This window comes from Thalassotalea psychrophila (genome assembly GCF_031583595.1).
Taxonomy (GTDB): Bacteria; Pseudomonadota; Gammaproteobacteria; order Enterobacterales; family Alteromonadaceae; genus Thalassotalea_A; species Thalassotalea_A psychrophila.
Window position 1 is genome coordinate 634385 of record NZ_CP134145.1, and the last position, 57671, is coordinate 692055.

Below are 57671 nucleotides of genomic sequence, written 5' to 3' on the forward strand. Positions count from 1 at the left end.
ATCTATTCGGAGGGTTTAGTTACTGTTGAAGAAAGGGCAGAATTTAATGGTGCTATTTCTGGGCCAGGTGAAATCGTCATTAAAAAAGGCAGTACATACAATTATGACCTTGATGATCTAGAAGACTTTGACCCTCATGGTTTTTGTGAAGGTGAACCAAGCGATGGAGATATCCTCCACCATTTTGAAATTATTCATGATGGTTTGGGGTCAAATTGTGCAGCAGAATTAGTCACAGTTAAAGCCTGTGCAGATCTTGCTTGTGAGCAGACGTATCAACAGCAGGTAAATGTTGATTTACAAGTTAATGGTATTAATAAATCGTCGTTGTCATTCTCTGGCGGCACTATTCTAACTAAGTTCAGTTTTGGTGATGTTGGTGTAGCATCGTTGGCAGTAAATAATTCTTCGGTAATTCCAGAGCAAGATACTGTTTGTAGCAACGGTTCATGTGATATTAGTTTTACTGATTCAGACTGTTTAAGTTGTGAGCAAGGTTGGGAAGATGGAGCGACAAGTTTTGGCTCAGATAATAAGGCAATTGAGTTTAAGAAAAATACCCAAATCATCAATAATCCAGACAATATTCTAGCGTCTACTACCGTATGGACCAACCCTGGTTCTGACCAATTAAGTTGTGAAGACTCACATTGTACAGCTTCAGGTAGCCCGGTATTTTATCCTGAATTGGGTGATTTTTTACTGAGCGAAGGTGAACAAAATCATAACATAAATGCCAACACCACATTAGGCGATGATGGTATAAATCATTTCAATGATATTACGGTCAGAGATGGCATAAACCTCACCTTTAGCAATACTTACTCAGAATACCGTATTAAAAAACTTAAATTAGAAGAAAGTGTAACGTTAGAATTGTCACCAGGGGATTATTGGATAGAATCTTTAGATACCAAAGATGGAGATTATTTAACCATTAATACGGTTGGCGAAGGGGCTGTTAGATTATTTTTAACCGGCCACATTGATTTTAGAAAGTTTAATAAAATAAATATCCAAGGTAAGCCCGAAGATTTTTGGTTGGTTTCATATAATAAATTACATATTAAAGAAGATGCAGAAATAAACGCAGTAATCTTTGCCGAAGAAGACTTTCATATTAAAGCTCGGGCTCGCTTAACCGGTTCTATCAGTGCCCAAAAGGTGCTGATAGAAGAAGAGTCAACGGTAATTTATGGCTGTGATTATGTACCTCCGGTTGAACTCCCTCTCGATATATGTACCGATTATATGGTGGACGGTATCACCACACATGCCGCTGATGGTGAAATTACGTTCTCTAACTTTTCCAGAGTAATCGAAAATCCAGACTCAGTTTTGGCAAGTTTTATTGTTAATAACCCTGATGTTATTGGCACCAACACCTGTGACACAGAACCTTGTACGGCTAGTGGTATTCCGACCGGTCTGTTTGATTTAGGCAGCTTCGAAAGCACAACAAGTACCGAAACCATTCAAATTAACGGTACTGGTCAAATTGGTGATGCGGGTATCAACGAATTTGCTAGTGTACTGATCAAAAGTGACGCTAACGCTACCTTTACCAGTAATTTTAATAGTTACAAAATTAACGAGTTGATTGTTGAGGATGGTGCCACTGTTACTCTTAGTTCCGGGGATTATTGGGTTGAAACGTTAACGTTGGGTAATGACATTACATTTGAAGTAAATGGTACCGTTAAACTCTTTATTAATAATGACGTACTATTTCCTTATGGGCTGGCAATGAATAATTTAGGCATTGCTGAAGAGTTGCTTATCTACGCCTATAGTTATATCAATATTGAAGAGCCACCAATATTTAGTCCTGAAAAAAATGTTGAAATAGATGCGCTCATATTTGCTCATGGCGATGTTCTACTTGGCCGATTTAGTGAAATTACCGGGGCAGTATCCGGACAAAATGTTATTGCTGCTATCGGTTCACTTGTTACCTATCAATGTGAAATAGGCATTGATCCACCGATTGACCCACCAGATCTACAATGTGCTGCACCATTTGTTGATGGCGCCACCAGTTTTAGTGATAAAAATGAAGATAATAAACCCAACATCAAGTTTGGTAACAACGCCGTTATTATTAATAACCCGGATACTATATTAGAAAGTACTACGGTTAACTCTAGTGATAATGATCAATCCTGTGAAGACCCAAATTTTGATCCTAACCTTACTGCACAATGTACTGCTAGTGGCAATGCTATTACTGCCTTAGATTTGGAAGAATTTTTAATTTCAGACTCATCTGAAGATATAGATAAAGACGACTATAGCAATAAGTATTTGCTGATTGGGCCTGAGCAAACTGAATTTGATAAAGTTGATGTAGATTCTGGTGACACATTAGAATTTGCAATATCCGACAAAGAATATCGCATTGCCGAATTAGATGTTGAAGAAGATGCAACGGTGATTTTTGCTCCCGGTGATTACTGGATTAAAGATCTCGAAACCAAAAATGCCGATGGTTTAGTTTTTACTACCAGTGAGCCGGGAGTGGTGAGACTGTTTGTTGATGGTCATGTTGATATCCGCAACAATAGTAAAATCAATATGAGTGGCGAAGCCCCTGGCGACTTTTTAATTATTGCTTACGATAAATTCCACATTAAGCAGAATGTTGAGGTCACTGGGCTAGTGTATGCAGTAAAAGAGTTTCATATTGAAAATGGCAGCACGTTATATGGAGCTGTATCTTCTGCGAAAGTAGATTTAAAAGATAACTCAACAATAGAGTTCGCCTGTGTTAGTGAAGAGCCTGTCGAGCAATTTTTTGAAATTATTCACGATGGTACAGGGTTAACCTGTGAACATGAAACAATTACTATAAGAGCTTGTACTGACGTTAATTGTACCGCTACAGATACCTCAGTAAATACTCAGGTGAGCCTAGTGGTAAACAATGAACTGCCGATAGTGGTTGATATAAATAATGGCATAAATACTAATGTGTCTTTTACTCATGTCGATGCAAGTACGGTTGCTGAACTATCTTTGTTAGAGAATTACACCTGTACGAACCTTGCAAACTCTTCACTTACATTTCCACTTTCCTGCCAACTAGAGTTTGCTGACGCCGGTTTTATCCTTGAGGCAACCGACAATCAATCTTGCAACAGTCAACAATTTACCTTAAAAGCGGTGAAAACCGATGAACAAACCCATCAGTGCATTGGTGCTTTGCAAGGGGAGAAATTGATTAATTTTAAGTTTTCTCACATTCTGCCTGACTCTGGAGATGTTGTACCTAGCATTAACGGGGTGGATTTGCGCAGTAACCAGGACAGTGCAATTGCACTTGATTTTAATGCCAATAGTGAGGCTGAAATTGACAGCTTGCTATATAACGATGCGGGTAGGATCTCATTATCGGTAAACTTTACCGAAACTGTTGGCGACTTCGAAGAGTTATACCTTGAAGGCGGAAAAAATATTTTACTCTATCCGGCTCAGCTCTCTGCCAGATTAAATAAATTAGACGCGGACAACACACCGATCGATGGTAACACCATAGAAAAAGCCGGCGTTATATTTGAAGTTGAGTTAAGTGCGCAATGTGCTGATGGGACGACTATCACCGAGAACTATCAGCCTGAAGACAATGATAGGATTGAGTTTAATGCTATCAAAACGGCACCAATCAGCGATACTTTAGGTGCAGATGGTTTATTGAACATAGATGGTGCCAGTATTGTGGTAGCAACTATTGCTTCTAATTGGCAAGGTGCGAATATTGCACCAACAAGTTTTGTTGATGGCGGTTACCAAAATAGTAATAGCAGTTACTCTGAAGTTGGGCTGTTTAGTTTGCAAGTTCGTGATCATAACTATGGTGGCTATACCATTGAAAGTACTGTTAATAATGTTGGTCGCTTTACTCCACACCATTTTCAGCAAACCGTAGAAAATAATGGTGAACTGGCGATGATGTGCGGTGATTCCAGTTATACAGGTGAGTTGAACTCTACCGTTTCAACCGTTGGTGCAATAAGTTATGGTCAGCATCCTGTTCTTAAAATAACCCCGTATAATGCTTTTGGTAGTGTCACTCAGAATTACATCAACGAATTTATGATGTTGGACCAACCCGGTGCTGATATTGATCGAGAATTCCCATTAACTGATTTAAATCAGCTTGGTGCAGAAGACTTATTGCTTACTACCCTGCCACATAAAATGGACGGTGAAATTGAGGCCAGCACAACTGATTCAGGTATTGTATTTTATCATTTCAGCCAAGCGGATGGTTTTTATTACGTACGAGATGAAAATTCTTTAATTGTGCCATTTGATGCGGAATTAGAATTTAACATCATTAGTGTTAATGATAGCGATGGTATTAGTAGCCAATATTTAGATGAAGACAATCAACTCATTAATGATGTTGAGAGCTTTGTCACCTCAGGGGTAGAAATAAAATTTGGTCGTTGGCGAGTAGAAGATACCTTCGGCTCTGAAATGGCTAATTTAGATCAACCCATGCACATTGAATATTATGACGGCAGTCAATTTGTTACAAATGAACAAGATATATGCACAACATTCAGTGACGATTTGATGACTCTTGTTAATATTGGTGATTTAGAACCAGCATTAACCGAAGTTATTCACTCTGATCCCACAAACAATACTTTCGAACAAGGTTATACAAATTTGCTTGAATTAAAAGCACCTGAAAGCATTGGACAAGTGGGGGTTACCTATGATGTTCCTTCTTGGTTTAAATATGATTGGTCAGGCATTATGTCTCTTGATCAAAACCCAAGTGCGGTTGCAACTTTTGGGGTGTTTGATAATACTGGCGATAGAGTTATCGGTGAAAAAGAAATAGATAAATAGTCGAATGAGCTGATCAACAGTTTGAATGATCAATGAAGCGGTGGTTGGCGAGAATAATTTATCTTACCCTTACTCAAATGTGTAATTGATGTTATAAAAACATATTAACAATAACAATGATCGTTTTTATCAAGATCACACAAGGCTAGCATTTGTTTTTTTATTCGATTAAGCAAACCAATATTTTTCAGTTCTTGCTAATTTTAATTTTTATGGCATTCGCTTTTCAGGCGGGAACAGCTGTCGCCGATGATTCCCCTTTTGATGATCAAATTGTCCTCAATGAAATTTACGAACATCAACACAACGGCTTTGTTGAGATCAAAGTTAAACAATCAGCTTTATTTGCAACACCGTTAAACTTGTATGTTGAGATATGTTCAGGGCCAACCAATAAAACTAGCTTTGGTTGTAGTGCCCAAATGGCGATTCTCAATGACGAAATCTACCCAACCATAGATGTCATAGGAAGCAATGCCTCGTTCTTAAATACTAAAGATGGTTTTGTTATCACTTTATACGACAGTAATCATCTCGTAGTAGATAGAATAATTGCTAATGGTTATAGTTATGTTGGCATGCCCGTTTATAGTGCAACAAGTCAAATCAGCACAAAAAATGGCAGTAAAGTTATTCGTCGGCTACCCGATGGCAGCAAAGATATTGGTAGTGGAATAGATGTCGATGTCGATGTCATTTCATCGAATTCTTCCGGAGAACGTACGAGAGGTTCTAGTAATGATGGTGAAGTGGCAACATATTACAAACTATTATTTAATCCGCAAAACATTACTTGTGAATCTTTAAATGTTGAAGTACGAGCTTGTGTAGGTGTTAACGATTGCAGTAGTCTTCCCCCAATAGACGTCAATGCCGTTTTGCAGGTACAAACCAGTTCAGGTAATACCTTTGACGTTACAATAGATGGTAGTGGAATTGGTAATGCACAAGTATTTCACAACTCGGTAGAGACGGTATCTTTAAGCCTGGTTAATGAAGCGTATGAATGCGATCCTGCTGATTGCAATGTTGAGTTTGTGCAATCAATATTAAAGTTAACTCCGGTAAATGAACCTAACAATTTAAATACTGCTTGTGGTCTGGTCCGTAATTTTACTTTACAGGCATTGCAAGCCGATGAATCGAATCAATGTATCAGCCAGTTTGTTGATAGTACTAAAGCATTAACGATTACCTCTTCGCTACCTAATTTACTTTTTAATGGTGCAGACATCGACCAATCACCTATAGATGTTGATTTTAATGGCAGTGGTGATGCCATTGTCACTATTGCCTATAATGATGCCGGTCAACATGATACTAATTTTTCTATTACTGAAACTTTACCTGGAGCCGGGGAATTAGTCATTTCTGGTAGTGCCCAGTTAGGCTTTTATCCTGATTATTTTGATATTACTGGTCTTCATTCAGATAATAGTGTCATAACGGATACCTCACCAGAGGTGGCAGGCAACGATTTTAACTTTAATATAGAAGCAATGTGTACTAATGACACCACCGCGACAAATTATCAAGCATCTACGGATACCGTTACTATGACATTAACGCAAGGTGTGGATGACCTTGTTTTAGGAAAATTCAGTTTGCCATCAGCAACTAACCCAACAGTAATTACAGATAGTAATCCCCAGGAAGTTTATACACCATTTATTGATGGCAAATACAGTAATACGCAAGCTCAGTATCTAGAAGTAGGGCAAATTAGTATCAAGGTTGAAGACAATTACCTTGGTCAAGATATTAGTACTAGTAAAATACTAAGTCGTTTTATTCCCGATCACTTCGAACTCGCGGTTGAACAAACTGGCTCGCTAGAGTCGGCAAGCTGTGACGCATTTACCTATACTGGCAAGCTGTTCAATAGTGCTGGTGATATTACTTACGATGAGTTACCACAAATAAAAATAAGCCCATTTAGCAAGGTAAGTGGGGGGAGCAAAAGTATTACCCAAAATTACCTATTAAAGAATCAAACCAGTAATTATTCCATTAGTACATCGGCATCGAATCAGCATACATTGGGCAGAAATGGTATGTTTTTGCAATTGGACAACCAAATTAATATCAGTACTAATTTCAGCCTAGATAATGCTAACCCAGGCGTGAACTATTATCGGTTTAATCCTGCCGATCATTTTAATTTTGTTCGTACACAAGATAGCATGATCAATACTTTTGCCGTTCACATCGAACTATTAGTAAGTAGTTTTACTGATGACGACTTAGTGGATTTTTCTCAATGTGGTGCCAGTGAAGTAAGTTGTACATGTACTTCAGGAACTTGCCAATTAACATTTGATTTAAGCGGGTTGGATAACAGTTTCGCTCGTTGGAAAATACTAGATACCTTTGGGCCTGAAACGGAAAATCTTGGTCAAATAATGAAAGTTCAGCATTATACTGAAAGCGCGTCTGGCGTTGCTGACTGGTTAATTAATGATAGTGATAGTTGCACCGAATTTTTGGATAGTAGTTTAACCGTGGTTGATATTAATGACTTAGACGTTAATTTAACCTCGGTATTAAATAGTGATGCAAGTGTGGTGACTTTCATTAATGGTGCAGTTCGAACATTATTATTATCAGCGCCAGGAGAGACCGGTAAAGTTGGCTTGAATTATGACGTGCCGAATTGGTTTAAGTATGACTGGCTGCAAAATGGTGCGCTAGATCAAAACCCATCGGCAATTGCTACCTTTGGTCGTTTTAATAAAGTATCTAAACGAGTGATTAGTCAACGGGAAATCGAAAGGAAAAATTAATTCAATTTGCGTTGTATATAGGCTAATCAACCAACTAAAGCTCAGAAAAGTAGAAAAAATGTAAGCTAAAAGCAGAATTTTCATCGCTTTATTTACAAAAGAAAGCTTTAAAATAAAAAAGTGCATTTTTTGTCTTGTTTTTAACAATTATCTAGTACATTTTTTTGTCTACTGGGTTATGATATCTTCACTAATAGATAACTGAAGTTTTTACTAGGGCACAGTGGTTAATTCAACTAATAAAGCTGAAGAAATAGTGACTAAATAACGCTGATTTCACACTCTGTAAAAATAAAAAAAGCAACACCAAGCAATAGGATCTTTCTCTCAATGTTCAAATTTTTACGTGGTATGTTCTCTAACGATTTATCAATCGACTTAGGAACAGCTAACACCCTCATTTATGTAAAAGATCAAGGTATCGTACTTGATGAACCTTCAGTTGTAGCAATTCGTCAGGATCGAGCTGGTGGCAATAAAAGCGTAGCTGCAGTAGGTACGGCGGCCAAACAAATGCTTGGCCGTACCCCCGGTAATATTGAAGCCATTCGTCCGATGAAAGATGGTGTTATTGCTAATTTCTACGTAACAGAAAAAATGTTACAACATTTTATCAAACAAATTCATTCTAATAATTTTTTACGTCCAAGCCCACGCGTATTAGTTTGTGTTCCTTGTGGTTCAACGCAAGTTGAGCGTAGAGCAATTAAAGAATCAGCAGAAGGTGCTGGTGCTCGTGATGTTCACCTTATTGATGAGCCTATGGCGGCGGCTATTGGTGCAGACTTACCTGTATCTGCGGCAACAGGTTCAATGGTTGTTGATATAGGTGGTGGTACAACTGAAGTTGGTATTATCTCGTTAAATGGCTTGGTTTACTCTTCATCAGTACGTATCGGTGGTGACAAGTTTGATGATGCAATAATCAACTACGTACGTCGTAACTTTGGTAGTTTAATTGGTGAGGCAACGGCTGAACGTATTAAACAAGAAATCGGCAGTGCATATCCAGGTGAGTCATTAGTTGAAATTGAAGTTCGTGGTCGTAATCTTGCTGAAGGTGTACCTAGAAGCTTTACTTTAAATAGCAATGAAATTTTAGAAGCATTACAAGAACCGCTCTCAGGCATTGTTAGTGCGATTATGGTTGCACTTGAACAAGCGCCGCCAGAGTTAGCATCTGATATTTCAGAGCGCGGTATGGTATTAACTGGTGGTGGTGCATTACTAAAAGATTTAGATCGTTTGTTAGCAGAAGAAACTGGTATCCCGGTAATCGTTGCTGATGATCCACTTACTTGTGTTGCTCGTGGGGGCGGTAAAGCTCTAGAGATGATTGACATGCACGGCGGCGATTTATTTGCTTACGAATAAGAATGTCTGAGCAGTTTTTAAATAACTTAAACAACAGGCAGCATAAGCTGCCTTTGCGGTTTTTATGACTCCTATTTTTTTGGAAGGATATTCCAGTCATCGGCGCATTTTGTTCGCACTCGCATTGTCTTGCGTGTTCATCTATTTCGATCATAAATTAGCAAGTTTTGAAGTTGCTAGAGGTCACTTACAATCTCTTGTTAGCCCATTGCAATATTTAGCCAATACACCGAAAAAAGTAATGGATTATGCTTCTGAAAATATAGTTTCACGCAAGCAATTAATGGTTGATAATGAGCGCTTGAAAATGAAAGAATTGCTGTTGAATGAAAAGTTATTACAACTTGATATTCTACAGCAAGAAAATGACCGGTTACGCAAATTACTTGATTCCCCACTACGAAGCGACTATAAAAAAATAGTTGCTGAGATCCTAGCCGTTGATAGTGACCCTTACTCACAACAAGTAGTCATTAATCGCGGACTATCAGATGGTATATACGAAGGCCAGCCGGTGATTGATGAAACTGGCGTTGTTGGTCAAATTCTTCATGTTGGTGTGAGTAACTCGCGAGTGTTATTAATGACCGATATTACTCATGCAATCCCGTTGAGAGTGCACCGTAATGGTATAAGGGTGATTGCTAAAGGCACTGGTAGTGTGAGCCAAATGGAAGTAAATCATATTCCAAGCTCAACCGATATTAGGGTTGGCGACTTATTAGTGACTTCTGGATTAGGTGGCAAATTTCCTGAAGGTTACCCTGTGGCTGAGGTTTCTTATGTGTCGGAAAATCCAAATAAAGAATTTGCGCGAATAAAAATATCACCATTAGTTGAAATGAATCGGTTACGTTATTTATTGTTAATTTGGCCTAATCAACAAGACAGTAATCTGCAGTCATCACCTCTTGAAAATAAGGGGACAAGTAATGAAGGCTAGAAGCAATAACTTTGTGATATTTGTCACCATTATTATTTCTTTAATGTTGACCATTATGCCAATGCCTATTGGCGCAGATGCATTTAGACCTAACTGGGCTTTATTAGTAATTGCATACTGGAGCCTGGCCTTACCAAATCGGGTGAATGTGATATTTGCCTGGCTAGTTGGTTTTATTATTGATGTATTACTTGGCTCTGTACTCGGTATTAATGCCTTTGCAACGGCATTAGTTGTTTATGTGATCGTTAATAATTTTCAAAAAATTCGTAACTTTTCTCTTTGGCAACAGTCGCTTATTATCGGTTTGTTAACCGCCTTATATCACTTAATTATTTTTTGGATTCAAAGGTTTATTTTAGATGTCGATTTTTCTATTAGCTATTTAAAACCTGTTATTACTACTGCGGTTATTTGGCCAGTGGTGTTTTTATTATTAAGAAAGGTTCGCCGTCAATTGCAGGTCCGTTAAAATGTTATATTTAGCTTCTCAATCACCACGTAGACAAGAGTTACTTCACCAAATTGCTGAACAATTTGAGCTAGTTTCGACTAACATAAATGAAATAGTTAACCCCAGTGAAACTGCGAAGCAGTTTGTGCAGCGAATGGCTATTGAGAAAGCGCAAGCCGGTTTGAAAAATGTTGTAACAATTAATTCAAATGATTGGGTGCTTGGCTCAGATACAATTGTAGTTATCAACAATAACATATTAGGTAAGCCTAAAAGCTTTGAAGACTGTCATAAAATGTTGTTGGCTTTATCAAATAAAAAGCATCAAGTAATGACCGCAGTTGCGGTTATAAATAACGACACTGTATTCTCAGAACTGGTTATTACCGATGTTATCTTTAGAGCAATTAGTGATGATGAAATTCAGCGTTACTGGCAGTCTGGTGAACCACAAGATAAAGCTGGAAGTTATGGTATTCAAGGGCTTGCTGGGAAATTCGTAAAACGAATCGAAGGCAGCTATTCTTCAGTAGTCGGTTTGCCTTTATATGAAACCGAGCAGCTTTTGTTAACTGCAAAGGCTCATTCGAAAAAATTAACTAGCGAAGGTGCTAAATGAGCGGTGAATTATTAATTAACGTTACTCCCAGTGAAACTCGTGTTGCGTTAATCGAAAATGGTACGCTACAAGAAGTTCATGTCGAACGAAATTTAAAACGTGGCATAGTTGGTAATATTTACTTAGGTAAGGTCATTCGAGTTTTACCTGGCATGCAAGCCGCCTTTGTTGATATTGGCTTGGAAAAAGCTGCGTTTTTACACGCTTCAGATATTCGCACAAAATTAATCACTAGCAATGATACTAATGAACATGAGGTTCCTGATATTCGAACCTTAGTTCATGAAGGTCAACATATTATGGTGCAAGTTGTTAAAGAGCCATTAGGGACTAAAGGGGCTCGTTTAACGACTGACTTAACTATTGCTTCGCGGTATTTAGTTATGATGCCCAACTCTAATCATGCAGGTGTTTCACAACGTATTGAAGATGAAAAAGAACGTACTCGCTTAAAGCAAATAGTGACACCATATTGCGACGAGCAAAGCGGTTTTATTGTTAGAACTGTTGCCGAGGGGGCTGGAGAAGAAGAGTTAGCCCATGACGCTGAATTTTTACGACGAGTGTGGAAAAAGGTTGTCGAGCGTAAACAACGTAAACAAACAGATCAGGCCTTATACCAAGATATATACTTAGCATGCCGCATTATTCGTGACTTTGTCGGTAGTGGGCTTGAGCGAATTAGAGTGGATTCGCGTTTATCCTTTGATGAACTTATTGAGTTTACTGAAGAATTTGTACCTGAAATTAAGCCTATAATTGAATACTACCCAGGCGAACGACCAATCTTTGATTTATTTGATGTGGAAAATGAAATTCAAAGAGCGTTAAAGCGCAAGGTTGAGCTTAAGTCGGGTGGAACTTTAATTATTGATCAAACAGAGGCAATGACCACCGTTGATATAAATACCGGCGCTTTTGTTGGTCACCGTAATTTAGAAGAAACAATATTTAATACTAATATTGAAGCCACCCAAGCAATTGCTCGTCAGTTAAGACTTAGGAACCTTGGTGGTATTATTATCGTTGATTTTATCGACATGTCTAACAGCGAACATAAAAAAAGAGTATTACATTCTTTAGATGTTGCTATGGCTAAAGATAAGGTGAAATACAGTATTAGTAATTTTTCAGCGTTAGGTTTAGTTGAAATGACTCGTAAACGTACTCGAGAATCACTTGAGCATATTCTTTGTGGAGAATGTCCTGTATGTGATGGTCGTGGTAATTTAAAAACGGTTGAAACCGTGTGTTTTGAAATCTTGCGTGAGATAGTCCGAGTGAATCGTGCCTATGATGCGGATAAGTTTATTGTTTATGCTTCACCTAAAGTAAGCGAGTCTTTGAATGATGATGAGTTGCATCACCTAGCGGAGTTAGAAGTATTTATTGGCAAACATATTAAAGTTCAAACAGAAACTATGTATAACCAAGAGCAGTTTGACGTGGTGATGATGTAGTGAAAAAAACGTTATGGGCATATTTAAATACTTGGCTAAATCGCCTCTATAAAACACTGGCTGTATTATTAGTGTTAATGGCGGTGTTACTTACCTCTGCCCGAATATTTTTGCCACATGCGCACACCTTTAAAAATAATCTTGAGGACTATATTAATAGTGCCTATCAAGGTGAAATTGAGATTGGAGAGCTTTCTGCTGGTTGGCATAAATTCGGCCCTACATTAGTGGTAAAACAGGTAATTCTATCAGATTCAGAAGCGCTGAAAGTTGAAATTGAAGAAATAGACATTGGTTTAGATTTTTGGGGGACATTAAAAGCTCAACAAATAAAAGCTAATAACTTTACTCTCGTTGGTGCCAATATAAAAATCGATCAAACAGTTATTATTGATGCTGGAACAAAACAAGGAACTTCTGAAGAGGCAGATATTGATGCATTTTCTGACCTGATACTTAATCAATTTAAACGTTTTTCAGTTCGCGATAGCAAAATTTTAATTAAGACTTTACGCCGAGAGCGCACCATTTTATTGAATAAACTGGCTTGGCACAACGATGGCAATAAACACAAAGGTATTGGCAAGTTAGAAATTGAAGGGTTTTCAAGTAACAGCGCCAAGTTACTTATTGATTTACAGGGTGACAAAAGAGAAAACCTTAAAGGGCAAATTTACATTGAAGGAAATAATATTAACCTTGCCCCTTGGTTTGATAAACACTTAAAAGATAAAGCAGATCAATTTAGTACTGAAATTAATTTTCATTCTTGGATAAACGTGGCTGGTGGGTACTTTACTGATCTTCACATTAATTTGGGCGAAAATACTTTTTCCTGGGATAGCTTTGAGCAACAGCATGTGCTTAAAATTCCTCAGGGTAATGTAAGTATCTACAGAGATGGTCAATCTTCTAATTTCAGTATGCAAACCAGTAACATTGAAGTTTTATTTAACGAAACTCCATGGACTGAATTTCAATTACAAGCGACAAGTACCCCAACGGAATCTTTGACTAACATATCTACAGTTTCGTTAGATAATTTATGGCAATTATTTCCTGTTATTAAAGATAATTTCCCAGATTTTGAAAAATATTCAAGCCTGCAACTAAGTGGTGATTTAGCGAATATTCAAATCCGCACTTCTGCTGAAAAACTACAATTAGTTTTGAACCTTGCTGATGTTGGTTGGAATGCTGCTAATGGTATTCCCGGTATCGAACAGATATCAGGGCAACTGTTATTTGATAATGATCAAGTTCAACTTGATATTACCTCACAAAATGATGACATTGATTTTGATGGAGGGTTCTCTAGACCGATCCCATTTAATGAATTAAAGGCAACGATAAAGGCCAATTGGAATGAGCGCTTTTGGAAATTGGCCGTCAGTGACATTTTCTTGTCCTCTGATGAACTTACGGTAAACGGCAATGTTCAATATTTACAGGAAGTTGATCAAAGTGGTGTGCTTAGCCTTTATGCGTATGCTGAGCAAGGCGATGCCAGTAAAGCTCAGTATTACTTACCGTTACCGATAATGAGTGAAAGCTTAGTCGATTATTTAACTGCGGCAATCTTTCATGGCGATGTTAAACAAGCGGGCGTGTTATTTAATGGTCCTGTCGCCACATTCCCATTTACAGATAATAGTGGGATTTTCATTGTTGATGCAGATATCGAGCAGGCTAAGTATCAATTTGAACAATCATGGCCAGCTATTGAAAAAGCTCATTTAAACCTAAACTTTACCAATGACTCGATGTTGATCACTGCCTATGATGGTGATTTGATGGGGATACAAACTAAAGACTTAATGGTTGGCATTGAGTCCTTAAGTGGTGAATCAATCTTAACTGTCCGTAGCCAAGTAGATACTGAAGTTAACAATGTAACAGAATTGATGGTGGCAAGCCCATTGGAACACAGTGTTGGTGAAACCTTGAGGCTTATAAATCCGCAAGGTGCAGTGACAGGAACCTTCTCGTTAGATTTGCCTTTAGCCGATACAGACAAGGTTGTTGCCAAAGGTACAATTGATTTTGCTAATAATGAGGTGTTATTACAAGCTCCTGAAATGAACTTTACTCAAGTGAATGGCCAGTTAAGTTTTAATAATGAGTTGATTAACACGAAAGATATCACCCTTAACTGGCGTGGTTTACCTATAAGTTTAGCTGTCGATGGGCGGATTGAAGATGACTTTTATCAAGTTGATATTGATTTACTGGCTAACTGGCAAAAGCAAAGTTACGATCCACAGATACCTGAAAACTTACAATCCTATGTTAATGGCGAATTAGAGTGGCAAGGTAAATTATCACTATTTATTCCTGAAAATGGTGAACTTAGTTACGACTTACATTTAGATTCTAATTTACAAAATGCTAAATTGTCTTTACCTGAGCCTTATTTTAAACCGGCTCAAAAGGAGGCTCAATTAACAGCTTCGGCAAAAGGCAATGCTAATCAATCGACCATTGAAGCGACGTTAGATGATAATTTACGTTTTTATGGTGAATTGGATCATCAAAAAGTAGCCTTCATGCGAACACAGTTGGTGTTAGGTAAAGAGAAAATATTATTACCGACAGACGGTTTTCACATTACTACAGACCTAGATACTATTGCTTATGGGCCATGGCACGAATTTATTTTTGATATTATAAACTCTATACCTGACAGTTCGAGTTCAGACAATAGTTCGCTGAACAATGAAGAAAAGCTGGCTTTTTTACAAGCACCAGAACGAATTAGAGGTAATGTTAAAAATATTGACTTTTTCGGCCAGAGTTTAACCGATGTAGATTTTAATTTATTACATAAAGAGCAGTGGTGGTTACTACAATTAAATGCTGAACAAGCACGCAGTAGAATGAAGTTCTACCATGATTTTAAGCGTGAAGGTTTAGAAATTGATGCGGACTTTATTCATTTAACCGATGCGGCCGATGCAAGCGAAGAAAATGATGAAAAGTCGAATGAGTCATCACTAACACCCGCGGATATTCCTAAAATTAAATTTAATTGTGATAGTTGTAAATATCAACAATTTGATTTTGGTAAAGTTTTGTTTGATGTGGAAAATACTAGTCCTTCATTAGTGACTTTAAGGGCCTTTTCAGCAAAACGTAAAAATGCAGAAGTTACTTTTACTGGTTCTTGGCAAAAAGATGCTAAGCAAGACAAAACTTCTATTTCAGGTATGTTGAATTTTGAAGATGTTGAAAAAGAAATCAAAAGATTTGATATGGAATCCGGTATTAAAGACAGTGGTTTAAAAAGTAGCGTCGACATTGATTGGCAAGGCGGGCCACATCAATTTAATTTAGCCAGCCTGAATGGTAAATATAAATTCACATTTGATGATGGCTATTTAGCCGATGTTAGTGACAAAGGTGCTAGGCTATTATCAATATTTAGTTTCCAGTCATTGGTTCGAAAGCTTACCTTAGATTTTAGAGATATATTTTCAAAAGGTATGTTTTACGACGATATTAAGGGCACTATCCATTTAGAAAATGGCGTCGCTTATACCGACAATACTAAAATGAACGGCGCAGCTGGTAACCTTAAAGTTAAGGGCAACACCAATTTAGTGAATAATCAGCTAGATTATAAAATGTCGTTTGCGCCGAAAGTAACCTCAAGCTTGCCAATTATTGTCGGCTGGTTGGTTAATCCGTTAATGGGCGCGGCGATTATGGTAGCTGATGAAGCTATTCAAAAAGCGGAAGTGATTTCGGTGATCAATTTTGAGCTGACAGGTACGGTAGATGAGCCAATCTTCAAAGAAGTTGACCGAAAAAGTCGTGATGTAAGTGTTGGAAAAAGTAAACCGGATCAACCTCAACCCGATAAAGCTAAGCCTGAACAAGCAAGTTTAGAGCCTAAAATCCCTGAAAATGAATCTCAGCCTAATGATCTTGAAAAAAAATCAGAGCTTGATAAAAAAGCTGTGTCTGAGAAAAAATTAGGTGATGGAAATGGCTAGGCTTACAGCAATACAGTTACAGTCTGTCCCCGATATCATTGAAAATTTAGCTTGTATAGAAACTATTCTTTCAACATTGCCTGAATCTGCTGAGCACTTAGTTGTATTACCAGAAGCGTGTTTATATTTTGGTGGAAAAGATGCGCAGCAAATTGAGTTTGCCGAGCCATTAGGCAATGGTTTTATGCAGAAAAAATTAGCGCTGTTAGCAGTGCAATATAATGTTTATTTGCTTGCTGGAACCATTCCTATTTCATCTAAGCAGGATGATAAATTTACAGCCAGTAGCTTGTTATTTTCACCTGAAGGCAAGCTACTTAATGATTACCAAAAAATTCATTTATTTGATGTCGATGTTGCTGATAACGAGAAAAGTTATCGTGAATCAACGCTAACTCAAGCAGGTGAGAAGTTATCTATTACTACTTTACCTAGTTTTAATGTTGGTATGACAGTATGTTATGACTTACGTTTTCCGGAATTATTTCGAGCTCTTACCAAGCAAGGTGCCGATGTTATTTGTGTACCAAGTGCATTTACAAAGGTGACAGGTAAAGCTCATTGGCAGGCATTATTACAAGCAAGAGCAATTGAAAACCAAGTTTACATTATTGCTGCAGACCAAGAAGGCGAACATTTAAATGGCCGTCAAACCTATGGTCATTCAATGATCATTAACCCTTGGGGGGAAATAATGACCATGAAGGCAGAAGGTGTCGGTTATGTAAGTAGTAATTTCGACCGAGAACTCATCAGTAAAATAAGAGCAGATATTCCAGTTGCTCGTCATAATAAATTTTCAGTTAAACTGAACCTAACATAGAAACAACACGGACTTTAAAATGAATCTTGTTGAACAAGAACTACTACATTCTAGCCAACTTGGCCAAGAAGAATTAAGCAAAACATTAAATCACATTTGTGCTCGAGATGTAGATTATGCCGATTTATACTTTCAATCATCCAGCCATGAATCATGGATGCTTGAAGATGGTATTGTTAAGGAAGGCTCATATAATATTGAACGTGGTGTTGGCGTAAGGGCTATTAGTGGTGAAAAAACTGGTTTTGCTTATTCTGATGACATCAATAGCAATGCGTTATTAAAAGCGGCTTCAGCTGCTCGTGGAATTGTGCAAGCAAATAAAAACCAAACAGTTAAAGTATTTACAACACAACCGACAACTTCGCTTTATAGTGAAGTTGATCCATTATCGACATTAACACAAGAGCAAAAAATAAACCTTTTACATGAGGTTGAAGCAATTGCACGAGCACAAGACAGTCGTGTTCAGCAAGTGATAGTGAGTTTGTCAGGTGTTTACGAAAAAGTGCTAGTTGCGGCAAGTGATGGTACTTATGCGACAGATATTCGTCCATTGGTACGATTAAACTGTTCAGTTCTTGTTGAAGCTAATGGTAATCGAGAACGAGGCAATTCCGGTGGTGGGGCTCGTACTGGTTACAGTTATTTCTTTGAAGTGGAAGGTACTAAACCTCGCTACCATGCTTATGCTGAAGAAGCTGTTAGACAAGCTTTGGTTAACTTGGTTGCCATAGATGCACCTGCAGGAATGTTGCCAGTAGTTTTAGGTGCTGGTTGGCCAGGTGTCTTACTACATGAAGCTGTAGGTCATGGCTTAGAAGGCGACTTTAATCGTAAAGGCTCTTCTGCATTTTCTGGTAAAGTGGGTCAAAAAGTTGCATCTGAACATTGTACAATTGTTGATGATGGTACTATTGCAGATCGCCGAGGTTCGGTTGCTATTGATGATGAAGGTACACCAGGACAATATAATGTACTAATTGAAAATGGTATTTTGAAAGGCTACATGCAAGATAAGCATAATGCTCACCTCATGGGAGTTAAGCCTACTGGTAATGGCCGCAGAGAGTCATACGCACATTTGCCATTACCCCGTATGACGAATACCTACATGCTTGCTGGTGAGCATTCACCAGAAGACATTATTAAATCAGTTAAAAAAGGCATTTATGCTCCCAACTTTGCCGGTGGCCAAGTTGATATCACCTCTGGAAAATTTGTATTTACCACTGCCGAAGCTTATTTAATTGAAAATGGTGAAATAACCTCACCAGTTAAAGGCGCAACGTTAATTGGAAGTGGTCCAGAAGCAATGCAGCAGGTAAGCATGGTTGGTAATGATTTAGCGCTAGACAGTGGTGTTGGTGTATGTGGCAAGGATGGCCAAAGTATTCCTGTAGGTGTTGGTCAACCAACCTTGAAAGTCGATGAAATGACGATTGGTGGTACGCAGTAGGTTTTAAATTAGAGGGTCAGAGTCAGGTTATTTTAGAATAACCTGACTCTGACCCTCTGTTTTTTCTAGAGGGCAATATTCTCTTTCAAATATTTAAATAATTCTTTAAAGCTTTTACCTGGCTTTTCTAGTTTTACTTCTTTTGCCGATTGTCGTACTAATTGACGCATTCGTTGACGTTCGAAACCTTCATGTTCATCTAATAATTCATCTATTCTACTATCACCTTGGGCAATTAATTGATCGCGAATTACTTCAAGTTTTGAATTGTTGATGTGTTCTATAGCGTGTTTATTATTCAACTTATCAAGTTCACCTTGAATTGCTTCATAATCACTTTCGAATAACTGTTTAGCTATAAATTGTACGTTGCGATGATAGGCGTCGTGCTTACCTTTGATTTTATCCGCGATGATCAAGGCTGCTTGAATTTCTTCATTAAGCGTTAACTTAGCTCGTTGCATACGATTGAGTTTACAAATTTGCTCACCAAGCTTTTGCATGTCTTTCATGTCATTCTTGATTTCAGTCTTGCTGACAATGAGGATGCTCTCATCAATAAATTTTTTACCGCGCTTTTTCATAAAATCGTCATAGTTAAAATAAATAATGTCTTAATTATACAACATAACGTTAAGTTAATTAATATCTGTATGTTATGCTTATTAAAATAAATTATTTATCACTAATGGCCAATTATACTAGGCAATTAGTTCTTACTGTTGATACCCTAAATGCAAAATATCGAATCTATAAATACCTCAATTTCTCAAGTTAAAAACAAAGTTGCTCAAGTTCTCGAACTAGCTAAAACTTTAGGTGCAGATAATGCAGAAGTATCAATCAGTAAGCAAGAAGGTCTAAGTGTTTCTACTCGTTTAGGGGAAGTAGATACTGTTGAATTTACCAACGATGGTGCGCTAGGAATTACTGTTTATAAAGAAGGTCGTAAAGGCTCTGCTTCTACTGCTGATTTGTCTGAATCAGCATTGCAACAATCAGTTCAAGCGGCAATCAATATTGCTAAGTACACTTCTGTGGATCCTTGTTCAGGGCTTGCTGATAAAGAGTTACTTGAATTTAACCCTCAAAATTTAGACCTATATCACCCACAAAGTTTAACCACTGAACAAGCAATTGAGATTGCCACTGAAGCTGAAATTACAGCTATGAATAGTGATAAAAAAATTACAAATTCAGATGGAGCTAACTTTGCTAGCTTCGAAGGTTTTAAGGTTTATGGTAATAGCCATGGCCAAATAGTGGGTTATCCAAGTACGCGCCACAGCTTGAGTTGTATGATGATAGCTACAGATGGCGATGATATGCAGCGTGATTACAGTTACACTGTCAGTCGTGAATTTGATAAATTGCAATCTGCCAAGGCTGTTGGCTTAGAGTCTGCACAAGCAGCCGTAGCAAGACTTAATAGCCATAAGCTTAATACCCAAAAAACACCAGTGATGTTTAGGGCCGATGTAGCCAATAGTATATTTGGTCATTTTATTGCTGCAATTAGTGGTGGTAATTTATATCGAAATTCTTCATTTTTATTAGATGCTATTGGCGAACAAGTATTTTCATCGCACTTAAATATCTCAGAGCGTCCACATATTTTGCGTGGTTTAGCCAGTAGCAGCTTTGATGCTGAAGGTATAGCTACCCAAGACAGAGAGTTTATCGTCGACGGTGTTTTACAATCATATTTACTAACAAGCTATTCAGCACGTAAGTTAGGACTTACTTCAACAGGTAATGCTGGTGGCATTCATAACTGGATGGTATCTGCCAATAATGGCGACTTTGAAGCTATGTTAAAAACATTAGGCACCGGTTTATTAGTAACTGAGCTAATGGGGCAAGGGGTCAATGTGGTTAATGGCGATTATTCACGTGGCGCTGCTGGATTTTGGGTTGAAAATGGGCAAATACAATACCCAGTGTCTGAAATTACCATTGCTGGTAACTTAAAGGATATTTTTAAAGCCGTAGTTGCAACCGGAAGCGATTATGATTTACGGGGCAGCATAAAAACTGGCTCTGTAATTATTGAAGAGATGCAGGTTTCAGGGCAGTAATAAGGGGATTAGGAAATAGGGCCTAGGAATTAGGTAAGCGGCTCTGTTTCAGTTGTACAGGTAATCGTTAAGATGACCATTTTGCCCTTGACTCCTTAACCCTTATCAGCCCTAGTACCTTTTTTTACTTACCTAAGAATAAGGTTGCTGTTCCCAAGAAGGCAAATATTCCAACAACATCGGTTATCGTAGTTAGGATAACACTACCGGCTAAAGCAGGGTCGATATTCATTTTCTTCAACACTAAAGGGGTAGCAACACCCGCGAGGCCTGCGACAGTTAAATTCATCAGCATTGCAAAAGCAATAATCCCACCTAACACGATATCTTGCTTCCAAATAGCAACAATAGACGCAATAAATAATGCCCAAATCAGGCCATTTAAAAAACCTACGGCTATTTCTTTATTTAAAATAATACGAGCGTTGTTATCACCAATGTGACCTAATGCCATACCGCGAATAACCAGAGTTAAGGTTTGATTTCCGGCAACACCGCCCATACTTGGCACTAACGTATTTAAAACTGCTAATATCGCCATCTCGGCTAATATGCCTTCAAACATGCTAGATACAGCAACAGCCATTAAGGCGGTAATTAAGTTTACACCGAGCCAAATAGAGCGCTGCTGCGTACTTTTAATTACCGGTGCGAAAGTATCTGCTTCATCATCTAAACCCGCCATGCTCATCATTGAGTGTTCTGCGTCTTCACGAATGATGTCAATCACATCATCTATGGTAATACGACCAAGTAATTGACCATTATCATCAATTACCGGTGCAGAAAGCCAATCATGGCGTTCAAATAACTTAGCAACTTCACTTTCTTCTGTTTCAACTGTGATGGCTATTGTATCGTAATCGGTAATTTCAGCGATCGCTTGTTCAGGCCGTGCGGTAACTAAATTAGCTAATGAAACAGAACCAATAAACTGATCCTTACGGTTTACTACATAGAATGAATCAGTTGCTTCAGGTAATTCACCTTTTAAGCGCAAGTAGCGCAAAATCACATCAATGGTGATATCTGGACGAAGAGTAATGGTATCGGTATTCATGATACCGCCAGCGGTATCTTCTTCATAAGAAAGTGCTTGCTCAACTCGGGTTCGATCTTGCGAGTCCATTGAGTTTAATACTTCTTTATAGACAGAGTCGGGCAGGGTTCTTAAAACCTCAGCCAAATCATCAATGTCCATACCTTCAGCAACGGCAGCAACTTTTTCAGGCTGCATGTTTCTTAAGATACCTTTACGAACCTCTTCTGAAAGCTCTTCCAGGATTTCACCCTGAAGATCAGGATCAATTAGTTGCCAAAGAACATTACGGCTGCGAGAAGTAGATGATTCGAGGAGTAAAGCAATGTCAAAAGCAGGCATATGCTGGAACATTTTTCGCACATAAACGAACATACCACTTTCTAAAGCGGTATTTATTTCTAATAAACGTTTTTGGCTAATTTCTTGCTCTGATATTTCTGGCATGAATCACCCTGTGCAAGGTTGTTGTTATTAATTCTAAATCAGTGCAAGTTTAACGTAAGCTAATGGTTTTATCAGCTTTTTTATTAAAATTAACTACCTGAAGTTATTCGGCTTCGTCAAATTTATCTAAAAACAATTGAATTACTGCGGCCATTGCTTGCTCGGCTTGAATACCTTCTGCTTTGACGTGGACTTCTTTGCCTTGACTACCCGTTAGTAACATAAGCCCCATAATCGAGTCAGCTTCAGCTGATTTTTGCTCGAGTGTTAAGGTAATTTTAGCCTGATAGTTTTTGCTTAATTTTGCTAATTTAGTAGCGGCTCTTGCATGCAACCCTAATTTATTTTCGATTAGTACACTTTGTTCAACAATTAACGACATTTTTAAATTTAACTCAACAATTACTTGGTCATTTCACGGTGACGAATCTGTATATCTTTGTGTTCTTTTTTAAATTGTTTTGCTAGTGTCTCAGCAATATAAACACTTCGGTGTTGACCGCCAGTACAACCAACAGCTATGGTTAAATACGTACGATTGTTACGCTCTAGATGAGGCAACCAAGTCATCATAAAAGAATTGATTTGCCAAATAAATTTAGTAACTATCGGTTGGCTTGCTAAAAAGTCTTGTACCGGCTGGTCTAATCCGTTGTATGCTTTTAAACCTTCTTCCCAAAAAGGATTAGGTAAAAATCTTGCATCGAAAACATAATCTGCATCAGATGGCACACCATATTTAAAACCAAACGACTCAAATACAATTACCAAATTACCTGTAGTGGAACCTAGTACTCTTTCTCGCACTAAATCGGCAAGTTGATGCGGAGTTAGTTTGGAAGTATTAATGTATAAATTTGCCCTACTTGCTACCGGGTCGAGTAATTTTTTTTCTAGCGCAATTGCTTGATCAAGAGCCATATTTTTACGGATCAAGGGATGCAAGCGTCTTGTTTCGCTATAACGACGAATGAGTTCACTATCATCGGCATCTAAATACAAGATACTTAATTCTACAGAATTAGGTAAATAATCTATGATCTCTTTAACGTCTTCAGGATTTTCTGGCAGGTTACGTACATCGAGGGATACCGCCACATTCTCATAGTCATTAATAACAGTATGAGTTAGTGCTGGTAATAGATTTACCGGAATATTATCAACACAATAATAACCAAGATCTTCTAGCACTCTTAATGCAACGGTTTTACCTGAGCCAGAACGACCACTTACAATGATTAGTTTCATTTTCTACCTAATTGTTTACAACCAATTGATGAAGTTCAGTGGAACTGTGACAACGTCTTACTTTTTTACTATTCTCTTTATTACTAAAAAATTTGGCAACACTGGCCAAAGTCTCTAAATGTTGCTGACAATGATCTTCAGGAACGAACAATGCGAAAAAAATGTCAACCGGCTTATCATCAATAGCGTCAAAAATAACTGGCTTATCTGTTGTTAATAAAACAGCCACGGGGCTTTCACTATTATTGATTTTACCGTGTGGAATAGCGATACCATTACCAATTCCAGTGCTGCTCAACTTTTCTCTTTTACTTAAACTGTCCAACAATTCTTTTGCATTTGCGCTGCTAATTTTATTCGCTGCAATTGCACTGATTTGTTGAAGTATGTTTTTTTTACTTTTACCCTGTACTGCACATATGGTGCAGTCAGGGCTTAATAGTTGCTTTAAATTCATAGTTAATGGTGAGCTAACTTAGCCTTATGTTTGAGAACTTGTCTATCTAGTTTGTCGACTAATCCGTCAATTGCCGCATACATATCTTCATGGTTGGCAGAAGCAAATATTTCACCTGCATTTACATGTAAGGTAGCTTCAGCAATTTGTTGCAATTTTTCTACTTTCAAAACCACATACACATTATTTATGTGATCAAAGTGTCGTTCGAGTTTTTGTAATTTTTCATCAACATATGAACGCATAGAATCGGTAACTTCAACATGATGACCGGATAGATTAATTTGCATAAGCTTTGTCCTTATTTTGTTGGTTTTAAAGTAAACTTTTTCTTTGATTCGATGGTGGTATACCTAACGATTCTCTATATTTAGCAATGGTTCGACGTGCTACATTAATACCTTGTTCGCTAAGCAATTCCGCCATTTTACTATCGCTTAATGGTTTTGCTGCTATCTCTGCGTCGACTAGTTTTTTAATCAGAGCACGTATTGCTGTTGATGAACATTCACCACCATTCTCAGTGCTAACATGGCTAGAAAAGAAGTATTTTAGTTCAAATATACCTCTTGGGGTGTGCATATATTTTTGTGTTGTAACTCTTGATATCGTTGATTCATGCATTTCAACAGCTTCTGCAATGTCATTTAATACCATAGGTCGCATTGCTTCTGCTCCATGCTCAAAAAAGCCTTGCTGCTGTTGAACGATACAATTAGAAACTTTAAGTAAAGTGTCGTTTCTACTCTCAAGTGATTTGATGAACCATTTTGCTTCTTGTAAATGTGAACGAATAAATTGGCTATCTTCTGATGATTTAGTTGTTTTAACCATCGACGCGTATTGATTATTAATACCAATTTTAGGCGCAGTATCCGGGTTCAATTCCACCACCCAACGACCATTTTTCTTGAAAACACTAACATCAGGAATAACGTATTGTTCCTCTTGTTGTACTATCGCATCGCCAGGTCTTGGATTTAACGAGTGGATTAACTGCATTACTTCTTTTAGCTGGGGCTCTTTTAACTTAGTTTTGCGCATGATTTGTCTAAAATCACGATTACCTAACAAATCGATATGCTCGCTAATCACCAATTTGGTTTCTGTTATAAAGGGAGTGTCAGGGCTAAACTGGGCAAGTTGAATTAGTAAACAGTCGGCTATTGATTTAGCCCCAGAGCCTATAGGATCAAACATATGAATGCGTTTTAACACCGCTTCAACTTCGTCTAGTTCGACTTCATCATCTCCTAAGCTAGATAAAATATCTTCGCAGGTCACCGTAAGATAGCCACTATCATCAATAGCATCAATAATAGCTATGGCAATAGTCCTATCGGTGTCGGAAAACGGAGTTAACTCCATTTGCCAAGTTAAATGATCTTGGATAGATTCAGAAGTTTCACCTTGATATACATAATCATCATTACTGACGCCGCCAAGCCCAGTGTTTGATGTACCGGCACTGAAGCTTTCTTCCCAAGTTGAATCTACGGACAACTCTTGTGGAATTTCATTTTGAGTTAAGGCTTCAGAAGTACTTATTTCGTCATGAGTCGGTTGTGCGTCCTCACTACCATCAATAGCTTCAGCAGCTGTTTGCTTACTATCTAAATGTGAATCTGAATTAGCGTTGATCTCTTCTTGATTAGCGGATTCATCAACCTCTAATAAAGGGTTGCTATCTAAAGCTTCTTGAATTTCTTGTTGCAGATCTAACGTAGAGAGTTGCAACAGTTTTATTGCCTGTTGTAACTGTGGTGTCATCGTTAAATGTTGCCCCATACGGAGCTGAAGACTAGGTCTCATTTTTTGAAAAAATTCCAAATTTACATAAGTGTAATCTTATGCAAGTTAACTACTAAATACACGAGAAACGAATAATTGCTTTAAACTAGCTTAAGCTGATTAACTTAACTATAGCTTGAATTTCTCACCTAGGTAGACATCTCGAACATGTTGATTACTTAAAACTTGTTCAGCATTACCTTCAGCGATCAATTCACCATGACTTACAATGTATGCATGCTCACATACATCAAGAGTTTCTCGTACGTTGTGGTCGGTGATTAATACCCCAATACCACGATCTTTTAACTGTAAAATAATTTTTTTAATATCGCCCACTGAAATTGGATCTACTCCAGCAAACGGTTCATCTAATAAGATAAATTTTGGGTCAGCAGCCAGTGCTCTGGCGATTTCAACACGGCGCCTTTCACCACCAGATAAACTCTGACCAGTGTTTTCAATAATGTGACCAATATTAAAATCTTCAACCAGACTTTCAAGTTTTTCCAGTTTGGCTACATCGTCGAGATCTTTGCGGGTTTGTAAAATGGCCATGATGTTATCAAAGACACTAAGTTTTCTAAAAATTGACGCTTCTTGCGGGAGATAACCTATGCCTTGACGAGCTCTTTCATGCATAGGTAATAAGGTTAAATCTTGATCATTTAACACGACAGAGCCTTCGTCACTTGGTACTAAACCAACGATCATATAAAACGAAGTGGTTTTACCTGCACCATTAGGGCCTAATAGACCTACTATTTGTCCTGAGTTAACCGTTAAGCTGACACTCTTTACTACTTTTCGGCCGCTATAGGATTTAGCAAGGTTTTGTGCTTTTAGGGTTGCCGTCATATTATTGTTCTTTATCTTGCTCTACTGAATTGTTAATTTTAGATTCAACATCTTGTGTTTCTTCTTTAACTTCTGGTTTCACTTCAGGCTTTAAAATTGTTGTTACAGTACTGGCACTTTCTGCGCTTAGTTGTTCTGTTGCTATGTTGTAAGTGATTATGTCACCTTTTACCATACTGCCTTCTTGGCTAACTGATGCATTGCCTTTTATGGTAATTGTTTGCGTGGCTGGTGAATATGAAACTTCATCTGCTTGTAATTCAATTTTTTGGCCATCATCAAGAATTTGGCTAAACCGTGCAGGTTTTCCTGTAGCCAAGTAGTTCTTAAGATCCGTACCTTCTTGATTTGTTACCTTCACCACGTCTGCTTCTATACTCAGCGTGCCCTGGGTGATTTTCACATCTTCCATGTAACTGGCAATCTTATTTTTTAAATCGCTAGATTGCTTTTTTGCAACAATCACAATCTCTTGTTTAAAATCAGCTTCTTCGGCAAGACTTGTTGCTAATGGAAATACTAATGCTATGCCAAGCAGTAATTTATGAGGCATGTTTTTTATAAATTGTTTGTACATGTTCATTCAAAGTCATTTTAGTGGAATTGATATCAACGTTTAACCCAGAGCCATACATAGTGAAATCCTTGCCTTTTAACAAGATAGTCTGCTCTGAAGTGATGATGTTATTAGTTAAATCTACATTAAGAGATTTGCCGTGTATTTCTGAAATAAAATTTGTTTTGTCTTCAGAAATCAATCGTACTCTATCATTGAGCAATAAGATATTATCTTCGCCTAAACGTCCTTGATTTGCGGATAAATGCCAAACAGCACTGCCATTTTTAGGGTACAACGTATATTTAGGCGCTTGGAAAAGTGTTTCAGTATTATTTAAATAGTGAGACATTTTCTCAGCAGAAATGGTATGAGTTAAATTGCCCATCTCGTCATATTGGCTTGAGCTTAATGCTGTTGCGATAAAGTCGGGCTCATCTTTCGGCTTTACTACTTGCACAATAGTTTCATTCGATTGTTGCCATTGCATATATCCATAAACAGATAATGAAATGATAAATATAATCGTTGAAATACTATGCAATCGATTCATATACTGCTGCCTTTAGCATTTTGTAATGTGTTTTGACTTTGCATGATCAGATCACAAAGTTCTCTGACTGCACCAAAACCGCCCTTAATAAAGGTAACATAATTTGCGCCTTGTTTAACTAACGGGTGAGCATCATTAACTGCAACTCCTAACCCGACAGCTTCGATACAAGGCAAGTCTGGAACGTCGTCACCTATATAGGCAATTTGTTCGTTAGTAAGTTCCAAGTTTTTTGCGATCTTCATTAATGCCGGTAATTTATCTTCTTCACCTTGAATAATAAATTTTACTCCTAGGGCGGTCATACGTTTTTCAACGATATTAGATTGTCTACCGGTAATTACTGCAACGTCGACTCCATTTTGACCTAAGGCTTTAATGCCAAAACCATCTTTAGTGTTAAATGCTTTTAGCTCTTCGCCATCGTTACCTAAATAAATACGTCCATCAGAAAATACACCATCCACATCACAAACTAACAACTTGATTTGTGCTGCTTGGCTAAGAATATTGCTATCTACTTGCCCATAAAGGGTGTTAGTTAAAGAGTTTGGCTGGTTCATTGAGTTAAATTACTCCCGCTTTTAAAATATCGTGCATATTCATCGCCCCAATTGGTTGGTGGTTTTGATCGACAATAATTAAGCCATTGATGCTTTTATCTTCCATAGATTTAAGAGCTTCTGCAGCTAACATTTCACTATTTGCAACAATCGGATTCTTGGTCATCACACTAGCTATATTATCTTGATGAATGTTTACCTCCTCATCAAGGATACGTCGTAAATCACCATCGGTAAATAATCCTGTTAAAATTCCGCTTGAATTTACTACGGCAGTCATACCTAAGCCTTTGCTTGAGATCTCTACCAAAGCGTCTTTTATAAGGGCTGTTTCATCAATGACAGGTAAGCGTTCGCCACTATGCATAATGTCAGACAAACGTAATAACAAGCGTTTACCTAAACTACCGCCGGGATGTGATAAGGCGAAGTCATCGGCAGTAAAGCCTTTAGCATTTAATAACGCTACTGCTAGTGCATCGCCCATTACCAATGTTGCAGTTGTACTAGATGTTGGCGCCAAACCCAATGGGCATGCTTCTTGCGGGACATCGATACAAATATGCACGTCAGCGAGTTTTGCTAATGTAGACTGGGTGTTACCTGACATAGCGATTAACTTTGCACCAATGCGTTTTATTACTGGTAGTATTGCTAATACTTCACCAGTTTCACCTGAATTGGAAATTGTCAGTACTACATCTTGGCTTGTGACCATACCTAGGTCGCCATGGCTCGCTTCACCAGGGTGGACAAAAAATGCAGGAGTTCCTGTACTTGCTAGTGTGGCAGCAATCTTTCCGCCTATGTGGCCTGATTTTCCCATACCGATGACAATGACTCTACCACTGCAATCGAACATATATTGACACGCTTTGGCAAAATGCTCATCAATATAAGTATGCAAGTTAGCAACTGCTTTTGTTTCTATATCGATAACTTGCGCGGCAAGTTCTTTAAATTTACTAGCGTGGGGCATTCATAATCTCACTTAAATAAACTGATTAAAGATTAGGTATTGATAAACAATAAAGCCAATAAACAATACCAATCCTTTTAAACGGGTAATTCTAAATTGCCCACTTAAACTAAAACATAACAAGAATACTAAAAAGGTTATTCCTAACATGTAAGGAATATCACGAGAAGCTACTTCACTATCAACAGCTCCAGGCGCAATTAGAGCGGGTAACGCTAAAACAGCTAAAATATTGAAAATATTTGAACCGATGATATTACCTAAGGCTAAATCATCCTCTTTCTTGATTAAACTCATAATGCTTGCTGCAAGTTCGGGCAAGCTGGTGCCAATTGCAATAATGGTTAAACCAATCACTAAATCGCTAATGCCGACAGATTTAGCAATGACAGTTGCCGACTCAACTAAAAAGTGGGCACTTAGTGGTAATAATATAATACCGAAGGTGAGCCAGAAAAACGCATTAGATGAACTTACATTTTCGGGGATGTCCAATTCTGCTTCGAGGACTAGGGGGTCATCCATTTTATTATTTTTACTTTGACGTAATGTGACAATCAATAGAGTGACGATAAATAACACAAAACCAGTCATTAGTACCACACCTTCAGTAAAAGTGAAGTTAAGGTCAAATAACATATAACTGGCAATAATGGTTATGACTAACAGGATTGGTATTTCACGTTTTAAGGTAAGTGAGGAAACAATCAAAGGCTTGAACATAGCCGTTAACCCTAGCACTAAGGCCACATTGGTTATGTTAGATCCAATAGCATTACCAATGGCGGTGTCAGGCGAACCCTGCATGGCAGCCGTTGCCGCTACCAACATTTCTGGTGCTGATGAGCCCATGGCTACAATAGTTAAACCGATGATCATCGGTGCGATACCATAGTTTCTTGCTATTGCTGCAGCACCAAAGACAAATTTATCGGCACTTATAACCAATGCAGCTAAGGAAATTAGAAGGATGAGGATTTCAACGTACATTTACTGCTCCAATTTTTAGGGGCTGTTGATCTCTCATCCCCTCTATTTAAATTGTCGCCCCTTATGAAGTAAATGAAAAGGCTTAAACTCAGGTTTATTGGAAAAAATTAGATTTTTATCGACATTTCTTTGATTTCAGCAGCTTTAAACTGTAAAAATTAACGTATTTGCCAAAAGTTCAATTTTTATGGTCAGTTTGTATAAGCTTTTTGTAACTTTAAGTAATCCATTAACCCAAGTAATTTACTGTATTTAAGAAACTTTTCATTTTAAAGAAAGCTGAATGATGATTTCTAATTACATTAAATAACCTTTCAATTCGAGCTGTATACAAAATAATCAGTACAATGTGCGCGATTTTACAAGCAAGTATCAATCATGACGGTACTCCCCACGGATAATACGAGAATATAATGCGTAAATTTATTATTGCACTACTGGCAACGGCAGCAATGGCTGCAACAACAGCGCAGGCTGAATATCAATATGGCTTTGCGAATGCTTATTTTGATGGCCTTTCATGGACTAACGGAACCGAAGGTTGGAACGGCGGTGATATTAGCGAAACACGAGAAGATCATATTGCTTTTGGCATAGAAGCTGGAGCAGGGTTTTCATGGGGCGAAATGTACGGTTTTTATGAAATGGAAAAACTGAATATGGATTCTGATTTACGCTCTAATGCGTTTAAAATCAGTGCTCACTATAAAATTTATGGCAATATTACTGCTTATGGTCAAGTTTATGACTATAACGACTCTGGTTTTGGTGATATTAGTGAACAAAACACAGTTATTGGTGTTGGCTATATTGGTTGGGCGACACCTGATTTTTGGTTTAAACCTTTTGTCGGTGTGCATGAAGTTAAATCAGGTCAATCTGAAGAAAGTTTTGATGATATTAATGGTATGAATGGTGTTATGGTTGGTTGGAACATGGGGATGAACTTTACCATTGCCGGTGAAAAATTCATGTTAACTAACTGGAATGAAATTGAAATTGACCGAAATGAAGATTATGCCGATTACCAATATGGTGAAACCGGCTTAAATGGTGGTATTGGTTTATGGTACGACATCACTGAGCGTGTTTACACCGGTGTTCAGTATCGCTATTTTCAAAATAAATTAGGTGTTGACGGTTACGGTGATGCAATTATTTTCCGTATCGGTGTGCACTTATAATTAAATCAATTCATCGCAATAACGTTCGAATTTATTCGGACGTTATTTCTAAAGAACGAGCGTTACTCTCGCTGAGATTACGCCTATATTAATATTATCTTTAAGAGTTTCGCACTTGATAATAAATAAGTAACCAAACAAAAAAAATTTACCTACATTTGGAACTTTTAGTTAAAACACTCGGTCGTAGTTTTACACTTTCTTTATAACAGTCCTTTTTCATCGCCTATAATCTATGCAATTACTGTGAAATTTATTTAATTATCCTAATAAATAGAACGTTTTAATGAAAAAAAATAAGTTATTAACAATTGCTTACTAATATATAATGCAGTTATGAATAAGCTCAGGTAAAATCTGAATAATAATGATACTAATTCTCAATACACACTATGTCTGAAAATCTGGTAGAAATAAAAAATTTAAGCTTTCACAGGGAAGAACGCTGTATCTATGATGATATAAGTTTATCTATTCCAAAAGGCAAAGTGATCGCAATCATGGGGCCAAGTGGTATCGGTAAAACGACACTACTTAGGCTCATAGGCGGACAACTTAAGCCAAGCAAGGGACAAATTCTTTTTGCTGGGCAAGATATCCCAAAACTTTCTCGATCAAAACTGTACGAAGCTCGCAAAAAAATGAGCATGTTGTTTCAATCAGGCGCTTTATTCACTGATATGTCCGTTTATGAAAACATTGCATTTCCTATTCGTGAACATAGCAAGCTGCCTGAAAACATCATTGAAAAAATGGTGATGATGAAACTAGAAGCCGTAGGCTTACGTGGGGCTATGCACTTACAACCGAGCGAATTGTCTGGTGGTATGGCAAGAAGGGCTGCATTAGCACGCGCTATTGCCCTAGATCCTGAATTAATTTTATACGATGAGCCATTTGCTGGCCAAGATCCTATTTCTATGGGAGTCGTTGTACGCTTAATTAAAGATTTGAATGACGCCTTGGGTTTAACATCTGTGATCGTTTCTCATGACGTGCCTGAAGTAATGAGTATTGCCGATTATATTTATATAGTTGCCGAACAAAAAATTATCGGGGAAGGTACGCCAGAGCAAATTCTTGAGCAAGAATCAGAGTTAGTACAGCAGTTTATTAAAGGTGAAGCCGATGGTCCGGTACCATTTCATTTTCCGTCAAAATCTTATAAAAGCCAGTTATTAGGAGAGCAATCTTAGTGTTGGATAAAATTCAAGCATTAGGTCATACCGCCATAAATATTATTGTTGGCTTAGGTAAAGCTATGCTGATGCTACTTTCGGCGATTATACAGGTGCCAAATCCTAAAAAAGGCTGGCCATTGTTAGCGCATCAGCTGTATTCAGTGGGTGTTTTGTCATTATTGATTATTATTGTCTCAGGTACTTTTATTGGTATGGTAATAGCTTTGCAAGGCTACACTATACTTGTTGGATATGGTGCAGAGGCTAGTTTAGGTCCTATGGTGGCACTATCCATTATACGCGAGCTTGGCCCAGTTGTTACTGCTTTACTTTTTGCCGGGCGAGCAGGCTCAGCTTTAACTGCTGAAATTGGTTTAATGAAAGCGACCGAGCAGTTAAGCAGTTTAGAGATGATGGCTGTTGATCCGTTACGTCGTGTGATCGCACCGAGGTTTTGGGCCGGTATTATCAGCATGCCACTGTTAGCCGCAATATTTTCATCTGTAGCGATTATAGGTGGTCACTTGGTTGGGGTCGACTGGCTAGGCGTAGACTCGGGAACTTATTGGTCGGTTATGCAAGCCGAAGTAGATTGGAGTGATGATGTACTTAATGGCATTATTAAATCAATTGTATTTGCTTTTGTGGTGACTTGGATTGCCGTTTATAAGGGCTATGATTGTATTCCTACCTCTGAAGGTATTAGCCGTGCTACTACTTCAACGGTTGTGCAATCGTCTTTGATTGTTTTAGGTTTAGATTTTATTTTAACAGCGTTAATGTTTGCTAATTAAACATCATTAACGAGCTATTTATTTTTAGAGTTGGTGGATTTGACATGGTGTCGAAAAAAATTGAATTATTGGTTGGTTTCTTTGTTGCGTTAGGTATTGCTGCGTTACTTATGCTGGCGTTAAAAGTTGCAGATGCAGGTATAAAAGGTAACGGTGAAACTTATCAGCTATACGCCAAGTTTGATAATATTGGTGGTTTAAAGGTACGCTCACCAATTAAGGTTGGCGGAGTTGTTGTTGGTCGAGTGGAAAGTATTAAATTGGACCCTGAAGATTATGTACCAATTGTAACTATGGATATATATACTCAGTACGACAATTTTTCCGAAGCTACTTCTATTTCTATTCTTACCGCTGGTTTGTTAGGTGAGCAATATGTAGGGCTATCACCTGGCTTTATTGATGAAGAGCTGGGCATTGGTATTTTACAACCAGGCGATTTTATTGAAGATACAAAACCTGCTATTGTACTAGAAGAATTAATTGGTCAATTCTTATTTAGTCAAGGTAGTGAAGATTAATCTCAGGAAAAAATAATGAAGCAATTATTAGTTAAGTTTTCAGTAATATTATTAGCATCAATGAGTTTATTTACCAGTGTAAATGCCGCCGAAGTAAGTAAAAAAGATCCGTACGTGATGATAGAAGAGGTATCTAAAATCACCTTTGATCGCTTTGCTCGAGAAGAGAAGGCCATAAAAGCAAACCCTGAACTACTAAAAGATATTGTTCGCGAAGAACTCATGCCTTATATATTTTTTCAATATGCGGGGCTAAAGGTCTTAGGGAATTACGCTAGACCGAAAAAAGGAGCTTCTAAGCAGGAAATTGCAAGCCATAAAGAAGATGTTCGTGCTTTTTTATTAGCGTTTCGAGAGTATTTAATTACCTCTTATGCACAAGTATTTACGCTATATGAACAACAGCGTGTTGAGTTTGAACCAGCTAAAAAAATAGACAAGCAAAAAATTGTGATGGTTGGTGTTGATATTATTGATGATAATCGTCCCGCAATTAATATCAAATTTAAAGTTAGAAAAAACTCAAAAACTAATGAGTGGCAAGCGTTCGATTTAGTTGCTGAAGGTATTAGTTTGCTGGATGCAAAGCAAAAAGAATTACGTAGTATTTTAGCCCAAAATGGTGTTGTAGAAGTTACCGAAATGCTTAAAGTTAAAAGTGCACGTAAGATTGTTTTCAAAAAAGATGAAGATGTTGATGCCAAGCTTAAAGAACAAGAGACTGGTGATTAATTGTGCCTACTCAATTTAATATAAACATTATTTCAACTGAACAATCTGCGTTAACAGGACATTTAACTCGGCAAAGCATTGCCGGAAAACAAGAGCGTGTTTTTGCAAAATTGACCAAAAATAAATTACAAGAGATTGATTTATCACAGGTAAGTAAGTTTGACACAGCAGGTTTAGCGTGGCTGCTCGCATTAATTGAATATGCAAATAAACAACAAACTGAAATTACTTATTCCCAAGTACCTATGGAATTAGTTAAACTCGCAAAACTAAGTGGGGTTCAAACCCTATTACCCATTTCAGCTTAATAGCAACAACTTAAAAATAATGGAGAAATTAAGTGGACGTTTCAGATATTGAAAACATTCTTAAAGAACAACTTACGTTGGATGATTTACACGTAACCTTTGATGGCTCTCAATGCAAAGTAATCGCGGTAGCTGATATGTTTGAAGACATGAGTCGAGTTAAAAAGCAACAAACTGTATATACACCTTTGGCTGATGCTATTAATTCAGGACAAATTCATGCAGTAACCATTAAAACGTTCACTAATGCCCAATGGCAACGTGAAAAAATGTTTAATATCCCATCATAAAATAATTAGAACGAGCAAACCTTTGGAAGCATTTCGTATAAATAGCGGTAATAAGTTACACGGTGACGTTACCATCAGCGGCGCAAAAAATGCCGCCCTGCCTATCCTTTTCGCGACAATTTTAGCTGAAACACCTTTGCAAATAAGTAATGTGCCAAAGCTCAATGATATTGAAACAACAATAAAGCTTTTAGCAGAATTAGGTGCAAAAGCTTCATGGTCTGCAGATAACACCATAGATTTTGATGCAAGTAATATTACTAATTGTTTAGCTCCGTATGATTTAGTTAAAACCATGCGAGCGTCAATTTTAGTTTTGGGGCCATTATTAGCTCGCTTTGGTCATGCTGAAGTCTCATTGCCAGGCGGTTGTGCTATCGGTGCGCGTCCAGTCGATCTACACATCCAAGGCTTGAAGTTAATGGGCGCGGATATCACCGTTGAGAATGGCTATATCGTAGCTAAGAATGATGGTCGTCTTAAAGGTGCGACTATCTTTATGGATGCGGTAAGTGTTACCGGTACAGAAAACTTGATGATGGCCGCAGCTTTGGCTGAAGGAACTACCGTCATTGAAAATGCTGCACGTGAGCCTGAAATTGTTGACTTAGCAAATTTCATTAATGCAATGGGCGGCAAAATAACAGGCGAAGGAACAGATACGCTTACTATTGAAGGTGTTGAAAGCCTAACTGGCGCTGACTACGCAGTAATGCCTGATAGAATTGAAACAGGGACTTTCTTAGTTGCTGCAGCAGTTACCGGGGGAAAGATACGTTGTCTAAATACGGATCCTAGCTCACTAGATGCTGTTCTTAGTAAATTACAAGAAGCAGGTGCTATCATAACCACGGGTGATGATTGGATTGGCTTAGAAATGAATGACAAGCCTAAAGCGGTCAATATTCGAACGGCACCGCACCCAGCATTTCCAACGGATATGCAAGCTCAGTTTGTAACTTTAAATACAATAGCTGATGGTACTGCAACAACCGTTGAGACAATATTTGAAAATCGTTTTATGCATGTGCCTGAGCTTCAACGTATGGGAGCAAATATTAAATTAGAAGGTAATACTGCAATTTCTGTTGGTGTTGAACGATTGACAGCTGCACAAGTTATGGCAACAGACTTACGTGCCTCTGCCAGTCTGGTAATTGCTGGTTTAGTCGCAAGTGGTGAAACAATTGTCGATCGTATCTATCATATCGATAGAGGGTATCAACATATTGAAGATAAGCTGCAAAAACTCGGTGCAGACATTAAACGATTTACTATTGAAAAGTAACACTCTAACTCTTCAGTATCTGCACAAAAAAAAGATTGCGTCAGCAATCTTTTTTTTGTATTTTGCCTAGTTCCTAGTTCCTAGTTCCTAGTTCCTAGTTCCTAGTTCCTAGTTCCTAGTTCTTAGCTCTATTCTTTATACTCTAATATTTTAACCGGCACTGTCATTAAATTACTTTGACGATATATAGAAAAATTAAGGATAACTCCAGGGTCTGTTTCAGCAACAATATCTAAGGCATGGTTAATACTAACGATATCTTTATCGTTAATCTTAAATACGACATCATCTTTTTGTAAGCCGGCCAAATCCGCAGGACTATTTGCTGTTAGACCTCCTATCACAAAGCCTTTTAATTGCGGATTATATTGCTGAGAACTTACTCCAAGCCAACCTCGAACAACACGACCATTACTGATTAATTCCTGCATAACTTTTGCGGCGAGTTTGTAAGGTACAGCAAAAAATATACCTTGGATGTTGGTTTGCGGATTCAGTCGTGTAAATTGTGCAGAAGTAATACCAACTAAATCGCCATTTGAATTAACAAGGGCACCACCCGAATTACCATCATTTATGGCTGCATCCATTTGTAAAAACTCTCTATAGCTTGTACTACTTAGTCCTGTACGACCTGTAGCGCTAATTATCCCCTGAGTTACTGTTTGACCTAGATTTAATGGGTTACCAATTGCTAGTACCACATCGCCAACTAAAGGCACTAAATTCTCATCAACAGAAATGACTGGCAAATTGGTTGCTTGAACTTTTAAAACTGCTAAATCGGTAAGTTCATCACTGCCGATAAGCTCTGCACTTAATTCGGTACTATCTTGCAAAACGACGGTAATAATATTGGCATTTCTAACAACGTGGTAGTTGGTTAAAATATAACCGCGTGAGCCCATTATTACGCCAGAACCTAATTTTACTCGTTGGATAGAACGGTTTTGATAACGTTTATCGTCTTCGATTGTTTCTGAATAAATATTAACTACAGCTGGTGCAGCTTTAGCTACAGCGCTAGAAAATGATATAGGTTTAGGCTTATCATTTACAGGAGAAAAGATATTGAAGGAGAGATTATTACCATCACGCAAATCAGGTACTAATATTAGTAAAACTACAGCGGTTAAAAGCCCGTAACTGGTCGCGCGTAAAATATAAGTAAGAGCAGGAATAAGTTTCAAAATGTGCGACAAAATAGAGTGATTGATGCATTAGATACTAGCACTTATTTTAAAATGAACAAAGCGAACTTTAGTTATTTATAGTTGTTGTACAGGTACAAATTTTAAGCCATCCATGGCAATTTGCCTTCCCTCATCCATGAAGTAAAAAAATAGTATTAGCGCATCATTAAATAAAGCTCGGTATTACCACGCATTACATTTAATGCAACAACTCCTTTTATATCTTCGAGAGCATCTCTTAAAGCGGCTAAATTATCAACTCGCACACGATTTACTCCGGCAATAATATCACCTTGAGTTAATCCGACTGCAGCAGCAGGGGAGTTCTCCGCAACATCACTAACAACTACGCCTGTTCCTTTTGTATTGGAACTTAGTTTTGCACCTTTAAGCATTGGGTGTAGGTTTGCTGCGGCGATGTTCGCGTCAGGTGCAGCCTTTAATGTTACTTCTACTTCTTTTTTATCACCATCACGAATTAACGCTATCTGAACCGTTTTTCCGGCACCTATTGAACCTATTTTTCCACGCAATTCATTAAATGAACGAACCGTTCGGCCGTTAACTTCAACAATGATATCACCAGCTTTAATACCCGCTTCTTCAGCGGCCGATTCTGGCGCAACTTGGCTGACAAAACCACCTTGGTTAATATCTAAATCCATAGCTTTAGCAAGCTCTGCGTTTATCGAATTACCAGTAATGCCTAATACGCCACGCCTTACTTCACCGTGCTCGATAATTTGCTCTACCAGGTTATGCATCATGCTTGAAGGGATAGCAAAACCAATACCAACATTTCCGCCGCTAGGGCCAAGAATGGCTGTATTAATACCAATGAGTTCACCGCGAAGATTCACTAATGCACCACCAGAGTTACCACTGTTAATAGCGGCATCTGTTTGAATAAAGTCTTCGAGTTGTTCTATATTTAAACCACTGCGGCCTAAGGCACTTACAATGCCGGATGTTACAGTTTGACCTAAGCCAAAAGGGCTACCAATAGCGACGGCAAAATCACCTACTCTTAAATCATCAGAATTAGAAATTTTAATTTCTTTTAAATCTTCAGCTGAAATTTGCAATAAAGCAATATCACTTTGCGCATCGCTGCCAATTTTTTTTGCTTCAAATTGACGACCATCTTTAAGGTTAACCAATATTTCATCAGCGTCATCGATTACGTGATTGTTAGTTACGATATAACCTTTTTTAGCGTCAATGATCACTCCAGAGCCTAGTCCTCTAAAAGGACGTTCTTGTGCTTGTTGGCCGCGGCGTTGACCGAAAAAGAATTTGAACGGATCTTGGCCTTGTTTAACTTCATGGGTACCAGCCACAGTAATACTAACTACTGCTGGCGTTACATGTTCAAGCATTGGTGCCAAAGAAGGCATTTCTTGTCCATCAACTTGCAATGGTAGGGCGGCGTTTGAATAAGTAGGCAAAAGGGCTAGTGCACCAACTAACAGTGCGACAGGGGTTAAAGAAAAGTTTATTTTCATTTGTTGAGACTCCAAAAATTATTTCCTAAATATTGATATAAGATCAAATATTTAAATTTCAATTTTTAAATTTAGATCAGTTTAAAAAAACTGATCTAAAGATATTAGCAAGGTTGCTATTAAAGACTCAACAGTAAAACTAAAGTTCCCAAACAGGAATTAATTAGCTTGGGCTATTTGTAACAATTTGTTTGTTATCATTAAATAGTCCGCTTGGATCACTTGAGTAATCTAAAGGAGCTTCAGTTAATTGCTCTGTTTTTCTAGAGCGTGAAGATTTCACTTTTTGCGGATTTGAACGGATTTGTGCTTCAGTCTCTTTCGAGAAAAATGGCATGGCATTAGTTTCACTATTTGCTTTGTTAAGTAATAACGTACTTTTTTCCATTTGCGTCATAGCTGTTTTACACGTTTCGTTCATCTGCGCAAGCAATTGTGCTGAGCTATCAAGATGAACAGCAACTTCTTGCTTATATTCTTCAAGTGAAGTTTTGCTTTCATTCACTTGTTGCTCTAATTTGTTGTAGTCTTGCTCAGTAGCCGATAATTTTTTACTAATAAAGAAGCCACCAATAGCACCGATAACAGCACCGATGAAAAGATAAAGAAATTCCATAATGTTTCCTTTTGAATATATTTGAAAAGGGAATGTTGAGATAAAGATGCCAAAGCCAATCTTATTCTCTTATAATAGCTGTAAATTTAACGTTTCACATCACTTAGTCGGTATTTTTTTGTAATTTTTCAATGAAATACAGCATAAATAGTAATATATAGCATGATCAAGTTAACACCTTACCAAAAATACCAACAAGATCTTGAGCAAGACGGTTTTGCTTTTGATGCAGCTCAAGAAAATGCCGTAAAACATTTACAGCGTCTGTATGATGATTTGCAAACTAAACCGTTACCAGTAAGTGGCTTTAAAAAAGTTTTAAAAGGTTGGGTTAAAACCTACGGTAAAAATAAACAGCAAGCCGTGAGAGGCATATATTTCTGGGGCGGTGTCGGCAGAGGCAAAACCTACCTGGTTGATACATTTTATGATTGCTTACCATTTGATAATAAAATGCGAGTGCATTTTCACCGTTTTATGCATAGAGTTCATGAAGAGCTGAAAGATTTAACTGGTCAGTCTGACCCATTAAAGATCATTGCGAAAAAATTTGCGGCTGAAACCTGCATCATTTGTTTCGACGAGTTCTTCGTTTCTGATATTACTGATGCAATGTTACTTGGCACTTTATTTGAAGAGCTGTTTAGCCATAATGTTACTTTAGTTGCTACTTCAAATATTATTCCTAATGACTTATATCGCAATGGTTTACAACGAGCGCGTTTTCTACCCGCAATTAATCTAATTAATGAAAACTGCGAAGTGGTGAATGTAGATAGCGGAATTGATTACCGACTAAGAACATTAGAGCAAGCCGAAATTTATCATTTCCCTCTTGATAAACAAGCCGAAGAAAATTTGCACCTGTATTTTAAACAACTTTCTGTAGAGGAAGGGCATACGGGTAAAGACGTTGAAATAAACAACCGTTTATTAACGACCATTGAAGAATCAGATGGTGTCGTTCATTTTGAATTTAATCAGTTATGCGAAACTGCCCGTAGTCAAGGCGACTATATGGAAATAAGCCGAATTTATCATACCGTTTTATTGGCAAACGTTACTCAAATGGGTCGTGACAGCGATGATAGTGCTCGTCGCTTTATTGCTATGGTTGATGAATTCTACGAACGCAATGTAAAACTGATCATATCAGCAGAGGTGACTATGGACAAACTTTATACTGATGGTGGTTTAAATTTTGAATTTAAACGTTGTTTATCAAGATTACAGGAAATGCAATCACATGATTATTTAGCGTCTGAGCATTTGCCATAGACTTTAGAAACGATAAACGAAGAGGCACAATACGCGACTGGAGGCCCCGTTCAACAGCATAACGGGATGACGGCGTATTTTTCTAATATATGTACTCACCGAAATAGAAACAGTACAACGTCACCGATAGAGAACGTTCATCCATGAACCTATCGGCATTAGTATATCCATATACGTCATTCCATCACGAGCACTAGCGAGATGTGGGACCTCCATATTTGACAGCGAGCGCAATTCTATACTCCTGAATTTCGTCTCCTACCTCTCGTTTCTAACCACTAATTATAAAAAGAATTGTATTTATTTGTTTTTCGCACAAATAAATACAATTCTTTTGCAAATATAGGTGATCTTTTATTCATTTATCTATATAATTCGCGGCTCCCAACGTTACAACGCTTGAAAAAGCATCAGGCTCGATACTCGAAGGGGTAATTGCGTAGTCTATTTAAACCGATAATCAGATAACTGATTATTAATTTATGTAACTTTATTTAAAATGGGTTTCTTTAATGAAAACTTTTACAGCTAAACCAGAAAGCGTTCAACGCGAATGGTTCGTAGTGGACGCCGAAGGTAAAACTTTAGGCCGTATCGCTACACAAATTGCTACTATTTTACGTGGCAAGCACAAACCAGAATACACTCCAAGTGTTGATGTAGGCGACTATGTTGTTGTTATCAATGCAGACAAAGTTAAAGTAACTGGTAATAAAGCGAAAGGTAAAATTTACTACTCGCACACTGGATTCGTTGGTGGCCTTAAGCAACTAAGCTTTGAACAGCTTGTTGAAAAAGCTCCTGTACGTCCTATCGAGTTTGCAGTTAAAGGCATGTTACCAAAAGGCCCTCTAGGCCGTGACATGTTCCGTAAATTAAAAGTGTATGCAGGTGCTGAGCACATGCATGCTGCACAACAACCTAAAGTTTTGGAGTTATAGACAATGGCTGATAATCAATATTACGGTACTGGTCGTCGCAAGAGCTCTGTAGCTCGTGTGTTTATGAAAGCTGGTAACGGTGCAATCACAATTAACAATCGTGACATCGAAGTTTACTTCGGTCGTCCTACTGCTCGTATGGTTGTTCGTCAACCTCTTGAGTTAGTAGAAATGGTTGAAAAATTTGACCTTAACATCACTGTAGTTGGTGGTGGTATTTCTGGTCAAGCTGGTGCAATCCGTCACGGTATCACTCGCGCATTAATGCAGTTCGACGAAACTTTACGTTCTAATCTACGTAAAGCTGGTTATGTAACTCGTGATGCTCGTAAAGTTGAACGTAAGAAAGTTGGTTTACACAAAGCACGTAAACGTCCACAATTCTCAAAACGTTAATTTTACCGTTTGTATATGCAAAAAGCCGACATTTATGTCGGCTTTTTTATTTTTGCTTAAACAATATTGTTTAAACAAAAATTAATATGCCTTTGGGAACTTTAAGCCTGAACTATTTTATACTCTCTTTCTACTATCACCTTATTTTCTCCGTTTACTCTGCATTTACATTATTATAAATAATTGGCCTTAATTCTCATTAATTAGTGAGGTTGCTATAAGGTTTTACCTTGTAATAAAAGCGCCGTTTCATTATCATAGACAAAAATTTTTTATACATTTTGTCGTATATAGTTACCTTTGAGTAAAAATTGATGAGATGTGAGCAAAACAGCTGGTTAATTTACTGATTCGGCTGATAAAAATAAAATTTAAAACTATGTCTAATAATTGGAGAAATGAAATGAGCAATGCGCCCGTGAATAACGGCCGTCGACGTTTCCTGACAGCTGCTACTTCGGTAGTTGGTGCTGTAGGCGTTGTTGGTGCAGCTGTGCCATTCATCGCTTCCTGGAATCCAAGTGCCAAAGCTAAAGCTGCCGGCGCTCCAGTTGAAGTTAATATAAGCAAAATTGCTATTGGTCAGATGATTCGTGCTGAATACCGTGGTAAACCTGTGTACGTCGTGCGTCGTAGTCAAGACATTATCGATAACTTAGGTGGCCATGAAGATCAGTTACGTGATCCAGCTTCTGCTGAAGAACAACAACCTGAATATGCTAAAAATCAATATCGCTCAATTAATCCAGAGTATTTGGTTGCTGAAGGCGTTTGTACTCACTTAGGTTGTGCTCCGACTTATCAAAAAGGTAATTTCTCAGAACAAGTTGAAGGCGTAGATTACGGTTTCTTCTGCCCATGTCACGGTTCTAAATTTGATATGGCTGGTCGAGTATTTGCCGGCGTTCCTGCACCACTTAACTTAGTGGTACCTGAGCATTCATTCCCATCAGCAGGTACCTTAATGATTGGTATCGGCAAAGGAGACGCGTAATGTTTGCAAATTTTATGGCTTGGATTGACGCACGTTTACCAGTAACAGATGCCTGGAATAAACATTTAGCTCAATACCCTGCACCGAAAAACTTTAACTTTTGGTACTTCTTTGGTTCATTAGCAATGTTAGTACTGGTTAACCAAATCGTAACAGGTATTTGGTTAACGATGAACTATGAACCATCAGGTGATGGTGCATTTGCATCAGTAGAGTACATCATGCGTGATGTAGATTACGGTTGGTTATTACGTTATATGCATTCAACGGGTGCTTCAGCATTCTTTATTGTTGTTTACTTGCATATGTACCGTGGTCTTATGTATGGCTCTTACCAAAAACCTCGTGAATTACTGTGGATTTTCGGTATGTTAATCTACTTAGTCTTGATGGCCGAAGCCTTCATGGGGTATTTATTGCCTTGGGGTAACATGAGTTACTGGGGCGCACAGGTAATTATTTCACTGTTTGGTGCAATACCTGTTATTGGAGATGAATTAACAACTTGGATCCGTGGTGACTATGTTATCTCTGGCGCTACGTTAAATCGTTTCTTTGCATTACATGTTGTAGCTTTACCATTGGTATTAGTTGTTCTTGTTTTCTTGCATATCTTAGCGTTACATGAAGTTGGCTCTAATAACCCTGATGGCACTAACATTAAGAAGAAGAAAGGTTCTGTTCCAGAAGAAGAGAAAAGCAAATTTGAATTCCACGAAGCGTACTCTGGTAAGTATGACATCGTAGATGCTATCCCATTCCACCCTTATTACTCAGTAAAAGATATTATGGGTGTTGTTGGTTTCTTATTTTTATTCTGTTGGGTTATGTTCTTTATGCCAGAAGGTGGTGGTTACTTCCTTGAGGCGCCAAACTTTACTCCAGCTAACGGCTTAAAAACACCTGAGCATATTGTGCCGGTATGGTATTTTGGTCCGTTCTACACCATTTTAAGAGTTATTCCTGACAAACTTATTGGTATGTTAGGTATGTTTGCGGCAATTGGTATGTTATTCGCTTTACCGTGGTTTGATCGTGGTATTGTTAAATCTTTCCGATTCCGTAGCAAAATTCACTTTGCCAATTTAGTACAATTCACTATCTGTTTCATTGTGTTAGGTGTGTTAGGTACTATGCCTGCATCTGAACTTGCAAACTTAATTGGTCGAATTGCAACACTTGGCTATTTTGGTTTCTTCATTGCGCTTTGGTTCTACTCAAAAGACGAGAATACTAAACCAGTACCAGAAAGGGTGACTAAATAATGAAAAAAATAATAATTGCTCTGTTTACTTTAATTCCGACATTAGCATTTGCTGCAGGTGGTGGAGCACCACTTGAACACGCAAATAATGATATTACGGATAAAGCATCATTACGTAATGGTGCAGAAACGTTTATGAACAACTGTTTAGGTTGTCACGAGTTACAATATCAACGTTACAATCGTACGTTTGCCGACTTAGAGATCGATGAACAAGAAGGCATTGACACGTTAATGTTTACTGGTGAAAAAGTTGGTGATCATATTACTAACACTATGCCTAAAAAAGAAGCTGCTGCTTGGTTTGGTACTGCGCCGCCTGACTTAACGCTTGTTACTCGTTTTAGAAGTAGCGATTGGTTATATACCTACCTTCGTTCTTTTTATAGCGATAGTGAACGTCCATTTGGCGTAAACAACACAACATTTAAAGATGTTGGTATGCCACATGTGTTTCAACAGTTACAAGGTGTACAAGAGTTAACCGCTGATGCTAAAGCTATGTTACAATTGCCTTTAGCGGAACAACGTCCTTTAGCTAATTCTGATTTAGTTCTTACTCAACCGGGTACTTTAACCCCGGCTGAATATGACGTTGTTGTTCGTGATTTAGTTAACTTTTTAGAATATACCGGTGAGCCAAGCAAAGTTGAGCGTCATCGTTTAGGTTATTGGGTACTTGGTTTCCTAGTAATTTTATTCATCTTTAGTTACTTATTGAAGAAAGAATATTGGCGCGACGTGCACTAATTGTTGTACATCAATATTAGTTCGTTAAAATAATTTTATTGGGGCTATACTATTAACGTATTTTTACGTTAAAAGTAATCAGCCCCTTTGTCGTACTTATAGCTTATATCTGTTACATCTAGGGTGTTAACGGAAAAATAGATAATAAGTACAACGTGTTATACAGTAGTAATAGCAATTAGCTTAATTGCTATTAAACTTTTTAAACATTCTTTGGAGGATATATGGCTGTAGCCGCTAATAAACGCTCTGTCATGACCCTGTTTTCACATGCCGATGATATGTACAGTCACCAGACTCGTATCGTACTTGCTGAAAAAGGTGTAGGTGTAGATATTCATTTAGTTGAAATGGACAATTTGCCAGAAGATTTAATTGACTTAAATCCATATGGAACAGTACCAACGTTAATCGATCGTGAACTAGCTTTGTATGAAGCTAAGATCATTATGGAGTACTTAGATGAGCGTTTCCCACATCCACCACTAATGCCTGTTTACCCAGTTGCCCGTGGTCGTAGCCGTTTAATGATGCACCGCATTGAAAGCGACTGGTATAGCCTTGCAAAAACTATCCTTAATGGTAGTGCCGATGAAGCTGATAAAGCTCGTAATGATTTACGTGAAAGTTTATTAAGTATTGCTCCAGTATTAAACGAAGCACCTTACTTTATGAGCGAAGAATTTAGTTTAGTAGATTGTTACTTAGCACCATTGTTATGGCGTTTACCTGCATTTGGTATTGAATTGTCAGGACAAGGCAGCAAAGAGCTGAAAAATTACATGTTGCGTGTGTTTGATCGTGAATCATTCCAAGCGTCATTAACTGAGACAGAACGTGAATTACGTTTTGGTCGTCCAGCTTAAGCTCGCATGACAGTTGAAATGACTTCGAATAAGCCCTATTTAATTAGGGCTTTTTACGATTGGATCCTTGATAACGATCTCACTCCATACATTGCAGTTGATGCCAATTATCCAAATGTAATGGTGCCTGAGCAATATATTGATGATGGCCAAATTGTACTTAATGTTGCCCCTGCTTCTGTAGGTGCCATTTCCATGACAGGTGACGTGATTGAGTTTAGTGCTCGTTTTGGCGGTAAAGTACAAAATTTATATGTACCTTTTGAGGCTGTAGGCGCCATATACGCAAGAGAAAATGGTGTTGGTTCGTCTTTTCATGTTGAATACCCTGAAGAGGGGGAGGAAGCCATTGAACAAGTTGAACCCGCTAAGCCTGAGAAGAAGGGTAAGCCTACTTTGTCGATCGTAAAGTAATAAGTTAAATAACTTTGACTAGAACACAAAAAAGCCGGTTGTATGACCGGCTTTGTTATATTCAATATAGTTAATTGCGCTACATTGTCTGAAACGCTTTATAAACGCGACTAACTCCATTCACATGGCGTACAATATCGACTGCAATATTACCTTCATTAGCTTTAACTAAACCCATCAAGAATACTTCTGAATCTTCAGTTACGACTTTAATCGCTGTGCCATCAATTTTGTCAGAAGCAAGTAGCTCAGTTTTAACTTTTGTGGTTAACCAAGAATCATTTGTACGAGTACCAAAGGTAGTCTTATTGGCGATCCTGATTTGATTATGAACTTTACGAATGCCTTGAATGCCTGAAATAATGCTGATCACTTGGGTTCTTAATGCTTTATTCGGAGATTGCCCAACGACCAAAACTGTGCCATTCAAACTCACTACTTGGACACGGGTTTGTTCTTCTAACACTTCATTTTCTGCAATTAAACTATGCGCTTTAACTTCAATTGATTGATCATCAACTTGTGAGCCTAAAGTACGGCGATCATTAATAGACGCTGCACCTGCACCAATACCTGCAACAAGAGCGATGGCACAACCTTGCAATAAGGTTAAGCTGATTATTACAATAGCGAGCTTTTTCATTGTTATTCTTCTTCTCTGTGAGTAATTAGCTTTCTGCTTGTGGGAAAAGAGTCGTATCAATAATTTCACATAAACAGTGGATTGCTAATAAATGAACTTCTTGTATACGAGCTGTTCGACCAGATGGAACACGAATTTCTACATCATTTTCACCTAGTAATCCAGCAATTTCGCCACCATCATTTCCGGTTAAGGCAACAATCTTCATATCTCTGGCAACGGCAGCTTCAATTCCTTTGATTACATTTTTAGAATTACCACTGGTCGAGATCGCTAGTAAAACATCCCCACTGTTCCCTAATGCTCTAATTTGCTTAGAAAATATTTCTTCATAACTGTAATCATTAGCGATTGATGTAATCGTTGAACTGTCAGTAGTTAGCGCAATAGCAGGTAAACTAGGGCGTTCGGTTTCATAACGGTTTAATAGCTCAGATGAAAAGTGCTGAGCATCGCCAGCCGAACCACCATTACCGCAAGTTAAAATTTTGTGGCCGCCTAATAAGCACTCCACCATTACCATTCCACCTTTCTCGATGGCGATAGGAAGTTCTTCGCTTGCCGCAATTTTTGTTTCGATACTTTCGCGAAAATTATGTTTTACACGTTCTAACATTATTCAACTCCATAAAAGGCATTTTTTAGCCAGGTAATTTCAGTGGATGTAGCGGGCCCTTTAATACTTACTACATCAAACCTACAAAAGGTATTATATTCATTCAAACCATGTTTTTGCAGATATATTTGCGCTGTTTTACAAATTTTTTTCTGTTTAGATGCAGAAACCATCTCAGAAGGCTCTCCAAAGTGAGTAGATTTACGGTATTTGACTTCAACAAATACCAGAAATTCCTTATCTTGCATAATTAAGTCAATTTCACCTAATTTACAACTGAAATTCCGCTCAATTAGATTCAGTTTCAGCGTTAACAAATAATCTAAGGCCGCTTGCTCATAAACGTCACCTTGATATTTTGTTGTTACGTTATTGCATTTCAACATTTTGTATCCGTGAAGTGCGATACTTTCCCCAGGATAAAGTTCTACTAATAATACCATTTGCATCCATCTGTAGAGTTCCTGTTTCCCCTTTATGTCTTAACATCGGGACAAGTTGCATAGCCTTTACTTTATCTACTAGTTGTAGAGCATCTATTCCCATCGCATAAATACGTTCAAGTTGACTACTTCTGTTTGGCCATATCTGTTTGGCATCAGCCGACATTAACGGGTTGACTTGTTTCATCGGTAAAAGCCACGGGATTTCAGTGAAGGTTAAACCATTAAGATCTCTGCGAGTATTTCTGTCAATATCAACATTGTAACTTCTTGAGCTAGCATACATTGGAATAGCGTTAGCAAAAGGGCTTATATTCACATCAATATAAGGTTTTAACAACCGCGCTTGATCAGGTGTGGCGAACATATAAATCATATCAACATCACGTCGATTTCTAGCTTCGGCTTTTACGTTTTCTTTTATTCTGTTACGCAATAAATAAATGCGTTCGTCTGATAGGTTTACATCTAAACCCTGTTTAACAGCCTGTTGCATTTTATTACCTGTTGGATAGTAAATAATGCTGGCGTCACTGCTCGTTTGCTTCTGCCACTGCTCAGCAAAGCTGTTCGCCATTCTTTTACCTATGGCAGTATTTTGGCTTAAAATTAACGCTGATTTAAAACCTTGTTGGCTGAGTGAAAAAGCAGCTTGACTTGCTTCATCTTCAGGTAGCATAGACAAAGCAAATTGGTTTTTACTTAAAAATGCATGTTCAGGTAAATTTAACAATAAAGTAAACCAGGAGTGTGATTCTTCTAGAGGAAAATTTTGCAAATCTTCATCAGTTACAACACTTTGTTCCGTTATAGATTCTTCAACCCCTTGGCTTATTATAAACTCGTCGTTTACTAGTTCTGTCTCAGTAATATCTGTTTGTTGCTGGTTAGTCGCTAAGTAGCTGTCTACATGCTGCTTTAATAATGGCCCAATAACAAAGTCCGGTTTGATGCTATGCAATTGATCAACAATATCAGTCATTTCATCGCTATTTGTATCGATAAATGTTAACTGTCTTTCTGGGTGTGTCTGATAAACGGCAATAATACCTGCTTGAATAGTTTTGCCTAAAGGTGCCTCTCTACCTGATAAAGGAACTAACACCGCGATATTTTTATAGCCTAATGAGTTCTCTATTTCTAATACCGAAGCAATAAGATCTGGAGTTAATAAATTGGCTGGGTGTTGCTTATTGCTTTTTTGCCATTTTTTTAGAGAAGAATTTAAATTAGCGGATTTATAGCCATTATTTGCAACTATATCAGAGTATTCTAACCAACCGTTGAGATCAGTAGCGCTACGTTTTGTAAGTGCGTGCTTTTGCCAAGGAGTTAATTTACTAAATAGTGATGATAAATAAGCTGCTTCATCTATAGATTGAACAGGGAACTGTTGGTGATAATCTAAGAAGCTAATAATGCCATCAACTAGCAAATCTTGTTGTACATTTAGGTTAGCTTGTAAAAATAATTGTCTTTTAACTGGTGAGTCGGTTTCAATTTTAGCAAGCTCAAGAGCTGCTAAATCGGTGTAACCTAATTCAAATAACGCTTCGGCAATATTTAGTTGATTATAGTTATATTGGCCTTTAGTGAGTTCTAGCTTACTTAATTCAATACTTATGTGCAGTGCTTGTTCAAGTTGTTGTTCATAAATAAATTTGGCTGAGGCCTGTAAAAGTAAAATAGTCGATTGATTATTACTTTCATTACTTGCAGCGGATAGTAGATCTAGAGCAGATAATTCGCTGTCTTCAATAACTTCTATTTCAGGTGTTACCGGTTTGGAAACCTGCTTGCCTGATGTTTTATCAGAAACGGGTGTACTACAGCCGTATAATAACGTTAGAACAGATAAGGAAAGTATTAAAGAAACGTTTTTCATTGAACTCTTTATTTTTATCACCGGCAATTGGTCCGTCTATGTAATTAGTATGATACTTGCTGTTATCCAAAATGAAGGTTTTATAGTGAATGACAACAGGTATATAATAAACCGCATGCTCACTGTTGAGCAATAGCTGTGTTCAAATGGTATCAATATATTTATGAGTCAAATCACTGTTAATTCTAGCACTTTTTATGTGGTAGCAACGCCAATCGGCAATTTACTAGATCTTAGTCAACGAGCAATAGATGTACTTAGCCAAGTAGATATTATTGCCTGTGAAGATACGCGCCATACTGGCAGGCTATTGTCAGCCTACAATATTAAAAATAAAACATTATCATTACACGATCATAACGAACGTCAACGCCAGGAATACATTGCTGATTTACTCAAGCAAGGTAAAAGCATAGCACTTGTTTCTGATGCCGGTACGCCACTTATTTCAGATCCTGGTTTTCATGTTGTAAGACACCTTAGAGAACAAAACTTACCGGTAGTTCCTGTACCAGGTGCGTGCGCAGCAATTGCTGCTCTATCGGTTGCCGGGTTACCCACCGACAGGTTCACTTTTGAAGGCTTTCTGCCGTCAAAATCGGGCGCACGTCAAGCAAAGTTAAGTGAGCTTGCCAGTGAACCAAGAACTATGGTGTTTTATGATTCACCGCGCCGGGCAATAGATACCGTCCAAGATATTAATGATGTATTAGGTGGCGAACGCCAAATTGTGATTGCCAGAGAGTTAACCAAAACCTTTGAAACCATTCATGCAGACACTGCTGAAAACATTCTCGCCTGGCTCAATGAAGACTCAAATCAATTAAAAGGTGAAATGGTACTTATTATTGAAGGCGCGCATATTGATCCTAATGATATCCCTGAAGTCGCGATAAAAACCTTAAAGCTTTTACTTGCAGAGATGAAGCCTAAAACGGCCTGTGCTATTGCTGCAGAAATACATGGTGTAAAGAAAAATGCTTTGTACCAAATCGCATTAGAGCTTAAATAAATGAAAAACCGAGGTCAGAGTCAAGTTTTTAAATAATAACTTGACTCTGACCCCGGTTTTTCAGGTACAATCCCCGCCGAGTTGGCCAGACAATCGCTGCTTAATCGTTGTATCTGATGCGCAAGTTGACGATAGACAGATTAAGGGGAGGAAAGTCCGGGCTCCAATGAGCAGGGTGCCAGGTAACGCCTGGGGGGCGCAAGCCCACGACAAGTGCAGCAGAGAGAAGACCGCCGATGGCTATTCGTAGCACAGGTAAGGCTGAAAGGGTGCGGTAAGAGCGCACCGGGCGGCTGGTAACAGTCCGCAGCAGGGTAAACTCCACCCGGAGCAAGACCAAATAGGGTTCCATTAGGCGTGGCTCGCGTTGGAACCGGGTAGGTTGCTTGAGCTATAGAGCGATTTATAGCCTAGACGAATGATTGTCGCCTTTAGTATTTATACTGTAGGTAACAGAACCCGGCTTATACGGCCAACTCACTAATTTATAGAAAGCCTGATTGACGAAAGTTGGTCAGGCTTTTTGTTTTTAAATGCTTAAACAAATACTAATAGCTAAAGATACTCATTTTTTTGTTTTATTGCGGCTTGATATACCGCTTCGGCAACTTTTTTATGAGCATTTTTATTTAAAGAGGCCGGTACTAGAGCACCATCTCTTGCTAAGTTTGATAGCGTTTCAGATACGGCAATTTTCATTTGATGGGTTATATTAATAACCCCCGCATCTAATGTACCTTTAAATAAACCGGGGAAGGCAAGCATGTTATTTACAACTTTACCGCAAGTAGCAAAGAGAGCACCATTTTCAAGGGCAACATTTGGTTCAATTTCCGGATCTGGATTTGTTAGTGCCATAATGATCTGACCTTCACGAACCATTTCAGGTTTTATTAGACCTTTAACTCCTGTTGTGGCAACAACAACATCAGCTGTTTTCATTACCTCATCAAGGCTCATAGGTGTACCGCCTAAGGATCTTAATTTTTTCTGAGCTTCTTCACTTAGATCGCAGCCAACTACTTGCTTAACTCCATACTCAGAAAGTAAATTGCAAATTCCCATACCGGCAGCGCCTAGGCCTATTTGACCAAAGACTTTATCTTTTAAATCTACATCGATTTGTTTAGTTGCCGATAATAAAGCCGCCAATACGACCATTGCGGTGCCGTGTTGATCGTCATGAAATACTGGTTTAGGTACTCGGTTTATTAGCTCGTCTTCAATGGTGAAACACTCTGGAGCTTTAATATCTTCCAGTAATATTGCACCAAAAGATGGAGAAATCGCTTCAACAACCTCGATAATTTTAAGCGGATCTTTTTCTTTAATTAAAATTGGTACGCCGGATAGACCAACTATTTCAGCTAGTATTGCAGCCTTACCTTCCATTACCGGCAAACCTGCTTCTGGTCCTATGTCACCAAGCCCTAAAATTGCAGTGCCATTGGTAACTATTGCGACAGTATTTTGGATATTGGTAAATTCTTTTATTTTACTCGGTGTATGTTGTATTGCTTGGCAAACTCTAGCAACACCTGGTGTATATACATCACGGAGAATTTCCAATGAGTCGATGCTAATGCGTGATACTGTTTGTATTTTTCCTTGCTTATGGCGGTTAAATACACGATCTGACTTACCTGTAATAAAGGTATCTGGTAATAAATTGATTTGCTCAAATAATGACTCGATGCTTAATGAATCATCATATTCGACAGTGACTTCCCAAATAGTATCTTTATCCAGTCGCCGAACTGCGTTTAAGCCTTCAACGGTTGCGCCAAACTCACCAATTACACCTAATACCTTTGCCATATAACCAGGCTTGTGTGGAGCTTCAACTAATAATATTTCTACAATGCGCATCGGAAAACCTCGTACCACTTACTAATAAATATTTAAGAAAACAACATATCAGGTATGGCTAGCTTAGGCGAGTTAAAACAATGCAATTATTAAAGAACATTATTATAAGAAAATATATAGTACTTTGGTCATAGATAAAGATCAGTAAAAGGCTGTCGTGTCTTCTGTATAGTTAGTTACTTCTCGATCTTCTGATTAACCAAATTGCTTGCTTGATCATAATCATACCCTTCGATAGCTAAACGTAATGACTTGAACCAACCATTGGAATCAATTGTTCTTAAACTCGCTTCTTGCTCATTGATAAAGTCGACTGTTTCAGTGTCATAATCGATGAGCATAATGGCAAGCTTTCTTAAAATAGGTTGTACGTCTATGTCTGTTTTTGTTGTCTGCATAGGTTGTTTAGGTTGTTTATGTTGGTTTGCTTCGATTATCGGCATTAATTCAGCTAAAACTTGGTCGAGCTTATTTTCAACATCTTGAACGCTTCTACTCGTTACTTGTTTAGTTGCTGATTGAGCCTCTAGTAATTCAGCAGCTTCAAGTAGCTGTTTAGCACCAATATTACCAGCTAGGCCTTTCAATGTGTGTGCTAAACGAGTTGTTAACTCTGTATCATTTTCGTCTAAAGCACTATTGAATTGTTCTATAAAGTTTTGTTGTCCCTCGCTAAATTTGACTAACAGTTTTAGATAAAGCTTTTTATCAGCCATTGTTCTTGTTAAACCATCATCTATATCAATGCTTTGCAATGAATCAGGCAAAGAAATAGTTATTTTCTGTATTGGAGCATCTAAATTTTCTACTTGTTGATTTAAAGGCTTAATCCAATTGGCCATAATTTGAAACATAGAAGCGACGTTAATTGGTTTTGGAATATGATCATTCATCCCGGCAGATAATGCTTTTTCTCTATCTCCCGCCATAGCATTTGCGGTCATCGCAATAATTGGCAAATTAGAAAATTTAGGATTTTCTCTAAGTTTTTGGGTTGCCGTATAACCATCCATTACTGGCATTTGGCAATCCATTAATACACCATCAAAAAATTGTTTTTCAATCATTTGGATTGCTTCTAAGCCATTGTTAGCAATACTACAGTTAATGCCATTATTGGTTAACAATCCCACAATCAATTCTTGATTAACTTCATTGTCTTCAACGGCTAAAATTTCTGCGCCTTGCAATAAACTAATGGCATCTTTAGATTTATCTCGGCGAGAGTTAATAATTTTGCTATCCGAATGTATAGCACCCAAAGAATCTACAATTGCATCATTTAACGACGAAGTAGTCACCGGTTTAGTTAAAATGGTTGCTACATTCAACCCGTCTGTTTGCATCTTCAATTCTTCACGGCCATAAGCTGTCACCATGAAAATAGTCGGAGGATGTTTTAAATTGAGTTTATTTTCAATTATCGTGATGGCTTCAACGCCATCCATAGTTGGCATTTGCCAGTCCATCAATACCAATTCGAATGGTTTATGCAAGTCAGAATCTTTAAGTCGTTCGAGGCCCTTAGCTGCATTTTCCGCAGTTACAACTTCATAACCTAACGATGCTACCATTTTAGAAAATATCTCCCTAGCGTGAGCGTTATCATCAACAACTAACACTCGATTAACTTGCTTCGCTGGGATCAGTTCCTTTATAGTACTTTCTTGTTGACGATTGAATGTTATCGCAAATGAAAATGTACTACCTTTGCCAATCTCACTTGCAAGTGAAATTTTACCACCCATTAAGCGAACTAGCTTTTTAGAAATGGCTAGACCTAAACCTGTACCACCATGCTTTCTTGTTGTTGAGGCATCAGCTTGGGTGAATGGTTGAAATAACTTGGATTGTTGCTCTTCGGTCATACCTATACCGGTGTCCTCAACGGAAAACTTCAATTCAACGTATTGTTCATTAACAAACTGATTAGTGATATTAAGAACAACTTCCCCTTCAGATGTGAATTTAACTGCATTATTCGCAAGGTTGATTAAAATTTGAGTTAAGCGCAACGGGTCACCTTTAAGGTTCATAGGCAAGCCCGCTTCAATATCAAATAATAATTCTAACTGTTTTTCTTCTGCTTTAATGCTGACAAAGTTAGTGAGGTTTTCAAGTACATCCCCTAAATTAAAATTGATGTTCTCAATATCTAATTTTCCGGCTTCTATTTTAGAAAAATCTAAGATGTCATTAATAATACCCAGCAATGATTCAGCACTGCGGTGCACCTTATCAATATAATTACGTTGTTTTCTATCGAGTTCTGTTTCTAAAGCAAGATGGGACATGCCGATGATGGCATTCATTGGTGTACGAATTTCGTGAGACATATTAGCTAAAAAGTCAGATTTAGCCTTGTTGGCATCCTCGGCAATTTGTTTTGCTTGCTCATAATCAAGTTCTAATCTCTTACGTTCAGTAATATCAATATGTACACCAGAAATGCGGGTTGGAACGCCCTGTTCGTTAGTTTCTGTAGTACGACCAATATCCAATATCCACTTATATTGACCATCTTTACAGCGAATGCGGAGTTCATGCTTGAATTCTTGGTTATCAGAGGTAATATATTCTCGCATGTATTGCTCTGCTTTTTCACGGTCATCAGGATGAACAAGCTCTCGCCAGGTTTTTAAGCCGCCTTTAACGAACGACCATTTTTTATCCTCTTCCATGATTTCATTAGGCGCATAACCTAGCATGGTAGCCCACATAGTATTAACTCGAGCATTAACTTTTTCCGGGAAAAACTCCCATAAACCGATGCGAGCACCGTAAGTTGCAGCATCTAATCGTTCTTCACTTTCTTTTAATAGTTGTTCTTGTTGATGGCGTTCGGTAATGTCTCGAATAACTCCAATAAAAACTTTTTGTTCGCCTAAAATTCCGGCTTTAACAGATAAATCCATTGGGAAAATTTCACCATTTTTGCGCTTGCCGTTAACCTCTCGTATTTGATCAACAACAGTTGATGATTTTTTCGCATTATAACCTTGAAGAATATCATCATGTTTTATGGCAATATTTTCGGGCTGCAGCATGTTGATGTTTTGGCCAATAACTTCATTCACTTGATAGCCAAATATGCGTTCAGCTGCAGGGCTGAACTCTTGCACAATTCCTTCTTGGTCAATAACTATAATGCCATCACCAACACTTTCTAGAATTGTTTTGAATCGAATTTCACTGTCTTTTAATTCGGCTTTAAGTTGCTCTTGTTCTGTTATATCTACAATTGAGCCATCAAAGTAACTTCTATTTGCCTTAACATCTGTAAGAGTTGTAGCGCGAAGTTGAACAATATGGACGTTTTTATGATTATCATAAAGCCTGAATGTTGTAGAAAACGGTTTACCACTGTTAATTGATGACTCTATCTGTTTATCTACTTCAAGCCAGTCTTCTGGATGTGAGATTGAGCTTATAGCTCTGGTTGGATTGTCTCCTAAGAAATCATCAGGATCAAAGCCAGTGATCACCTTTATTTTATCGGTAATATATAATAACGGGCTGTGCTCTCGCCAATTTTCAAAAAGTTCATAACGAAATACCGCGCCGGCCAAGTTAGATACCATAGAGCGAAATTGGTTTTCATTTTCAGATATTTTAATTAATGCTTCCTCTCGTTCAGTAACATCTACTAGAGAAAACCGAACTTCTTCATTATTAGTATCTGGTACGGCAGAGGCGGCAATCTTTAATTCTTTGCCTTCGGCGTTAATTATGGTGATATTTACGTCGTTACCAGTAGTGCCATCACAACCGGCTTGAAAAATGTTTAATCCTTCTTTAGCGCCATCATCTGCAGGCAACAAGTCTTGCCAATGTAATTCATCAAATTGCTCTTTTCTGTAACCGGTTAATTTTGCAAATACTTTGTTGTGTTTGCTGAACTTGCCATTGTGCAGTACGGTGGCATGGGCAACAGGAGAATTTTGATATAAATCCCATAAACGACTTTCTCGATCAGACAATTCTTTGGTGCGCTCTATTACTCGGCCTTCAAGGTCTGAATTAGCTTTAATTAAACGATTGTTTATGCGTTTTACAATGTTGGCTGCAATATTAGCCAACAATAACGTTAAAACAATTATTGTGAGTAACACTGCCGCAATGGTATAGCGCAGCTCGTTATACCCCGCTTGTACTTCCGCAAGATCTATTTCTGAAATAATGCCAAAGCCTAGACCTTCATTCCATTGCCAAGCTCCCATAACATCTTGACCTCGGTAATCTCGATAGCCAGCACTATTTTGCCCTTGCTGTTTACTGATAACTTGTTCAGCACTTAATGTTAACGGCCTTGTGCTAGTATCATTTGAATAGGGTGAATCTATAGTGAGTTTGTAACCA

The 57671-nt window shown here is 38.0% G+C and carries 50 protein-coding genes and 1 other RNA gene (2 of these 51 running past the window's edge); 29 read left to right on the forward strand and 22 right to left on the reverse strand.

Going from position 1 to position 57671, the window contains the following annotated elements; translation table 11 throughout:
- The 10 genes from RGQ13_RS02730 to tldD all read left to right on the forward strand — a co-directional run.
- Positions 1–4860, forward strand: the 3' portion of a protein-coding gene (locus RGQ13_RS02730; protein WP_348392024.1) for a DUF6701 domain-containing protein. The gene continues 504 nt to the left of window position 1, outside the view; the window shows 4860 of its 5364 coding nt (coding positions 505–5364); its start codon lies beyond the left edge, outside the window; it ends in the stop codon at positions 4858–4860.
- A 152-nt stretch (positions 4861–5012) separates the two neighbouring features.
- Positions 5013–7643, forward strand: coding sequence for a DUF6701 domain-containing protein (locus RGQ13_RS02735; RefSeq protein ID WP_348392025.1), 2631 nt, complete (start codon positions 5013–5015; stop codon positions 7641–7643).
- A gap of 330 nt (positions 7644–7973) precedes the next feature.
- Entirely contained in the window at positions 7974–9017 is a 1044-nt protein-coding gene (locus RGQ13_RS02740; RefSeq protein ID WP_348392026.1) for a rod shape-determining protein, read from the forward strand.
- A 64-nt stretch (positions 9018–9081) separates the two neighbouring features.
- Complete coding sequence (gene mreC, locus RGQ13_RS02745; RefSeq protein ID WP_348392027.1) at positions 9082–9960, forward strand: rod shape-determining protein MreC; 879 nt, start codon at positions 9082–9084, stop codon at positions 9958–9960.
- Positions 9950–10432, forward strand: a complete 483-nt coding sequence (gene mreD / locus RGQ13_RS02750; protein WP_348392028.1) for a rod shape-determining protein MreD — start codon at positions 9950–9952, stop codon at positions 10430–10432. Before mreC ends, mreD begins: the two co-directional genes overlap by 11 nt.
- Before the next feature lies 1 nt (position 10433).
- Positions 10434–11033, forward strand: coding sequence for a Maf family protein (locus RGQ13_RS02755; RefSeq protein WP_348392029.1), 600 nt, complete (start codon positions 10434–10436; stop codon positions 11031–11033).
- The gene (rng, locus tag RGQ13_RS02760; protein WP_348392030.1) at positions 11030–12493 is read left to right on the forward strand and encodes a ribonuclease G; all 1464 of its coding nucleotides are present in this window, start codon (positions 11030–11032) and stop codon (positions 12491–12493) included. The genes RGQ13_RS02755 and rng overlap by 4 nt, the downstream gene beginning before the upstream one ends.
- Positions 12493–16488, forward strand: a complete 3996-nt coding sequence (locus RGQ13_RS02765; RefSeq protein WP_348392031.1) for a YhdP family protein — start codon at positions 12493–12495, stop codon at positions 16486–16488. Before rng ends, RGQ13_RS02765 begins: the two co-directional genes overlap by 1 nt.
- Entirely contained in the window at positions 16481–17311 is an 831-nt protein-coding gene (locus tag RGQ13_RS02770) for a carbon-nitrogen hydrolase family protein (protein ID WP_348392032.1), read from the forward strand. Before RGQ13_RS02765 ends, RGQ13_RS02770 begins: the two co-directional genes overlap by 8 nt.
- Positions 17312–17330: 19 nt before the next feature.
- Positions 17331–18770 (forward strand): metalloprotease TldD, encoded by a 1440-nt coding sequence (gene tldD, locus RGQ13_RS02775; RefSeq protein WP_348392033.1) that lies wholly within the window; start codon positions 17331–17333, stop codon positions 18768–18770.
- Positions 18771–18835: 65 nt separating this feature from the next.
- On the opposite strand, the gene yjgA is transcribed toward tldD, so the two are convergent.
- Positions 18836–19354 carry a ribosome biogenesis factor YjgA gene (gene yjgA, locus RGQ13_RS02780; protein ID WP_348392034.1) on the reverse strand — a complete coding sequence of 173 codons (519 nt, stop codon included), beginning with the start codon at positions 19352–19354 and terminating at the stop codon, positions 18836–18838.
- Between the two features lie 150 nt (positions 19355–19504).
- Between yjgA and pmbA the strand changes: the two genes are divergently transcribed.
- Positions 19505–20848: a metalloprotease PmbA gene (gene pmbA, locus RGQ13_RS02785; protein ID WP_348392035.1), complete on the forward strand. Its 1344-nt coding sequence runs from the start codon at positions 19505–19507 to the stop codon at positions 20846–20848.
- A gap of 124 nt (positions 20849–20972) precedes the next feature.
- Here pmbA and mgtE read toward each other — a convergent pair whose 3' ends face one another.
- From mgtE to RGQ13_RS02845, 12 genes are all read right to left on the reverse strand, one after another.
- Complete coding sequence (gene mgtE / locus RGQ13_RS02790; protein ID WP_348392036.1) at positions 20973–22334, reverse strand: magnesium transporter; 1362 nt, start codon at positions 22332–22334, stop codon at positions 20973–20975.
- Positions 22335–22437: 103 nt separating this feature from the next.
- On the reverse strand, positions 22438–22716 hold the full coding sequence (locus RGQ13_RS02795; RefSeq protein WP_348392037.1) for an HPr family phosphocarrier protein: 279 nt from the start codon (positions 22714–22716) through the stop codon (positions 22438–22440).
- 20 nt (positions 22717–22736) lie between these two features.
- A complete protein-coding gene (rapZ, locus tag RGQ13_RS02800) occupies positions 22737–23582 on the reverse strand; it encodes an RNase adapter RapZ (RefSeq protein WP_348392038.1) in 846 nt (281 codons plus the stop codon).
- Between the two features lie 7 nt (positions 23583–23589).
- Positions 23590–24039, reverse strand: coding sequence for a PTS IIA-like nitrogen regulatory protein PtsN (gene ptsN, locus RGQ13_RS02805; RefSeq protein ID WP_348392039.1), 450 nt, complete (start codon positions 24037–24039; stop codon positions 23590–23592).
- 2 nt (positions 24040–24041) lie between these two features.
- Entirely contained in the window at positions 24042–24329 is a 288-nt protein-coding gene (gene hpf, locus RGQ13_RS02810) for a ribosome hibernation promoting factor (RefSeq protein WP_348392040.1), read from the reverse strand.
- A gap of 25 nt (positions 24330–24354) precedes the next feature.
- Positions 24355–25851, reverse strand: coding sequence for an RNA polymerase factor sigma-54 (locus tag RGQ13_RS02815; RefSeq protein ID WP_348392041.1), 1497 nt, complete (start codon positions 25849–25851; stop codon positions 24355–24357).
- 108 nt (positions 25852–25959) lie between these two features.
- Positions 25960–26688: an LPS export ABC transporter ATP-binding protein gene (lptB, locus tag RGQ13_RS02820; protein WP_348392042.1), complete on the reverse strand. Its 729-nt coding sequence runs from the start codon at positions 26686–26688 to the stop codon at positions 25960–25962.
- A gap of 1 nt (position 26689) precedes the next feature.
- Positions 26690–27265 carry a lipopolysaccharide transport periplasmic protein LptA gene (gene lptA, locus RGQ13_RS02825; protein ID WP_348392043.1) on the reverse strand — a complete coding sequence of 192 codons (576 nt, stop codon included), beginning with the start codon at positions 27263–27265 and terminating at the stop codon, positions 26690–26692.
- Positions 27231–27797 (reverse strand): LPS export ABC transporter periplasmic protein LptC, encoded by a 567-nt coding sequence (gene lptC, locus RGQ13_RS02830; RefSeq protein WP_348392044.1) that lies wholly within the window; start codon positions 27795–27797, stop codon positions 27231–27233. The genes lptA and lptC overlap by 35 nt, the downstream gene beginning before the upstream one ends.
- Complete coding sequence (kdsC, locus tag RGQ13_RS02835) at positions 27794–28360, reverse strand: 3-deoxy-manno-octulosonate-8-phosphatase KdsC (RefSeq protein WP_348392045.1); 567 nt, start codon at positions 28358–28360, stop codon at positions 27794–27796. The genes lptC and kdsC overlap by 4 nt, the downstream gene beginning before the upstream one ends.
- A gap of 4 nt (positions 28361–28364) precedes the next feature.
- Positions 28365–29339 (reverse strand): KpsF/GutQ family sugar-phosphate isomerase, encoded by a 975-nt coding sequence (locus RGQ13_RS02840; RefSeq protein ID WP_348392046.1) that lies wholly within the window; start codon positions 29337–29339, stop codon positions 28365–28367.
- Positions 29340–29351: 12 nt separating this feature from the next.
- A complete protein-coding gene (locus tag RGQ13_RS02845) occupies positions 29352–30329 on the reverse strand; it encodes a calcium/sodium antiporter (protein ID WP_348392047.1) in 978 nt (325 codons plus the stop codon).
- Positions 30330–30742: 413 nt separating this feature from the next.
- Between RGQ13_RS02845 and RGQ13_RS02850 the strand changes: the two genes are divergently transcribed.
- From RGQ13_RS02850 to murA, 8 genes are all read left to right on the forward strand, one after another.
- Positions 30743–31513, forward strand: coding sequence for an outer membrane protein OmpK (locus RGQ13_RS02850; protein WP_348392048.1), 771 nt, complete (start codon positions 30743–30745; stop codon positions 31511–31513).
- 392 nt (positions 31514–31905) lie between these two features.
- Complete coding sequence (gene mlaF / locus RGQ13_RS02855) at positions 31906–32709, forward strand: phospholipid ABC transporter ATP-binding protein MlaF (RefSeq protein WP_348392049.1); 804 nt, start codon at positions 31906–31908, stop codon at positions 32707–32709.
- Positions 32709–33488 carry a lipid asymmetry maintenance ABC transporter permease subunit MlaE gene (gene mlaE / locus RGQ13_RS02860; RefSeq protein ID WP_348392050.1) on the forward strand — a complete coding sequence of 260 codons (780 nt, stop codon included), beginning with the start codon at positions 32709–32711 and terminating at the stop codon, positions 33486–33488. Before mlaF ends, mlaE begins: the two co-directional genes overlap by 1 nt.
- Before the next feature lie 44 nt (positions 33489–33532).
- A complete protein-coding gene (gene mlaD, locus RGQ13_RS02865; protein WP_348392051.1) occupies positions 33533–34009 on the forward strand; it encodes an outer membrane lipid asymmetry maintenance protein MlaD in 477 nt (158 codons plus the stop codon).
- A 15-nt stretch (positions 34010–34024) separates the two neighbouring features.
- Positions 34025–34741: an ABC transporter substrate-binding protein gene (locus tag RGQ13_RS02870; RefSeq protein ID WP_348392052.1), complete on the forward strand. Its 717-nt coding sequence runs from the start codon at positions 34025–34027 to the stop codon at positions 34739–34741.
- A 2-nt stretch (positions 34742–34743) separates the two neighbouring features.
- A complete protein-coding gene (locus tag RGQ13_RS02875) occupies positions 34744–35049 on the forward strand; it encodes an STAS domain-containing protein (protein WP_348392053.1) in 306 nt (101 codons plus the stop codon).
- A 32-nt stretch (positions 35050–35081) separates the two neighbouring features.
- Positions 35082–35339: a BolA family protein gene (locus tag RGQ13_RS02880; protein WP_348392054.1), complete on the forward strand. Its 258-nt coding sequence runs from the start codon at positions 35082–35084 to the stop codon at positions 35337–35339.
- A 22-nt stretch (positions 35340–35361) separates the two neighbouring features.
- Positions 35362–36627, forward strand: coding sequence for a UDP-N-acetylglucosamine 1-carboxyvinyltransferase (murA, locus tag RGQ13_RS02885; RefSeq protein WP_348392055.1), 1266 nt, complete (start codon positions 35362–35364; stop codon positions 36625–36627).
- Positions 36628–36755: 128 nt separating this feature from the next.
- Here murA and RGQ13_RS02890 read toward each other — a convergent pair whose 3' ends face one another.
- The 3 genes from RGQ13_RS02890 to RGQ13_RS02900 form a co-directional block, all read right to left on the reverse strand.
- Complete coding sequence (locus RGQ13_RS02890; protein ID WP_348392056.1) at positions 36756–37817, reverse strand: trypsin-like peptidase domain-containing protein; 1062 nt, start codon at positions 37815–37817, stop codon at positions 36756–36758.
- Positions 37818–37975: 158 nt separating this feature from the next.
- Positions 37976–39325, reverse strand: coding sequence for a Do family serine endopeptidase (locus tag RGQ13_RS02895; protein WP_348392057.1), 1350 nt, complete (start codon positions 39323–39325; stop codon positions 37976–37978).
- Between the two features lie 163 nt (positions 39326–39488).
- The gene (locus RGQ13_RS02900; protein WP_348392058.1) at positions 39489–39941 is read right to left on the reverse strand and encodes a YhcB family protein; all 453 of its coding nucleotides are present in this window, start codon (positions 39939–39941) and stop codon (positions 39489–39491) included.
- 162 nt (positions 39942–40103) lie between these two features.
- Here RGQ13_RS02900 and zapE point away from each other — a divergent pair, with 162 nt between their 5' ends.
- The 8 genes from zapE (at position 40104) to RGQ13_RS02940 (ending at position 46844) form a co-directional block, all read left to right on the forward strand.
- On the forward strand, positions 40104–41219 hold the full coding sequence (gene zapE / locus RGQ13_RS02905) for a cell division protein ZapE (RefSeq protein ID WP_348392059.1): 1116 nt from the start codon (positions 40104–40106) through the stop codon (positions 41217–41219).
- A 512-nt stretch (positions 41220–41731) separates the two neighbouring features.
- The gene (gene rplM, locus RGQ13_RS02910) at positions 41732–42160 is read left to right on the forward strand and encodes a 50S ribosomal protein L13 (protein WP_348387251.1); all 429 of its coding nucleotides are present in this window, start codon (positions 41732–41734) and stop codon (positions 42158–42160) included.
- A gap of 3 nt (positions 42161–42163) precedes the next feature.
- Entirely contained in the window at positions 42164–42556 is a 393-nt protein-coding gene (gene rpsI, locus RGQ13_RS02915; RefSeq protein WP_348387250.1) for a 30S ribosomal protein S9, read from the forward strand.
- A 403-nt stretch (positions 42557–42959) separates the two neighbouring features.
- Positions 42960–43550 (forward strand): ubiquinol-cytochrome c reductase iron-sulfur subunit, encoded by a 591-nt coding sequence (gene petA, locus RGQ13_RS02920; RefSeq protein ID WP_348392060.1) that lies wholly within the window; start codon positions 42960–42962, stop codon positions 43548–43550.
- Positions 43550–44815 carry a cytochrome b gene (locus RGQ13_RS02925; protein WP_348392061.1) on the forward strand — a complete coding sequence of 422 codons (1266 nt, stop codon included), beginning with the start codon at positions 43550–43552 and terminating at the stop codon, positions 44813–44815. Before petA ends, RGQ13_RS02925 begins: the two co-directional genes overlap by 1 nt.
- Complete coding sequence (locus tag RGQ13_RS02930) at positions 44815–45564, forward strand: cytochrome c1 (RefSeq protein WP_348392062.1); 750 nt, start codon at positions 44815–44817, stop codon at positions 45562–45564. Before RGQ13_RS02925 ends, RGQ13_RS02930 begins: the two co-directional genes overlap by 1 nt.
- 224 nt (positions 45565–45788) lie before the next feature.
- A complete protein-coding gene (gene sspA, locus RGQ13_RS02935; RefSeq protein ID WP_348392063.1) occupies positions 45789–46430 on the forward strand; it encodes a stringent starvation protein SspA in 642 nt (213 codons plus the stop codon).
- Between the two features lie 18 nt (positions 46431–46448).
- Positions 46449–46844 carry a ClpXP protease specificity-enhancing factor gene (locus RGQ13_RS02940; protein ID WP_348392064.1) on the forward strand — a complete coding sequence of 132 codons (396 nt, stop codon included), beginning with the start codon at positions 46449–46451 and terminating at the stop codon, positions 46842–46844.
- A gap of 79 nt (positions 46845–46923) precedes the next feature.
- Here the strand turns inward: RGQ13_RS02940 and RGQ13_RS02945 are convergent, their stop codons facing one another.
- Genes RGQ13_RS02945 through RGQ13_RS02960 form a run of 4 tightly spaced genes read right to left on the reverse strand, consistent with a single transcriptional unit; the run spans position 46924 to position 50431 of the window.
- Complete coding sequence (locus tag RGQ13_RS02945; protein ID WP_348392065.1) at positions 46924–47487, reverse strand: BON domain-containing protein; 564 nt, start codon at positions 47485–47487, stop codon at positions 46924–46926.
- A gap of 25 nt (positions 47488–47512) precedes the next feature.
- Entirely contained in the window at positions 47513–48103 is a 591-nt protein-coding gene (locus RGQ13_RS02950; RefSeq protein ID WP_348392066.1) for a phosphoheptose isomerase, read from the reverse strand.
- Positions 48103–48489, reverse strand: coding sequence for a YraN family protein (locus RGQ13_RS02955; RefSeq protein ID WP_348392067.1), 387 nt, complete (start codon positions 48487–48489; stop codon positions 48103–48105). Before RGQ13_RS02955 ends, RGQ13_RS02950 begins: the two co-directional genes overlap by 1 nt.
- Entirely contained in the window at positions 48473–50431 is a 1959-nt protein-coding gene (locus RGQ13_RS02960) for a penicillin-binding protein activator (protein WP_348392068.1), read from the reverse strand. The genes RGQ13_RS02955 and RGQ13_RS02960 overlap by 17 nt, the downstream gene beginning before the upstream one ends.
- Positions 50432–50594: 163 nt before the next feature.
- Between RGQ13_RS02960 and rsmI the strand changes: the two genes are divergently transcribed.
- Together rsmI and rnpB are read left to right on the forward strand one after the other, a co-directional pair.
- Positions 50595–51443 (forward strand): 16S rRNA (cytidine(1402)-2'-O)-methyltransferase, encoded by an 849-nt coding sequence (gene rsmI, locus RGQ13_RS02965; protein WP_348392069.1) that lies wholly within the window; start codon positions 50595–50597, stop codon positions 51441–51443.
- A gap of 77 nt (positions 51444–51520) precedes the next feature.
- Positions 51521–51927: RNase P RNA component class A (rnpB, locus tag RGQ13_RS02970), an RNA gene on the forward strand.
- Between the two features lie 71 nt (positions 51928–51998).
- On the opposite strand, the gene RGQ13_RS02975 is transcribed toward rnpB, so the two are convergent.
- Both RGQ13_RS02975 and RGQ13_RS02980 read right to left on the reverse strand, forming a co-directional pair.
- Positions 51999–53312: a malic enzyme-like NAD(P)-binding protein gene (locus tag RGQ13_RS02975; protein WP_348392070.1), complete on the reverse strand. Its 1314-nt coding sequence runs from the start codon at positions 53310–53312 to the stop codon at positions 51999–52001.
- Positions 53313–53488: 176 nt separating this feature from the next.
- Positions 53489–57671, reverse strand: the 3' portion of a protein-coding gene (locus RGQ13_RS02980; protein WP_348392071.1) for a PAS domain S-box protein. It continues 893 nt past the right edge of the window; the window shows 4183 of its 5076 coding nt (coding positions 894–5076); the start codon falls outside the window, past its right edge; it ends in the stop codon at positions 53489–53491.

Coding starts and splice junctions, on each gene's coding strand:
- RGQ13_RS02740 (WP_348392026.1), top strand. CDS start 7,974: ATGTTCAAATTTTTACGTGGTATGTTCTCTAACGATTTATCAATCGAC.
- mreC (WP_348392027.1), top strand. CDS start 9,082: ATGACTCCTATTTTTTTGGAAGGATATTCCAGTCATCGGCGCATTTTG.
- mreD (WP_348392028.1), top strand. CDS start 9,950: ATGAAGGCTAGAAGCAATAACTTTGTGATATTTGTCACCATTATTATT.
- RGQ13_RS02755 (WP_348392029.1), top strand. CDS start 10,434: ATGTTATATTTAGCTTCTCAATCACCACGTAGACAAGAGTTACTTCAC.
- rng (WP_348392030.1), top strand. CDS start 11,030: ATGAGCGGTGAATTATTAATTAACGTTACTCCCAGTGAAACTCGTGTT.
- RGQ13_RS02770 (WP_348392032.1), top strand. CDS start 16,481: ATGGCTAGGCTTACAGCAATACAGTTACAGTCTGTCCCCGATATCATT.
- tldD (WP_348392033.1), top strand. CDS start 17,331: ATGAATCTTGTTGAACAAGAACTACTACATTCTAGCCAACTTGGCCAA.
- yjgA (WP_348392034.1), bottom strand. CDS start 19,354: ATGAAAAAGCGCGGTAAAAAATTTATTGATGAGAGCATCCTCATTGTC.
- pmbA (WP_348392035.1), top strand. CDS start 19,505: ATGCAAAATATCGAATCTATAAATACCTCAATTTCTCAAGTTAAAAAC.
- mgtE (WP_348392036.1), bottom strand. CDS start 22,334: ATGCCAGAAATATCAGAGCAAGAAATTAGCCAAAAACGTTTATTAGAA.
- RGQ13_RS02795 (WP_348392037.1), bottom strand. CDS start 22,716: ATGTCGTTAATTGTTGAACAAAGTGTACTAATCGAAAATAAATTAGGG.
- rapZ (WP_348392038.1), bottom strand. CDS start 23,582: ATGAAACTAATCATTGTAAGTGGTCGTTCTGGCTCAGGTAAAACCGTT.
- ptsN (WP_348392039.1), bottom strand. CDS start 24,039: ATGAATTTAAAGCAACTATTAAGCCCTGACTGCACCATATGTGCAGTA.
- hpf (WP_348392040.1), bottom strand. CDS start 24,329: ATGCAAATTAATCTATCCGGTCATCATGTTGAAGTTACCGATTCTATG.
- RGQ13_RS02815 (WP_348392041.1), bottom strand. CDS start 25,851: ATGAGACCTAGTCTTCAGCTCCGTATGGGGCAACATTTAACGATGACA.
- lptB (WP_348392042.1), bottom strand. CDS start 26,688: ATGACGGCAACCCTAAAAGCACAAAACCTTGCTAAATCCTATAGCGGC.
- lptA (WP_348392043.1), bottom strand. CDS start 27,265: ATGTACAAACAATTTATAAAAAACATGCCTCATAAATTACTGCTTGGC.
- lptC (WP_348392044.1), bottom strand. CDS start 27,797: ATGAATCGATTGCATAGTATTTCAACGATTATATTTATCATTTCATTA.
- kdsC (WP_348392045.1), bottom strand. CDS start 28,360: ATGAACCAGCCAAACTCTTTAACTAACACCCTTTATGGGCAAGTAGAT.
- RGQ13_RS02840 (WP_348392046.1), bottom strand. CDS start 29,339: ATGCCCCACGCTAGTAAATTTAAAGAACTTGCCGCGCAAGTTATCGAT.
- RGQ13_RS02845 (WP_348392047.1), bottom strand. CDS start 30,329: ATGTACGTTGAAATCCTCATCCTTCTAATTTCCTTAGCTGCATTGGTT.
- RGQ13_RS02850 (WP_348392048.1), top strand. CDS start 30,743: ATGCGTAAATTTATTATTGCACTACTGGCAACGGCAGCAATGGCTGCA.
- mlaF (WP_348392049.1), top strand. CDS start 31,906: ATGTCTGAAAATCTGGTAGAAATAAAAAATTTAAGCTTTCACAGGGAA.
- mlaD (WP_348392051.1), top strand. CDS start 33,533: ATGGTGTCGAAAAAAATTGAATTATTGGTTGGTTTCTTTGTTGCGTTA.
- RGQ13_RS02870 (WP_348392052.1), top strand. CDS start 34,025: ATGAAGCAATTATTAGTTAAGTTTTCAGTAATATTATTAGCATCAATG.
- RGQ13_RS02895 (WP_348392057.1), bottom strand. CDS start 39,325: ATGAAAATAAACTTTTCTTTAACCCCTGTCGCACTGTTAGTTGGTGCA.
- RGQ13_RS02900 (WP_348392058.1), bottom strand. CDS start 39,941: ATGGAATTTCTTTATCTTTTCATCGGTGCTGTTATCGGTGCTATTGGT.
- zapE (WP_348392059.1), top strand. CDS start 40,104: ATGATCAAGTTAACACCTTACCAAAAATACCAACAAGATCTTGAGCAA.
- rplM (WP_348387251.1), top strand. CDS start 41,732: ATGAAAACTTTTACAGCTAAACCAGAAAGCGTTCAACGCGAATGGTTC.
- rpsI (WP_348387250.1), top strand. CDS start 42,164: ATGGCTGATAATCAATATTACGGTACTGGTCGTCGCAAGAGCTCTGTA.
- petA (WP_348392060.1), top strand. CDS start 42,960: ATGAGCAATGCGCCCGTGAATAACGGCCGTCGACGTTTCCTGACAGCT.
- RGQ13_RS02925 (WP_348392061.1), top strand. CDS start 43,550: ATGTTTGCAAATTTTATGGCTTGGATTGACGCACGTTTACCAGTAACA.
- RGQ13_RS02930 (WP_348392062.1), top strand. CDS start 44,815: ATGAAAAAAATAATAATTGCTCTGTTTACTTTAATTCCGACATTAGCA.
- sspA (WP_348392063.1), top strand. CDS start 45,789: ATGGCTGTAGCCGCTAATAAACGCTCTGTCATGACCCTGTTTTCACAT.
- RGQ13_RS02940 (WP_348392064.1), top strand. CDS start 46,449: ATGACTTCGAATAAGCCCTATTTAATTAGGGCTTTTTACGATTGGATC.
- RGQ13_RS02945 (WP_348392065.1), bottom strand. CDS start 47,487: ATGAAAAAGCTCGCTATTGTAATAATCAGCTTAACCTTATTGCAAGGT.
- RGQ13_RS02950 (WP_348392066.1), bottom strand. CDS start 48,103: ATGTTAGAACGTGTAAAACATAATTTTCGCGAAAGTATCGAAACAAAA.
- RGQ13_RS02955 (WP_348392067.1), bottom strand. CDS start 48,489: ATGTTGAAATGCAATAACGTAACAACAAAATATCAAGGTGACGTTTAT.
- RGQ13_RS02960 (WP_348392068.1), bottom strand. CDS start 50,431: ATGAAAAACGTTTCTTTAATACTTTCCTTATCTGTTCTAACGTTATTA.
- rsmI (WP_348392069.1), top strand. CDS start 50,595: ATGAGTCAAATCACTGTTAATTCTAGCACTTTTTATGTGGTAGCAACG.
- RGQ13_RS02975 (WP_348392070.1), bottom strand. CDS start 53,312: ATGCGCATTGTAGAAATATTATTAGTTGAAGCTCCACACAAGCCTGGT.